At 72.4% G+C, this 55,838-nt stretch carries 56 protein-coding genes (1 of these 56 only partly in view); 39 read left to right on the top strand and 17 right to left on the bottom strand.

Annotated features, from left to right (window positions below; translation table 11 throughout):
* Nucleotides 1-29: 29 nt before the first annotated feature.
* Complete coding sequence (locus AB0N16_RS26940) at nt 30-1,535, top strand: von Willebrand factor type A domain-containing protein (RefSeq protein WP_365800919.1); 1,506 nt, start codon at nt 30-32, stop codon at nt 1,533-1,535.
* A 402-nt stretch (nt 1,536-1,937) separates the two neighbouring features.
* Here AB0N16_RS26940 and AB0N16_RS26935 read toward each other — a convergent pair whose 3' ends face one another.
* On the bottom strand, nt 1,938-2,345 hold the full coding sequence (locus AB0N16_RS26935) for a rodlin (protein ID WP_365800917.1): 408 nt from the start codon (nt 2,343-2,345) through the stop codon (nt 1,938-1,940).
* 231 nt (nt 2,346-2,576) lie between these two features.
* The gene (locus tag AB0N16_RS26930) at nt 2,577-2,987 is read right to left on the bottom strand and encodes a rodlin (RefSeq protein WP_365800915.1); all 411 of its coding nucleotides are present in this window, start codon (nt 2,985-2,987) and stop codon (nt 2,577-2,579) included.
* 269 nt (nt 2,988-3,256) lie between these two features.
* On the opposite strand from AB0N16_RS26930, the gene AB0N16_RS26925 reads away from it, so the two are divergent.
* The 3 genes from AB0N16_RS26925 (at nt 3,257) to AB0N16_RS26915 (ending at nt 5,001) form a co-directional block, all read left to right on the top strand.
* Nucleotides 3,257-3,667 carry a rodlin gene (locus AB0N16_RS26925; protein ID WP_365800913.1) on the top strand — a complete coding sequence of 137 codons (411 nt, stop codon included), beginning with the start codon at nt 3,257-3,259 and terminating at the stop codon, nt 3,665-3,667.
* 222 nt (nt 3,668-3,889) lie between these two features.
* Nucleotides 3,890-4,141 carry a chaplin gene (locus AB0N16_RS26920; RefSeq protein ID WP_365801187.1) on the top strand — a complete coding sequence of 84 codons (252 nt, stop codon included), beginning with the start codon at nt 3,890-3,892 and terminating at the stop codon, nt 4,139-4,141.
* 119 nt (nt 4,142-4,260) lie between these two features.
* Entirely contained in the window at nt 4,261-5,001 is a 741-nt protein-coding gene (locus AB0N16_RS26915; protein WP_365800911.1) for a chaplin, read from the top strand.
* Between the two features lie 48 nt (nt 5,002-5,049).
* Here AB0N16_RS26915 and AB0N16_RS26910 read toward each other — a convergent pair whose 3' ends face one another.
* Nucleotides 5,050-6,306 (bottom strand): FAD-dependent oxidoreductase, encoded by a 1,257-nt coding sequence (locus tag AB0N16_RS26910; protein ID WP_365800909.1) that lies wholly within the window; start codon nt 6,304-6,306, stop codon nt 5,050-5,052.
* Complete coding sequence (locus tag AB0N16_RS26905; protein ID WP_365800907.1) at nt 6,306-7,649, bottom strand: ATP-grasp domain-containing protein; 1,344 nt, start codon at nt 7,647-7,649, stop codon at nt 6,306-6,308. Before AB0N16_RS26905 ends, AB0N16_RS26910 begins: the two co-directional genes overlap by 1 nt.
* 161 nt (nt 7,650-7,810) lie before the next feature.
* Here AB0N16_RS26905 and AB0N16_RS26900 point away from each other — a divergent pair, with 161 nt between their 5' ends.
* Nucleotides 7,811-9,124, top strand: coding sequence for a glycosyl hydrolase (locus AB0N16_RS26900; protein WP_365800905.1), 1,314 nt, complete (start codon nt 7,811-7,813; stop codon nt 9,122-9,124).
* Here the strand turns inward: AB0N16_RS26900 and AB0N16_RS26895 are convergent.
* Genes AB0N16_RS26895 through AB0N16_RS26855 form a run of 9 tightly spaced genes read right to left on the bottom strand, consistent with a single transcriptional unit; the run spans nt 9,121 to nt 19,487 of the window.
* Nucleotides 9,121-10,242: a GNAT family N-acetyltransferase gene (locus tag AB0N16_RS26895; RefSeq protein ID WP_365800903.1), complete on the bottom strand. Its 1,122-nt coding sequence runs from the start codon at nt 10,240-10,242 to the stop codon at nt 9,121-9,123. The two genes, AB0N16_RS26900 and AB0N16_RS26895, sit on opposite strands and share 4 nt — an antisense overlap.
* Complete coding sequence (locus AB0N16_RS26890; RefSeq protein ID WP_365800901.1) at nt 10,239-10,883, bottom strand: lipopolysaccharide biosynthesis protein; 645 nt, start codon at nt 10,881-10,883, stop codon at nt 10,239-10,241. The genes AB0N16_RS26895 and AB0N16_RS26890 overlap by 4 nt, the downstream gene beginning before the upstream one ends.
* On the bottom strand, nt 10,880-12,019 hold the full coding sequence (locus tag AB0N16_RS26885; protein ID WP_365800899.1) for a glycosyltransferase: 1,140 nt from the start codon (nt 12,017-12,019) through the stop codon (nt 10,880-10,882). Before AB0N16_RS26885 ends, AB0N16_RS26890 begins: the two co-directional genes overlap by 4 nt.
* Nucleotides 12,020-12,775 (bottom strand): polysaccharide deacetylase family protein, encoded by a 756-nt coding sequence (locus AB0N16_RS26880; protein ID WP_365800897.1) that lies wholly within the window; start codon nt 12,773-12,775, stop codon nt 12,020-12,022. It lies immediately after the preceding gene.
* Nucleotides 12,759-14,447 (bottom strand): lipid II flippase MurJ, encoded by a 1,689-nt coding sequence (locus tag AB0N16_RS26875; RefSeq protein ID WP_365800895.1) that lies wholly within the window; start codon nt 14,445-14,447, stop codon nt 12,759-12,761. The genes AB0N16_RS26880 and AB0N16_RS26875 overlap by 17 nt, the downstream gene beginning before the upstream one ends.
* Complete coding sequence (locus AB0N16_RS26870) at nt 14,444-15,739, bottom strand: O-antigen ligase family protein (protein WP_365800893.1); 1,296 nt, start codon at nt 15,737-15,739, stop codon at nt 14,444-14,446. Before AB0N16_RS26870 ends, AB0N16_RS26875 begins: the two co-directional genes overlap by 4 nt.
* 2 nt (nt 15,740-15,741) lie before the next feature.
* On the bottom strand, nt 15,742-17,163 hold the full coding sequence (locus tag AB0N16_RS26865; protein ID WP_365800891.1) for an exopolysaccharide biosynthesis polyprenyl glycosylphosphotransferase: 1,422 nt from the start codon (nt 17,161-17,163) through the stop codon (nt 15,742-15,744).
* Nucleotides 17,160-18,329 carry a glycosyltransferase gene (locus tag AB0N16_RS26860; protein ID WP_365800889.1) on the bottom strand — a complete coding sequence of 390 codons (1,170 nt, stop codon included), beginning with the start codon at nt 18,327-18,329 and terminating at the stop codon, nt 17,160-17,162. The genes AB0N16_RS26865 and AB0N16_RS26860 overlap by 4 nt, the downstream gene beginning before the upstream one ends.
* 57 nt (nt 18,330-18,386) lie before the next feature.
* Nucleotides 18,387-19,487 (bottom strand): DUF3344 domain-containing protein, encoded by a 1,101-nt coding sequence (locus AB0N16_RS26855; RefSeq protein ID WP_365800887.1) that lies wholly within the window; start codon nt 19,485-19,487, stop codon nt 18,387-18,389.
* A 285-nt stretch (nt 19,488-19,772) separates the two neighbouring features.
* Here AB0N16_RS26855 and AB0N16_RS26850 point away from each other — a divergent pair, with 285 nt between their 5' ends.
* The 8 genes from AB0N16_RS26850 to AB0N16_RS26815 all read left to right on the top strand — a co-directional run bounded on the left by AB0N16_RS26850 (nt 19,773) and on the right by AB0N16_RS26815 (nt 25,298).
* Entirely contained in the window at nt 19,773-20,012 is a 240-nt protein-coding gene (locus AB0N16_RS26850; protein WP_365800885.1) for a chaplin, read from the top strand.
* A gap of 287 nt (nt 20,013-20,299) precedes the next feature.
* Nucleotides 20,300-21,202: a hypothetical protein gene (locus tag AB0N16_RS26845; protein ID WP_365800883.1), complete on the top strand. Its 903-nt coding sequence runs from the start codon at nt 20,300-20,302 to the stop codon at nt 21,200-21,202.
* A 445-nt stretch (nt 21,203-21,647) separates the two neighbouring features.
* Nucleotides 21,648-21,941 (top strand): hypothetical protein, encoded by a 294-nt coding sequence (locus tag AB0N16_RS26840; RefSeq protein WP_365800881.1) that lies wholly within the window; start codon nt 21,648-21,650, stop codon nt 21,939-21,941.
* Nucleotides 21,942-22,072: 131 nt separating this feature from the next.
* On the top strand, nt 22,073-22,573 hold the full coding sequence (locus tag AB0N16_RS26835; RefSeq protein WP_365800880.1) for a DUF5949 family protein: 501 nt from the start codon (nt 22,073-22,075) through the stop codon (nt 22,571-22,573).
* Complete coding sequence (locus AB0N16_RS26830) at nt 22,573-23,157, top strand: vitamin K epoxide reductase family protein (RefSeq protein WP_365800878.1); 585 nt, start codon at nt 22,573-22,575, stop codon at nt 23,155-23,157. Before AB0N16_RS26835 ends, AB0N16_RS26830 begins: the two co-directional genes overlap by 1 nt.
* Before the next feature lie 141 nt (nt 23,158-23,298).
* Entirely contained in the window at nt 23,299-23,814 is a 516-nt protein-coding gene (locus AB0N16_RS26825) for a hypothetical protein (RefSeq protein ID WP_365800876.1), read from the top strand.
* Nucleotides 23,815-23,953: 139 nt separating this feature from the next.
* Nucleotides 23,954-24,448 (top strand): tyrosinase family oxidase copper chaperone, encoded by a 495-nt coding sequence (locus AB0N16_RS26820; protein ID WP_365800874.1) that lies wholly within the window; start codon nt 23,954-23,956, stop codon nt 24,446-24,448.
* Entirely contained in the window at nt 24,432-25,298 is an 867-nt protein-coding gene (locus tag AB0N16_RS26815) for a tyrosinase family protein (RefSeq protein WP_365800872.1), read from the top strand. Before AB0N16_RS26820 ends, AB0N16_RS26815 begins: the two co-directional genes overlap by 17 nt.
* 64 nt (nt 25,299-25,362) lie before the next feature.
* Here AB0N16_RS26815 and AB0N16_RS26810 read toward each other — a convergent pair whose 3' ends face one another.
* The 3 genes from AB0N16_RS26810 to AB0N16_RS26800 all read right to left on the bottom strand — a co-directional run bounded on the left by AB0N16_RS26810 (nt 25,363) and on the right by AB0N16_RS26800 (nt 27,895).
* Nucleotides 25,363-25,662: a chaplin gene (locus tag AB0N16_RS26810; RefSeq protein ID WP_365800870.1), complete on the bottom strand. Its 300-nt coding sequence runs from the start codon at nt 25,660-25,662 to the stop codon at nt 25,363-25,365.
* Nucleotides 25,663-25,975: 313 nt separating this feature from the next.
* On the bottom strand, nt 25,976-26,905 hold the full coding sequence (locus AB0N16_RS26805; RefSeq protein WP_365800868.1) for an NAD-dependent epimerase/dehydratase family protein: 930 nt from the start codon (nt 26,903-26,905) through the stop codon (nt 25,976-25,978).
* 27 nt (nt 26,906-26,932) lie between these two features.
* Nucleotides 26,933-27,895, bottom strand: a complete 963-nt coding sequence (locus AB0N16_RS26800) for a ScbA/BarX family gamma-butyrolactone biosynthesis protein (RefSeq protein ID WP_365800866.1) — start codon at nt 27,893-27,895, stop codon at nt 26,933-26,935.
* 461 nt (nt 27,896-28,356) lie between these two features.
* Here AB0N16_RS26800 and AB0N16_RS26795 point away from each other — a divergent pair, with 461 nt between their 5' ends.
* Complete coding sequence (locus tag AB0N16_RS26795) at nt 28,357-29,163, top strand: response regulator transcription factor (RefSeq protein WP_365800864.1); 807 nt, start codon at nt 28,357-28,359, stop codon at nt 29,161-29,163.
* A gap of 157 nt (nt 29,164-29,320) precedes the next feature.
* Nucleotides 29,321-29,929: a ScbR family autoregulator-binding transcription factor gene (locus tag AB0N16_RS26790; RefSeq protein WP_365800862.1), complete on the top strand. Its 609-nt coding sequence runs from the start codon at nt 29,321-29,323 to the stop codon at nt 29,927-29,929.
* Between the two features lie 59 nt (nt 29,930-29,988).
* Here AB0N16_RS26790 and AB0N16_RS26785 read toward each other — a convergent pair whose 3' ends face one another.
* Nucleotides 29,989-30,570, bottom strand: coding sequence for a TetR/AcrR family transcriptional regulator (locus tag AB0N16_RS26785; protein ID WP_365800860.1), 582 nt, complete (start codon nt 30,568-30,570; stop codon nt 29,989-29,991).
* Between the two features lie 399 nt (nt 30,571-30,969).
* Between AB0N16_RS26785 and AB0N16_RS26780 the strand changes: the two genes are divergently transcribed.
* From AB0N16_RS26780 to AB0N16_RS26665, 24 genes are all read left to right on the top strand, one after another.
* A complete protein-coding gene (locus AB0N16_RS26780; RefSeq protein ID WP_365800858.1) occupies nt 30,970-31,593 on the top strand; it encodes an OvmZ protein in 624 nt (207 codons plus the stop codon).
* Between the two features lie 138 nt (nt 31,594-31,731).
* Nucleotides 31,732-31,938: a hypothetical protein gene (locus tag AB0N16_RS26775; RefSeq protein WP_365800856.1), complete on the top strand. Its 207-nt coding sequence runs from the start codon at nt 31,732-31,734 to the stop codon at nt 31,936-31,938.
* A gap of 366 nt (nt 31,939-32,304) precedes the next feature.
* A complete protein-coding gene (locus AB0N16_RS26770) occupies nt 32,305-32,676 on the top strand; it encodes a dehydrogenase (protein ID WP_351735146.1) in 372 nt (123 codons plus the stop codon).
* Nucleotides 32,673-33,668, top strand: a complete 996-nt coding sequence (locus AB0N16_RS26765) for a nuclear transport factor 2 family protein (RefSeq protein WP_365800854.1) — start codon at nt 32,673-32,675, stop codon at nt 33,666-33,668. The genes AB0N16_RS26770 and AB0N16_RS26765 overlap by 4 nt, the downstream gene beginning before the upstream one ends.
* A gap of 99 nt (nt 33,669-33,767) precedes the next feature.
* Complete coding sequence (locus tag AB0N16_RS26760) at nt 33,768-34,178, top strand: nitroreductase family deazaflavin-dependent oxidoreductase (RefSeq protein ID WP_365800852.1); 411 nt, start codon at nt 33,768-33,770, stop codon at nt 34,176-34,178.
* Nucleotides 34,175-34,765, top strand: coding sequence for an NAD(P)H-dependent oxidoreductase (locus AB0N16_RS26755; protein ID WP_365800850.1), 591 nt, complete (start codon nt 34,175-34,177; stop codon nt 34,763-34,765). The genes AB0N16_RS26760 and AB0N16_RS26755 overlap by 4 nt, the downstream gene beginning before the upstream one ends.
* A gap of 249 nt (nt 34,766-35,014) precedes the next feature.
* Nucleotides 35,015-36,322 carry a cation:proton antiporter gene (locus AB0N16_RS26750; RefSeq protein ID WP_365800848.1) on the top strand — a complete coding sequence of 436 codons (1,308 nt, stop codon included), beginning with the start codon at nt 35,015-35,017 and terminating at the stop codon, nt 36,320-36,322.
* A 151-nt stretch (nt 36,323-36,473) separates the two neighbouring features.
* Nucleotides 36,474-37,133, top strand: a complete 660-nt coding sequence (locus tag AB0N16_RS26745; protein WP_365800846.1) for a hemerythrin domain-containing protein — start codon at nt 36,474-36,476, stop codon at nt 37,131-37,133.
* Nucleotides 37,134-37,194: 61 nt separating this feature from the next.
* Complete coding sequence (locus AB0N16_RS26740; protein WP_351735156.1) at nt 37,195-38,667, top strand: MFS transporter; 1,473 nt, start codon at nt 37,195-37,197, stop codon at nt 38,665-38,667.
* Between the two features lie 97 nt (nt 38,668-38,764).
* Nucleotides 38,765-38,935: a hypothetical protein gene (locus tag AB0N16_RS26735; protein WP_365800844.1), complete on the top strand. Its 171-nt coding sequence runs from the start codon at nt 38,765-38,767 to the stop codon at nt 38,933-38,935.
* Nucleotides 38,936-39,076: 141 nt separating this feature from the next.
* A complete protein-coding gene (locus AB0N16_RS26730) occupies nt 39,077-39,997 on the top strand; it encodes a MarR family transcriptional regulator (RefSeq protein ID WP_351735158.1) in 921 nt (306 codons plus the stop codon).
* Between the two features lie 232 nt (nt 39,998-40,229).
* Nucleotides 40,230-41,945 (top strand): tryptophan 7-halogenase, encoded by a 1,716-nt coding sequence (locus AB0N16_RS26725; RefSeq protein ID WP_365800842.1) that lies wholly within the window; start codon nt 40,230-40,232, stop codon nt 41,943-41,945.
* A gap of 45 nt (nt 41,946-41,990) precedes the next feature.
* Nucleotides 41,991-42,566, top strand: a complete 576-nt coding sequence (locus AB0N16_RS26720) for a flavin reductase family protein (RefSeq protein ID WP_365800840.1) — start codon at nt 41,991-41,993, stop codon at nt 42,564-42,566.
* A 1-nt stretch (nt 42,567) separates the two neighbouring features.
* Nucleotides 42,568-44,337: a biotin carboxylase N-terminal domain-containing protein gene (locus tag AB0N16_RS26715; protein WP_365800838.1), complete on the top strand. Its 1,770-nt coding sequence runs from the start codon at nt 42,568-42,570 to the stop codon at nt 44,335-44,337.
* A gap of 40 nt (nt 44,338-44,377) precedes the next feature.
* On the top strand, nt 44,378-45,325 hold the full coding sequence (locus tag AB0N16_RS26710) for a hypothetical protein (protein ID WP_365800836.1): 948 nt from the start codon (nt 44,378-44,380) through the stop codon (nt 45,323-45,325).
* A 65-nt stretch (nt 45,326-45,390) separates the two neighbouring features.
* Nucleotides 45,391-46,857 carry an FAD-dependent monooxygenase gene (locus tag AB0N16_RS26705; protein ID WP_351735168.1) on the top strand — a complete coding sequence of 489 codons (1,467 nt, stop codon included), beginning with the start codon at nt 45,391-45,393 and terminating at the stop codon, nt 46,855-46,857.
* A gap of 152 nt (nt 46,858-47,009) precedes the next feature.
* Complete coding sequence (locus AB0N16_RS26700; RefSeq protein WP_217549284.1) at nt 47,010-47,339, top strand: TcmI family type II polyketide cyclase; 330 nt, start codon at nt 47,010-47,012, stop codon at nt 47,337-47,339.
* On the top strand, nt 47,336-48,610 hold the full coding sequence (locus tag AB0N16_RS26695) for a beta-ketoacyl-[acyl-carrier-protein] synthase family protein (RefSeq protein ID WP_365800833.1): 1,275 nt from the start codon (nt 47,336-47,338) through the stop codon (nt 48,608-48,610). The genes AB0N16_RS26700 and AB0N16_RS26695 overlap by 4 nt, the downstream gene beginning before the upstream one ends.
* Entirely contained in the window at nt 48,607-49,815 is a 1,209-nt protein-coding gene (locus AB0N16_RS26690; protein WP_365800831.1) for a ketosynthase chain-length factor, read from the top strand. Before AB0N16_RS26695 ends, AB0N16_RS26690 begins: the two co-directional genes overlap by 4 nt.
* A gap of 341 nt (nt 49,816-50,156) precedes the next feature.
* Complete coding sequence (locus tag AB0N16_RS26685) at nt 50,157-50,432, top strand: acyl carrier protein (RefSeq protein ID WP_351735174.1); 276 nt, start codon at nt 50,157-50,159, stop codon at nt 50,430-50,432.
* A gap of 112 nt (nt 50,433-50,544) precedes the next feature.
* Nucleotides 50,545-51,330: a 3-oxoacyl-ACP reductase FabG gene (gene fabG / locus AB0N16_RS26680; RefSeq protein WP_365800829.1), complete on the top strand. Its 786-nt coding sequence runs from the start codon at nt 50,545-50,547 to the stop codon at nt 51,328-51,330.
* Nucleotides 51,331-51,359: 29 nt separating this feature from the next.
* The gene (locus tag AB0N16_RS26675) at nt 51,360-52,298 is read left to right on the top strand and encodes an aromatase/cyclase (protein ID WP_365800827.1); all 939 of its coding nucleotides are present in this window, start codon (nt 51,360-51,362) and stop codon (nt 52,296-52,298) included.
* Between the two features lie 3 nt (nt 52,299-52,301).
* Nucleotides 52,302-54,566 carry an SDR family oxidoreductase gene (locus AB0N16_RS26670; RefSeq protein WP_365800825.1) on the top strand — a complete coding sequence of 755 codons (2,265 nt, stop codon included), beginning with the start codon at nt 52,302-52,304 and terminating at the stop codon, nt 54,564-54,566.
* A 4-nt stretch (nt 54,567-54,570) separates the two neighbouring features.
* Nucleotides 54,571-55,838: the 5' portion of an MFS transporter gene (locus tag AB0N16_RS26665; protein ID WP_365800823.1), read on the top strand. It continues 271 nt past the right edge of the window; the window shows 1,268 of its 1,539 coding nt (coding positions 1-1,268); it begins with the start codon at nt 54,571-54,573; its stop codon lies beyond the right edge, outside the window.

Below are 55,838 nucleotides of genomic sequence, written 5' to 3'. Positions count from 1 at the left end.
GACTCCGACCGGCACAGGGGGCACATCAGATGGAGCGCTACCGGATACGACGCACCCGAGGGGCACTGCTCGCCCTCACCACCACGGCCACCCTGCTGCTGACGGCCTGTGGCGCGGGCGACGGCAGCCACTCGACCAGCGACTCGAAACAGAGCAACGGCCTTCCGGCTCCGGCTCCCAGCCGGCCGCAGGACGAGGACTCCGCGACCACCCCGGCCTCCGACTACCTCTCCACCTTCGCCCTGGACGTCGACACCGCGTCCTACGGCTACGCCCGCCGCACCCTCGCCGACGGCGAGCGCCCCGCCCCCTCGACCGTCCGCGCCGAGGAGTTCGTCAACAGCTTCCGCCAGGACTACCCGGCCCCCGACGGCAACGGCTTCACGGTCACGGTGGACGGCGCCCGCACCAGCGACCCGGACTGGTCCCTGGTCCGGGTGGGCCTCGCCACCCGCCCCGAGGACGCCACCGGCGAACGCCCGCCCGCGGCCCTCACCTTCGTCATCGACGTCTCCGGCTCCATGGACGAGCCGGGCCGGCTGGACCTCGCCAAGAAGTCCCTGGACACGATGACCGACCGGCTGCGCGACGACGACTCGGTCGCGATCGTCGCCTTCAGCGAACACGCCGAGACGGTCCTGCCGATGACCCGCCTCGCCGGTCACCGCGGCGAGATCCACCACGCCGTCGACAGCCTGGCCGCCCTCTACTCCACCAATCTCGGCGAGGGCGTGGAGACCGGCTACGCCACCGCCGTCGAAGGCCTGCGCAAGGACGCCACCAACCGTGTCGTCCTGATCTCCGACGCGCTCGCCAACGACGGCGAGACCGAGCCCGACGCCATCCTGAAACGCATCGACGGCGACCGCCGCGAGTACGGCATCACGCTGTTCGGCGTGGGCGTCGGCAGCGACTACGGCGACGCGCTCATGGAACGCCTCGCCGACAAGGGCGACGGGCACACCACGTACGTCTCCGACACCGCCACCGCGACCCGGGTCTTCTGCGAGCAACTCCCGCAGAACATCGACCTGGTGGCCCGCGACGCCAAGGCCCAGGTCGCCTTCGACCCGCATACGGTCGCCGACTTCCGCCTGATCGGCTACCGGGACCGGAAGGTCGCCGACGGGGACTTCCGCGACGACCGGGTGGACGGCGGCGAGGTGGGCCCCGGCCACACGGTGACCGCCCTCTACGCGGTCCGCACCAAACCGAACGCGGAGGGCCACCTGGCCACCGCCACGGTCCGCTGGCTGGACCCCGAGACCCGCACCCCGCACGAGAACACGGGCGCGATGGAAACCGGCACGCTGCACGACTCGGTCTGGACGGCGTCCCCGCGCTTCCAGGTGACGGCGGTGGCGGCGTACTTCGCGGACGAGCTGGGAGGAGGGGACTACCGCATCCCCGGGAAGCCGGGCCTCGGCACCCTGCGTTCCCGAGCCACCGCACTGGCACGGACGACAGAGGACAAGAACGTATCCGACCTGGCGACAGCCATCAGAGAGGCGGATCGTTCGCCCTCCGCGAGCTGAAGCGCGCCCCAAAGGGGCGCGGGGCTGTATCAAGGTGCGGCTACCGCCGCGTGGGCGCGACCAGCCCCCATCCACCCGCACCCGAAACCCAACCCCAACCCGTCCCCACCCATTGACGCATCCTTAGGACCGGCTGCGCAGCCGGTCGCCGGTCGGCCAGTGCCTGGTCGTCGGCGACAACCGGCCGTTCGTCGCCGCCCTGATCACCCTCGACCCCGAGGCGGTCGCGCACTGGCTGTCCGTACGGAAGCTGCAGATCGAGGCGCTGTACCGAAAGTGAGCCGCGGGGCGTGGAAAAGGCGGCGGGCCACCGGAAGAACCGGTGGCCCGCCGCCCGCCGCCCGCCGCCCGCCGCCCGCCGCCCGCCGCCCGCCGCCCGCCGTCCGCCGAGCGTGTGCCGGACTACTTGTTGCCGGTGCCGTTGGCCGCGAGGACCGCGATGTCGTCGAGGATGTGCGAGAGCGGCTCGTCGCCCTTGGCCTGGGTGGAGTTCTCGACGCACTGCTGGTTCTGCGGGGAGGACAGGACGTTGATGTCCTGGACGTTGATCGGGACGGCGCCGACGAGGCCCTGCAGGTTCAGCTTGGCGGGCAGGCCGACGCACGGCTTGTTGAGCGACCCCTGGACCAGCGAGAGCTGCGGGCTCTGGTCGCCGAACGTGGCCGAGTTGCCGAACTCCGACTTGGCGCCGTTACCGCTGGCCGAGGTGGTGCCGTTGTCGTTGCCGGTGGCCAGGGCCTGGGGAGCGGCCGTGGCCGCGAACCCGGCGACAGTGGCGGCAACGGCCGCGGTTGCCCACAGCTTCTTCATGTTCATTCCCTTTCGAAATGCGGACTCCCGGGAGGAGCTGCGTGATCGTCAACGGCCGAAACCGCGCCGGGGTTGCGTGCTTTGCCCCCATTGGAGCAGCGCAGTCCGATTAGGCGACGAGCGCTCCGCCGGGGGCGCGTGTGCCGGAAACGCCGCAGGCCGGCGGGCCGCCGGAAAACCGGCGGTCCACCGGCCGAGGGCACCTGGCGGAGGGCCTGGAAGGCGTCTGGACTACTTGTTGCCGGTGCCGTTGGCCGCGAGGACCGCGATGTCGTCGAGGATGTGCGAGAGCGGCTCGTCGCCCTTGGCCTGGGTGGAGTTCTCGACGCACTGCTGGTTCTGCGGGGAGGACAGGACGTTGATGTCCTGGACGTTGATCGGGACGGCGCCGACGAGGCCCTGCACGTTCCCCTTGACGGGCAGGCCGATGCACGGCTTGTTGAAGGAGCCCTGGATGAGCGCCAGCTGGGGGCTCATGCTGCCGTACGTGGCGGAGTTGCCGAACGCCTGCGAGGCGCCGTTGCCACTCGCCGAGGTGGTGCCGTGGTCGTTGCCGGTGGCCAGGGCCGGCGAGGCGGCGACAGCGGTGGCACCGGCCACGGAGGCGGCGACAGCGGCGACGGCCAGAACCTTCTTGATCACTTGTATTTCCCTTCTGGAAAAACCCCGTCCACCGGAGCCCACTGGTCAACTCCCGGCGATGCGATTGGTTGCTCCGCTTCACTCCGATGGCGCACGGTCCGGTAATCCCCCCCGACATCGCCGTGGGCGCGCGGTCGTACGGGAATTCCGGGCGGTCACCGGTCCGATCGGGTGACGTGTCGCACCCCCGCCGCAACCATTCCGGACGCAGTCGGTTGATCGAGGGCAGGAACGTGCGTCTGCGCACGGAGCCAGGAAAGGAAAGCGAAATGCTGAAGAAGGCAATGGCCGCGGTGGCGGTCGCCGCGTCCGTCGTAGGTGTGTCGGCGGCGGCAGCCCCCCAGGCGCTTGCCACCGGCAACGACCACGGCACCACCTCCGCCAGCGGCAACGGCGCCAAGTCGGAGTTCGGCAACCAGGTGACCAAGGGCAAGATGAGCCCGCAGGCCACCCTGGTGCAGAGCTCCCTGAACAAGCTGTGCGTCGGTCTGCCTGTCAAGGGGAACGTGCAGGCCCTCCTCGGCGCCGTCCCGATCGACGTCCAGGACGTCAACGTGCTGTCCGCGCCGCAGAACCAGCAGTGCGCCGAGAACTCCACCCAGGCCAAGGGCGACGAGCCGCTCTCGCACATCCTCGACGACATCTCGGCTCTCTCCGCCAACGGCGCCGGCAATCAGTGACATCCTGGCGGTCATGGAAAGTCCGCTCGGGCGGCGCGTATTCTCGCGCCGCCCGAGCGGCTTTCGTCGAGGTTGCGTCAATTCGGTGAAGGCGTTCGAGTGAATTACCCGACGGCGCGCGTTCCGTAGTTTCTTCGACTGCCTATTTCTCGTTCTACAGTCTGCCGGTCATGGTGCGAGCCGTTCATGCTGTGCTCGCTCGGTTTCGGCCGTCATACGGGCATGACCGCAGAGAAGGGAAAGTTCATGAAGAAGACCGCTGCTGTCGCCGCCGGTGCAATCCTGGCCCTGGGCGCTGCCGTTCCGGCCTTCGCGGACGCGGATGCCGAGGCTGCTGCCGTCGCTTCCCCCGGAGTTGTCTCCGGCAATGTGATCCAGGTCCCGATCCACATTCCGATCAACATCTGTGGCAACACCGTCAACGTCATCGCGGCTCTGAACCCCGCGGTGGGCAACGTCTGCCTCAACCACTGACAACGTCAGCGCAGCGCACCAGCCGTCCGGCTGTGTCACGGCCGGCCTCGGACCGTCGAGCCTTCGCATCCGCGCTCCGAGGCCGGTTTTTTCCACTTCTGAGCAGGAAGACAACGAGATTGCGACAGACCCTCAGCAGGGGAATGGTCGTGGCGGCCGCCGCGGCCGGCATGCTGTCCCTGTACGCCAGTCCCGCGCTCGCCGACACGGACGCGACCGGGACCGCAGGCGGTTCACCGGGTGTCGTGTCCGGCAACAACGTCCAGGCCCCGGTGAACGTGCCGGTCAACCTGTGCGGCAACTCGGTCGACGTGGCCGCCGCGCTGAACCCGGCCTTCGGCGGCTCCTGTGCGAACGCATCGGATTCCGGCGAGCACTCCGACGACCGCGCGTCCGAGACGTCCTACGGCGACTCGGGCGCCGACACCTCGGGCTACGGCAGTACGGGTTGCGACTCGGGTTACGGGGCCGAAGGCTCGCCCGGCAACACCCCGTCCCCCTACGGAGACGAGACCTCGCCCCCCTACGGAGACGAGACCTCGCCTCCCTGTGGCGAGACGACGCCCCCGCCGAGCCCGACGCCCCCGCCGCGCCCGACACCCTCGTCGAGCCAGACACCCTCGTCGCCGAGCCCGACGCCTCCGCCGAGCCGGACGCCCTCGTCGCCGAGTCCGACACCTCCACCGCCGAGCCCGACACCTCCGCCCGGCGGCGGGCACCACCAGGGATCCGTGCCCACTCTGCCGCACACCGGCAGTGACCGTGGGGCCACGCTCGCGGCCTCGGCCGCCAGCGCCGCGCTGATCGCGGCCGGGACGATGCTGTACCGACGAGGCCGCGCCGGGTCTCGCCGGTCCTAGCCCGCCGGGTGCCGGACGCCTCCGCCAGGCTCCGGCACCCGCCTTCCATCAGCTCCGTACCGTGCCCGATGCCGGCTCCCGGAGGTCCGTGTCGAGGTCCCAGCCGGCCGGGCCCGAGCGCAGCCGCCGCCGTACCCCGCGCACCAGCGTGCCCGCGGTGAAACCGGCGCCGTGCACGAAGCGCATCGCCGGGCCGAAGCCCGCGGCCGTGATCAGACCGGCCAGGAACAGCCCGGGGTACGACGACTCGAAGTCCCGGCCGACCTCCGGCGCCCCGTCGGCCCCGGTCACCAGCGTCGTACGCAGGTCGTCGGCCAGGAGCCCGAGCCGCTCCCGGGTCGCCCTGAACCCCGTGGCCGCGATGACGTGCTCGGTCTCCAGGGTGCCCACCCCGCCGCCGCGCGTCTCCGTGTCCAGGCGCACCCCGGCCGCGGTGGCCCGGGCCGCCGTCACCTCGCGGCCGAGCAGTACCTCCACCCCGGACTCCACCCGCTCCCGCACCCACCAGGCACCGGCCGGCCCGAGGGCCGTGGCCGCGATCCGTGCCCGGGTCGGCTCCGCGAGCCGCCGGTACAGGCCGGGGCGCTCGGAGTAGAACCAGTTGCGCCAGCCGGGGCCGAGGCCGCTGTGCGGGGCGCGCGCCGACTGCCACCAGGGGCGCTTCCAGGGCGGCGGCACCTCGTTCCAGTACAGCTCCTCCGCGCGCACCAGCACCCGTACCCTGCTGCCCTGTTCGGCGAGGAGCGCGGCGGTCTCCAGGGCCGCCTGGCCGCCGCCGATCACCGTGACGTCCCGGCCCCGGAAGCGGTCGAGGTCGGCATGGTGGCTGCTGTGCGAGACCAGGTCGGGGGAGAGGCCGCGCAGCGCGGACGGGATCTCGACGAACGGCAGCACGCCGACGGCGAGGGCGACGGTCCGGCCGTGCAGGGTCTCGCCGTCCTCCGTCGTCGCGTCGAACCCGCCGGTGCGGGGCTCGATACGGGTGACGGTGCGTTCGTCGACGGGCGGGGCGGCGTTGCGGGCGAACCACAGGCCGTACTCGGTGAACATGTCCAGCGGAATCGGCCGCCCGTGCCGGGCCTCGACCCCCCGGCCCGCGCAGTACACGTCCAGCCGCCAACGCGCCTCGGGATCCGACAGGTTGGAGGCCCAGGGTTCGGACTTGAGGAACATCCCGCGGGGCATGTGGTCGCGCCAGGACGCCATCGGGCGACCGAAGACACGCACGTTCAGCCCCGCTGCCGCGGCGTGGGACGCGATGGACAGGCCGTACGGGCCCGCGCCCACCACCAGCAGGTCATACATCAGCAGCTGCTCGCTTTCTCGTCGTCGGACCGGTCGGGCAGACCGGAGAGGCTGGCGGCACCGGACACTCCGGAGAGTTCCTCGTCCAGGGCGACCGGGCGGCGTTCCCCGGCCGGCTCCCCGGCCTGGCGGACCACGACGGAGGCCGGCCGCAGGGCCGGGGTCGTGCCGGGGTGCAGCCGGTCCAGGAGCCGGCCCGTCACATGCCGGGCCCACAGCGCCCACATCGCGAGCCCAGGTCCCCGGTCGTCCGGCGCGGACCAGGCCAGCTCCCGCCCGCGCGGGGCCGGCCGCAGCGCGCTCAGCGGCGCGTAGTTCTCCACCACGAACGCCCGCCCGGCCAGCGGTGCCCCGGCGGTCAGCGGGCGGTGGGTGAGATCCAGGTGCAGGGCGCGTACGACGTCCATGCCCGCGCTGTCGGTGAAGAGCCGGAACTGGGCGCCCGGACGGGGGTTGAAGTCGAGGAGGTGGTAGCGGCCGGTGCTGCCGCAGCGCCGGAAGTCCAGGTCGAAGATGCCCCGGAAGCCCAGTTCGCCGGTGAGGCGCTCGGCCAGCCCCTGGACCTGCGGGTTGGGCGTCCACAGGCCGACCGCGGTCAGGCCCGCCCCGCGCGGCCAGGCCCGCTGCTTGCGGCCGGGGCCCCCCGCGCGTACCGCTCCGGTGCGGTCGGCGTAGCCGTGGAAGAACCAGTCGCGGTCCTGGCCCGGCGGCAGGAACTCCTGGAGCAGCAGCCTGCTGCCCGCCTCGTCGGCCCGCAGGAACAGCTCCCGCGCCTCCCGTGCCGAGCGCACCACGATCGTGCTGCGCAGCCCGGACCCGGCCGGCACCAGCCAGGGCCGGCTCCACTTGGCGATCACCGGAAGCCCGAGCCGCCAGACGGCGGCGGCGGCCTGCTCGGCGGTGTCCGGGACCAGGGTCTGCGGGTGCGGGATCCCGGCCGCCGCGCACACCTCGGCCAACTCGGCCTTGTCGGCGACCCGTTCGGGAAGCAGGGCGGGCTGATGCGGCAGCAGATAGGCGGGCGCGAGGTCCTCGCGGAGCCGGCCGACCGCGATCGCGCTCGCGTCGTCCATCGGGATCAGCACCGCCGGACGGGCGATCCGCGCCGCCACCCGGCGCAGCACGGCCACGATCTCCGCGGCGGACGCACCCGGCGCCGGCGGCGGATGCAGTTGCCGTACGAAACGCGACCTGCCGACCGGACTGCCGGTGGAATCGGCGACCAGATGGACGTCCACGCCGGCTCTGCCGAGCGAGCGCACGGCCCCGAGGGTGCCGTGGTGAAAGGGATTCCGGTCGATCCGCAGCAGAACCGCGGGAACCCGGATGTCTAGCAGCGACACGGACCTTTTCCTTTGCCTCGGTTCACCCGTGCGGGCGTTCGGCGCACCCGAAAGCCGTAGCCGCACTGGCGGTATTCATATTGATATGACTGAGTGTCAGTAAGTGGTACTTCCTCAGCGGATGTGCGAACGGACGAGAACTGGTGGAGAAAGGAGCAGGCATGGCTCCACAGCAGCGAAAGCGGCCGAGGTCCCGGTCGCACCGGCGGGCTGTGGTCGCGGCGGTGGCGGCGGTCGTCGTCGCCTCGGCGACCCTGGCGACCGGTCCGGGCTTCGCCGCGGGTGCGGAGGTGGCGCTGGTCACGGACCCGACTCCGGCTCCGACACCCACGACGTCCGTCCCGGCGTCGGCGGCACCCCTGCCGGTCCCGGCCAGTCCCGCGGCGGTCGCACCGGCACCGGTCAGCCCCGCGCCCGCCAGGGCGGCGCCGCCGGCCTTCGGGGCCTTCCTGGACTCCGGGCCGCTGGGCGTGGCCCGCATGGCCCAGCTGAGCGGCTGGCTCGGCGGCACCGAGCTGAAGGTCGCGCACACGTATCTGCCCGGCGACCGCTGGGCGGACATCGAGGGCGCCCCCGGCTTCCTGGACGTCTGGGCGCACTGGCGGCGGGAGAAGGACGACCGGATGCTCGTCCTCAACGTGCCCATGCAGGAGCGCAACGAGGACCACGTCGGGGACGCCGAGGTCCGGTCGCTGCTGGCGCAGGGCGCCGCCGGGCTGTTCGATCACCACTTCCGGGCCCTGGCCGAGCGGCTGGTGGAGCTGGAGGTGCCGGACACGGTCATCGTGCTCGGCTGGGAGATGAACGGCACTACCTACACCCATCGTTGCGGGCCGGACCCGGAGGCCTGGAAGAAGTACTGGAAGAGGATCGTCACCACCATGCGCGCGGTGCCGGGCCAGAAATTCCGGTTCGACTTCACGCCGAGCCGGGGCCGCGACGCCGTCCCGTGGACGGAGTGCTATCCCGGGGACGACACGGTCGACATCGTCGGAATGGATTCCTACGACCAGCCGACCGGTCTCTCCTTCGACGAACAGGTGCGGGAGCCTTACGGACTTCAGCAGCACGTCGATTTCGCGAAAGCCCACGGGAAACCTATTTCCTATCCGGAATGGGGACTTTTCCGTAACGGTGACAACGCCGAATACATGCGGCGGATGCTCACCTGGCTGGACGAGCACAAACCGCTGTACAACACGCTGACCGACTACTGCCCGCACGGTGTCTGGCAGTGTTCGGACAACCCGCGCTCGTCGCGGGTCTACCGCTCGGCCCTCTCCGGCCGGACCGACACCGCGACCCCGACGCCGGCCCCCACCCCGGACCTCCCGAAGCCGACCCCGACCGCGACTCCCGCTCCCAGCACCACGCCCCCGGCCGGCTGCGCGCCGATGGACCTGGGCGACTGGATCGAGTACTGGCTCGGCGGGAAACTCTGCGTCCGCCTCGACTGGTGGTCGCGCTCGCACTAGTCCTGCCGCCGTTCCTTCCATCGGTGCCGCACCTCCTTGACCCGCTGCCGGGCGGCGGCGTCGCACAGCGCCGCCGTCAGCAGCGGTGCGGTGCGGCGCCGGGCCAGCAGAAGCCGCTGGTTGGCGACCGGCTGGGGCCGCCAGTGGTGCTTGTACGGCTCGTTCCCGCGCAGCAGGCTCAGCGCGCCCCGCTCGCCGGCACCGGTGTGCTGGGTGCAGGCGTCCAGGAGCATCACCGCCACGTCCGCCTTGCGCTCGCGCAGCCGCGGATGCGCCCCGTACAGATAGCCGCCGGCCAGGCTCGGCGACAGCAGGGTCAGATCGACGGCGACCACCTCGTCGTCCAGCCGGAACTCGGTGACCACCGCGTCCCCGGAACGCACCATCGGCCCCACCGAGCGCACCAGATGCTCCCGGAACCGCGACTGGAGGTGTTCCGTCGTCACCTTCCGTCCCTGCCACTGGAGCCGGTGCAGCTCGAGGAGCCGCCCGAGCGCGGTGTCGACGCCCTCCGGCGCCACGACGTCCCGGCGCACCCCGAGCGAACCCAGCTTGCGCAGCTTGGCACGGACCCGCTGCTGGGCCTTGGTCGAGGGCAGCCGGCCCACCAGCTCCTCCATCGACACGGCCGGCAGCTCCAGGCACAGCGAGTCGGGCACCTTCCGGCACGGCCCGTGCCAGCGGTCGTACACCCGCTCCACCGCACCGCCCGGACGCACCTCGCGGAAGTCGATCAGCGCCGTCCGGGCCGCCTGGGCGAGTTCCTGGGTGAGCGCGGCCGCCGCCCGGCCGTCGTCGGTGTCGGCGAGCAGCACGTCCGTGTAGTCCGAGATCGCCCCGCCCAGCGGCACCAGCGTGGGCAGCGGCCGGCGCACCAGCATCAGCGGGGCCGCGCCGACCAGTTCACCGCCGTGCCGCACCAGGACCAGGCGGAGCCGGCCCGGGACGCCGTACGAGCGCCACCAGGAGTGCAGCCAGGCGTGGCTCTGGAACGGGGTGGCCGTGCCGCACCGCCGGTAGAGACGGCCCCAGGCGGGGGCCAGCCCGGCGAAGGCGCGTTCGTCGGTGACGAGTTCGGTGGTGGTCGCGGCGAGCGTCGGGTAGGCCGTCGCCGTCACAGCTGTCCGTGCACGTCGGCGGCGACGGCGGGTCCCGGCACGGAGGCCTGCAGGGCGTTCTCCTCGTGGCGCCGGGGCCGCACCAGCAGCACCAGCCCGGCCAGCAGTCCGCCCGCGCAGGCGCCCACCAGGCCGGTGACCCTCGAGGAGGCCGAGGTGGGCGCGGTCGGCTTCAGTGCCCGGGAGAACTGGAGGAGTTCGACGTGCGTGTCGCCCTTGGTGTCGTTGGCGTGCTGGGTGAGCGAGCGGGCCACCGCGTTCGCCATGTCGGCGGCCTGGAGGGCGTGCGGCGAGGTGGCCGAGACGGCGACCATCGGCGCGTCCGGCGAGGTCTCCGCCTGCACGCTCTCCCGCAGCGTGTTCACCGGCACCCCGGCCCACACCTGGGCGTCCCCGAGCACCGCGAGCTGGGTGGCGACCCGGCCGTAGGCCTGCGCGAAGCCCTGCGCGGTGGCGGTGTCGGACCGGTCGGCGGGGACGGCGATGACGTAGCTGGTCGCGGTGTAGCTGGGCGGCGTGAGCACGCCGTAGGCGCCGCCCAGCAGAGCGCCGGCGGCGACCCCGGCCGCCAGCAGCGACCAGGGCGGCACCGCGCGGGCGCGGGCGAAGGGGCGGGCTGCCCCGCTGGTGTTCTCGGTCATGGCGTACTGGCTCCCTGAGGGGTGGTGGCGAGTGCGGCCGCGTAGACGTCCATGAGCTGGGCGGCGCTGCGGGTGATGCAGTAGTGACGGGCGGCATCCGGCGCGGTGCGCGGGCCGGGCCCGGCGGCGCGGGCGGCGGCCAGCGCCTCGGCGTAGGCACGGGCACCGCCCTCGACCCGGCGGGCGCCGGGGGCGGCGGCCGGCGGCAGGTCCTCGACGGCGGGGCAGGAGCTGTAGAGGACGGGCAGCCCGGCGGCCAGCGCCTCGATCACCGCGAGCCCGAAGGCCTCCTCGGCGGAGGGCGAGGCCAGTACGTCCATGGCGGAGGCGAGGGACGGGAGGTCGGGTTCGGCCGGGCTGTCGGAGACATACGGCCGTTCACCGGCGAACAGGACCCGGCCGGCGACCCCGGCCTCCTCGGCGGCACGCCGCAGCGCCCCCTCCTCCGCACCCCCGCCGACCAGCAACAGGCGGCAGTCCGGCGGGAGCTGGGCGAGCGCCCTGATCAGGACGTCGAACCGCTTGCCGGGCGCCAGCCGCCCGATGCCGCCCACCACGAAGGCGTCCTGCGGGATCCCGAGACGGGCCCGGGTGCGCTGCCGCCGGTCCGGGTCGAAGCGGAACCGCTCCAGGTCGATGCCGTTCGGTACGACCTCGATCCGCGGCCCGGGCACCCCCCACCCGCGCAGCCGCTTGGCGACGGTGGGCGAGACGGCGACCGTGGACCGGCCGAGCCGTTCGCCCGCGAGGTACAACGCCCGTACCCCGGCGGTCAGCCGGCGCCCCTCCAGCTGTGCGTCGCCGAGCGAGTGCTCGGTGGCGACGACGGCCCGCACGCCCGCGAGGCGCGCCGCGATCCGGCCGTAGAGACAGGCCCGGTAGAGGTGGGTGTGGACGAGGTCGTAGCGGCCCCGGCGGATGAGCCGGACCAGGCGGGGCAGCGCGGCCAGGTCCCGGTTCCCGGCCATCCCGAGATGGACCACCCGCACCCCGTCGGCGGCCAGCCCGCGCGCGACCGGCCCGGGGTTGGTGAGCGTGACGACGTCGCAGGAGACGGGCAGGTGGCGCAGCAGCAGCCGCAGTTGCTGCTCCGCCCCGCCGACCCCCAACCCCGTGATGACATGCAGGGCTCTCATTCAGAGCCCCTTGACGGGACGGCGGCGCAGCCGGTGCAGCCGGTACTTCAGGAAGAGGCGCAGGGCGTGGTCGTTCTGGCCGATGTGCACCCGGGGCAGGGTGTGGACGCCGCTCAGGTCGCCGGGGTCGATGGCGCAGGCGTAGCGGTATCCGGCGTCCCGTACGGCGTCGACGGCACGCTGGTCGACGGTCCCGTAGGGGTAGCAGAAGCCGTCCACGGGGGCCTGGATCAGCTCCTCCAGGAAGGCCCGGCTGTCGGCGGTCTCGGCCCTGAGGGTGTCCGCGTCGGCCTTCGTCAGGTCGGCATGGGTGAGCCCGTGCGAGCCGACCTCCACGCCGGCCGCCGCCGCCCGCCGGACCCCGTCCGCGGTGAGCAGCGGCTTGCGCGGGCCGAGCGAGTCCCAGCGGTTGTCGCTGCCGAGCCGCCCGGGCAGCACGAACAGGGTGGCGCCGCAGCCCCAGCGGTCGAGCAGCGGCAGGGCGTGGTCGAGGAAGTCGGCGTAGCCGTCGTCGAAGGTGAGCCCGACCAGCCGCCGCCCCTCGCCCCGGGCCCGGGCGGCGAGCAGTTCGGCGACCGACACCCCGCGCAGCCCCCGCCGGCGCAGCCAGCCCAGCTGTGCGGCCAGCCGGTCGGGGGTGACGGTGACGCGGTACGGATCGTCCGAGCGGTCGCCCACGGAGTGGTACATGGCGACCCAGGGGACCGGGCCCGCCAGGTGTCTGATCTTCTCGGCGGACTCAATGGAAGACGGCATGCGCGAGCCTTCGGGTGACGGTGCCTACGGAACGGAGTGCGGGTGCGAAGCCCTGGGCGTCCAGCGCCCAGCCGAGCAGGACGAAGATCGCGGTCACGGCGGTGGTGCCGGCCGCCAGACCGGTGAGCGGGGTCGCGGGCTGTCCGGCGACGAAGGTGCCGACGACCGTGGCGACCACGGCGGCCCGCACCGGCCGGCTCAGCTCGGCCAGCACCCGCCGGGTACGGATCGGGACACTGCGCGGGCCCATGCCGGACAGCAGGAGCACGGCGGTGACGGTGATGCCGGTGGCGTTGGCGGCGGCGATGCCGGTGACGCCGTACCGGCCCACCGCCATGGTGCCGATCCAGGAGGTCACGACGATCCCGGCGGCCATGGCGCCGACCGGGTACCAGGTGGCGCGGCCCGCCGAGAAGTAGGAGCGGACCAGCACCCCGACCATGGTCTGCCCGAGCAGCCCGAGCGCGTAGACGCGCATCACCCCGGCGGTGGCGGTGGTGTCCGCCGCGGTGAACGCCCCCCGCTGGAACAGGAGGTGGACCAGTTGCGGCGCACACGCCACGACCACGGCGGTGCCGAGCAGCACGACGCTCGCGGCCACCGACAGATCCCGCTCCACCCGCCGCCGGGCCCGCTCGATGTCGCCCTCGGCCAGCGCCCGGGCCACCACCGGGAAGGTGACCGTGCACAGCATCATCGACATCGTCATCGGGATCTGCGCGACCTTCTGCGCGTAGTTGAGGTGCGAGATCGCCCCGGAGTGCAGATGCGAGGCGAGGAACCGCTCGATCAGCACCTGCGACTGCCGGCACAGCGCGAACAGCAGCACGGTGGCCATCAGGACGACGTTCAGCGGCTCGGCCTCGGCGACCGGGTCACCGACGGCGGCCTTGACCTTGCGCCGCAACTGCCCGAGCAGCGAGGGAAGCTGTACGGCGACCATCAGAAGGCCCCCCGCCGCCACCCCGAACGCGGCCGACCGCACGCCCCAGCCACCGCCGAAGGCGAACATCGCCGTGATGATGCCGGCGTTGTAGGCGACGTAGATCGCGGCCGGCGCGAGGAACCGCCGGTGCGCGCGGAGGGCGGCGCTGCAGTACCCGGCCAGCCCGAAGGTCAGGACACAGGTCGCGGTCAGCCGGGTGCAGTCGACGGCGAGCCCGGGATCGCGCAGACCGGGCGCGAGCACCGCGACGAGCTGCGGGGCGCCCCCGATGAGAAGGGCGCCGACGGCGGCGAAGGCGAGCGCCAGCTTGGGCAGGGTCCCGGCGACCAGCGCTCGCACGGGGTCGCCGGGAGCCCCCTGCGCCCGCCGGGCGAGGGCCAGGCTGAAGGCGGGGATCAGCGCGAAGGCGAGCCCGTCCTCGATGAGCAGTGTCGCGGCGAACTCGGGAACGGTCCAGGCGACGAGAAAGGCGTCGGTGTCCTGCCCGGCGCCGAAGAGCCGGGCGAGCGACTGGTCACGGATGAGCCCGAGGAGCGAGCCGACGACGGAGAAGGTGGCGGTGACAAGAGCGGCTCTGGCGAGAACACCACGGGAGGAAGGCGCCCCGTCAGGGGCGCGGGGCTGGGACGTCTGCGGCTCCGCCGTGTGGGTGCGCTCGGCCGCCGCCGACCCGCTGTCGACACGCGACCCGGGCACGCCCGAAGTCCTGGAAGGCGTCATCGTCATGGCGAGCGCTCCGCCCCCGTCAACGCCCACCAGGCCACCGCCCCGAACACCACCGCCGTCAGCACGGTCGACGGCCCCCCGATGTCCGCGTACGCGAAGTCCACGAGCTGCCAGATCAGCAACCCGCACCCCACCAGCGCACAGTCGAGGCCGGCACCGCCGCGGACGCGCCACCACCCGCGCAGCCCGCACACCAGCAGCGCCAGCCAGCTGCCCGTCAGCGCCAGCGCCCCGAGCAGCCCCTGCTCGCTCAGCACCAGCAGGTACATGTTGTGCGGCGACAGCAGCGGCTGCTTCCGGAACGCGGCCCCCGCTCCCTCCGTGTCGCTCCCGGAGGACAGCGCCAGCGAGGCATGCCCGTCGCGGTATGCCGGGAAGTTCTTCAACCCGACGCCGGTGACCGGGTGTTCGCGCCACATGCCGGTCGCCGCCGCCCACAGCGTGTAGCGGTCGACCACCGACTGGTCCGGGGCGTCGGTCACCTGCCCGATACTGCTGAGCCGCTCCTGGAGCAGCGCCGTACCGACCCCGAAGCCCCCCACCAGCACCACGCCGGCGGCGACCGCGACCGCCGCCACCTTCAGCGCCCGCCGCAGCCCGGCCAGCGCCAGCTGCACCCCGCAGGTGAGCACCGTCGCGATCCAGGCCCCCCGGCTGAAGGACACCGCCAGCGGCAGCAGCAGGCCGAGCGCGCACCCGGCCGCCGCCACCCGCTGCCGTACCGGCGAGCGCCCCAGCGCCAGCCCCAGCGCGCAGACCAGGCCGAACGACACCACGGTCGCCATGCCCATCACGTCCTGCGGCCCGAACGTGCCGACCGCGCGGATCTCCTCGCCCTGGTACGACGCCCCGGTCCCGGTGAGGTACTGGTACCCCCCGACCGCGCCCTGCCACGCCGCGAGCCCCACGAACGACCAGGCCAGCAGCCGGAAGTCGGCACGGTCCCGGATCAGCAGCAGTACGGCGGCGGGGACCAGGACGAACACCTGGAGATAGCGGCCGAGGCCGGTCAGCCCGGCCCCCGGGGAGGACGCGCCGGCCGCCGCGACGGCCAGGCCCACCACCGGCATGCCCAGCACCACCGCGGCCGTCGCCGACAGTGGCCGCCGCCGCTCCCGTACCGTGCGCACCGCGGCGTACAGCACCACCAGCGCGGACACGGCGTCCGCGGGCCCCGCCCCGCTGTCGCCGCCGGCCGGGGTGAGCGGCAGGGCGAGGACCGCGAGCACGGCGGCCGCGGCGAGGACCGGCGGCAGCCGCAGGGGCCTGGCCGGGGAGAGTGCGAAGCTCATCGTCAGCTCCCCGTCGAGCGCACGAGCGCGGCCGCGGTGCGCAGCAGGATGCAGATGTCCTGCCACAGCGACCAGTTGTCGATGTAGGCGTTGTCGAAGCGGGCCCGGTCCTCGATGGAGGTGTCGCCGCGCAGCCCGTGGATCTGGGCGAGCCCGGTGATGCCGGTCCGCATCCGGTGGCGGGCCGCGTAGCCCGGGTAGGTCTGGCTGAACTGGCCGACGAAGTACGGCCGTTCGGGCCGCGGGCCGACCAGGCTCATGTCGCCCCACAGCACGTTCCACAGCTGGAGCAGCTCGTCCAGGGACGTCTGGCGCAGGAACCGGCAGAAGGGGCTCATCTCGGCTTCGCCCGCCACGCTCCAGCGCGTCGCGGCCTCGTGCGCGTCGACCGGGCGGTGGGTGCGCAGCTTCAGCAGGGTGAAGGGGCGCCCGTTCCGGCCGATGCGCTCCTGCCGGAAGACCACGCCGGGTCCGTCGGTGAGACGCAGTACCGCCGCGCACACCAGGAGCAGCGGACTGACCAGGACGAGCGCCGACCCGGAGACGACGATGTCGAGGAGCCGCTTGCCGAGGCTGCCGCGCCGCCGCGAGCCCATCTCCAGGCGGCGGCAGGAGAACCCGGCGAGCTGGTCGCGCATCTCGTACGCCGGTGAGTCCGCGTCGACCTCCCAGACCACGCAGCCCGACTCGGCCAGCGCCCGCAGCAGCGGGCCCTGTTCGGTGCGGACGGCGGGGTGGACGGTGAGGACGGCCCGGACCCCGTTCTGGATGAGGGCCCGCTCGACCTCCTCGCCGGTGGTCAGCACCGGCAGCCCCTCGGGGCCCTCGGGGTGCTCGGCGACCACACCGACCGGCCGTACGCCGAAGCCCGGGTGGCGCAGCACGGCGGCGGCGACCCGCTGGGCGGTGGCGGCGGGGCCGATGACCAGGGCGGCGCGCGGGTGGCGCAGCAGGGCCAGGCGGCGGCGCCAGTGCACCAGACCGCGGCCGGCGCAGGCCGCCGCCGCGTGCAGGGCGCAGCCCAGCAGCAGGGTGCGGGCGGGCAGCGCGCGGTCCGGGTACCAGGCGGCGACGGCGGCGGCGAGGCCCAGCCAGACGACGGCGATCCGGCCGCAGACCGCCGGGAGTTCGTCCAGGATCCCGGCCACCCGCGCGGTGGGCTGCGGGCGCAGCAGTATCGCCCCGGACACCAGGAGACCGACCAGGACGGGCCGGCCCACGGCCTCGTCGAGGGCGACCGCGCCGAGCAGCGCCGCGCACAGGTCGGCGGCCAGCAGCGGCGCCGGGGAGGCGGGCCGCGCGGGCGGCCGCCGCGGGGGGAACCGGAAGCCTCCGGCGGTGCGGGCCGGCAGGACGGAGACGGCCGAGAGTCCGTGGTCCCGTGGCTGCGGGCCGGGGGAGGGGACGGTGCTTTCCGCGGTCACGAGAAGATGGACTCCCTGCACTCAAAGGACATGAGCGGCCGCCCGCCGAGGAGTTCGCGGTACAGCTCCGCGACCGCCTCCGCCGTGCGCCGCACATCGTGCGTGGACTGGACATGCCGCCGCCCCCGGTCGCCGAGCGACGCGCGCAGCTCCGGGTCGAGCAGCAGCCCGGCGACGGCACCGGCCAGCGCGCCCGGCCGCCCCGGCGGCACCAGGCAGTGCGCGGCGTGCCCGGGCGGCAGACTCTCGCGGGCGCCGTCGACATCGGTGACCAGCACCGGCCGCCCGCAGGCCATCGCCTCCAGCGGGGCCAGAGCCATGCCCTCCCAGCGCGAGGGCAGCACCACCAGGTCGGCGGCGTGGTACCAGGGGCGGACGTCCGCGACGGCGCCGGCGAACTCGACGGAGGCGGGGGCGAGCCGGCGCAGCGCCTCGCCGTCCGGTCCCTCGCCGACCAGCGCCAGCCGGGCGCCCGGCACCCGGCGCAGTACCTCGGGCCAGGCCCGCAGCAGCACGTCCTGGCCCTTCTGCGGGCACAGTCGGCCGACGCAGACGACCAGGGGTGCCCCGGGCCCGGACGGGCCCCGGGTGTCCGGGGTTCCCGGGGCTCCCGGGGCTCCCGGGGTGAAGTGCTCGGTGTCGATGCCGTTGGGGACGACGGCGTACTGGGCGCGGATCCCGGCGCGCACGCCGGTCGTGCGCTCCGCCTCACTGACACACACCACCCGGTGCGCCCAGCGCGCGCCCCACCGTTCCCACCGCAGCGCCAGCGCGGCGGTGACTCCGCCGACCGCCTCGAAGGACCAGGCGTGCGGCTGGAACAGGGTCGGCACCCGGCCGCGCACGGCCAGGCGGCCGGCCAGGCCCGCCTTGGCGCTGTGCGCGTGCACCAGTTCCGGCCGCACCTCGTCGAGCAGCCGGCTGAGCCGTCGTACCTCGTCGCGGAGACCGGCGCCCGGGGAGCGCTCGGCGCGCCACCCGCGCACCTCGGCGCCCAGTTCCCGCGCGGCCTCGGCCAGTTCACCACCGGGGCAGGCCACCGTGACCCGCAGACCGGCTGTGAGCTGGGCCTTCGTCAGGTCCAGGACCACCCGGGCCACCCCACCCTCGACGGGTTGCGCCAGGTGCAGGACCCGTCGCCGAGGGTCGGTTGCTGATCGGTGCATACGCGGTATTCCTCGCTCACGGGGGGCGCTCGGGACTGCGGGCGGAAACGCGCCGCACTACTGCACGTCCACGGCGGCGAAGAGCGCGCCCGCCCACGCCGCGTCGCGCTGGGAAACGAGCCGGAAGGTCAGCCGGTCACCGCCCTGCGCGAGACCGGTACCGAGATCGAACACATCCGAGTCGTAGCCGAGCGCGTTGTCGTACGCGGGCTCACGCCGGGCGCGTACCGGGCCGGGGTCGTTGATCGTGGAGTTGAGTACGTCGTCGGCCGGGTCGGCGGAGTCGGCGAGCGGGGTGGGGGCACGGCCGGCGACGGTGTACGTGAGCGAGTCACCGGTTCCGCCCCGGTCGCCGTTGTAGGCCACCAGACCCACCCGGCCGTCGGCGCCACGCGGGACACGTAGCCCGTTCAGCCGTATCTCGGCCGCCCGGTCGAGGGAGTCGAAGCCGTCCCAGAGGGCGAGCGTGCGCAGTGGCTCGGCCGGGTTCTGGTAGGCCACCAGCAGCGTCCAGCCGCCCCAGGCACCGGACCCGGACCTCCCCCTGGCCGCGTTCACCTGGCCGACGGTCCACAGTCCGGGCCCGCTCGACCGGACCAGGTCGGTGATCTCCGCCGAGGCCTGGAAGGCGTCCGCGCCGTCCTCCGCCCGGTGGCCCACGACCGTGTCGGCGAGCAGTTCCTTGTACTGGCCGCCGGGTTCGGCGATCAGCACCCGCCCGTCGTCCTTCGCCGGCTTCTGCTCGCCGGCCAGCAGGTTGCCGCCCCAGTACAGCCGCGCGTACGTCACCCGGGAGCCCTCCGGCAGCCGGAGCTCGGCGCGTGAGGAGTTGTAGGTGTGGGGGTCGTCGTCGACGTCGACGTAGAACATGTCGAAGTCCCCGTTCACCGCCGGGATCCGGCCCTCCCGGGCCGCCGAGCAGGGCGGTTCGGCCGGGAGTACGGGTGTCGTACGGCAGCTGATGGAGGCGTTGGCCGCGCGGGCGAAGCCGCCTCGCTGCACCACGCGGTAGCGCTCGGCGAAGGGGATGCGCGGGGCCTCGGGGGAGGGCGGGGCGGCCGGAGCGGTCGCCCGGGCGGCGCCGGGTGCCCAGATCGCGGCTAGGGCGAGCGCGCTCATCGACGCACGGCGCAGCGGCGGGCCCAGGGGATTGCGCATGACCGGCTTCGCCCTTTCGGGAAAGGAGGGGGAGGCGGGAGGAGCGGGAAGAGCAGGAGGAGCGGGAAGAGTGCGATGTGATGCCAATACGGGTAAGTCAGGAGATGCGCAACTCTAGCCGCTATCCGCACTAATCGGTCGAAACTGGGCAAGTGTGTCGGAATGGTGAAGGAGGGCTTGCGGGAGATCACTCGTTCGGCGGCACACCCCGAGCCTGTGTCGCGCGTTGACACGGCGCTGGGTATCCGCCCGGATGTTTGTCTCGACCCCAAGGAGCACCTCTCCATGTCGCGTATCGCGAAGGGCCTGGTCCTGTCCACCGCCGCCGTCGCGGCCGTCGCCGGCGGCGCCGGTGTGGCCGCCGCCGACAGCGGCGCGAACGGCGCCGCCGCCCACTCCCCGGGCGTGCTGTCTGGCAACGTGATCCAGGTTCCGGTCCACGTTCCGGTCAACGTCTGCGGCAACACCATCAACGTGATCGGCCTGCTGAACCCCGCGTTCGGCAACACCTGCCTCAACGACTGACGCTGCGGCTTTTCCCTTCGGCCGGCCGGCCGCCCGCGCACCCCGCGGGCGGTCGGCCGGTTCGTGTGTCCGGGCGCGACTCCCGCGCGTGCCTCGCTCAGACGTTCCCTCGAACGGCCGGAGTGGGGGCGGAAGCGGCGAGGCGGCCTTGGCAGGGCACCTCATCAGGAACGATGAAACGACGGCACGGAGAGCGATCGGTGACGGTGGGCGGTCGAGCGGTTGCGGGCCGACGCGGGTGATTTCACGGTGGGCAGCAAGTCCCATGCACATCGAAAGGAACACCCATGCGTGCTCTGCCCGCACGGCGTCTCGCGTCCACCGCGGTCTGCGCCATTCTCCTGGCCGGGATCACCGGCCCGGCGGCCGTCGCCGCCGACTCGGCCCATGAGCGCACCCACGCGATGACCCAGGCGCCCGTCCCCGGGGCCGACGCACTGCTCGCCCAGGTCAAGTCACTGGGCAACCTCGGGACCGTGCTCAAGCCGGTCACCGACCTGCTCAACACCGTGCTCGCGGCGGACAACGGCCAGCTGACCGCCGATCAGGCCACCCAGCTCGGCGACGCCGTGAAGGCGGCCATCGCCCAGGTCACGGCGGCGGCCCCGGCCGCGGCCCCGATGTCCGCGGCCTCTCCGGCGGCGGCGAAGCCGACGACCCCGACGGCTCCCGCGGCGACGCCGGCCACCCCCGCGGCCAGCCCCACGGCACCCGCGACGATGCCGACGGCCCCCGGGGCCGCCCCGACGACCGGGGCGACCCCGACCGCCCCCGCCGGCCCGGCCCTGCCGTCGGCTCCCGCCCTGCCGTCGGCTTCCGCCCTGCCATCGACTCCTGCCCTGCCGTCGGCGCCGGCCGTGCCGAGTACCTCCGCCGTGCCGGTCGCGTTCCCCGCGCCGGCCGCCGCCCAGGCCAAGGGTCTCGGTGGCGCCCCCGCCGCCAAGGACCTGACCGGTGACGCGCTGACCGCTCTGCAGACCGCGGTCGACAACCTCCTCAAGGCCGCCACCTCCGGTGACGTCGGCCAGGTGCTGCCGGCCGCCACCGCCGTCGTGACCGGCCTGGTCAACCTGCTCGCCGCGATCCTGCTCGGCAGCGGCCTGCCCGCGCCCAACCTGCCGGGGCTGCCGGGCCTGGCCGCCGTGCCCAGCCTGCCGGTCTCCACGCCACTGCCCCTGCCCACGGGCTGACCGGGCCGACCGGGCTGACTGGACCGACCGGGCCGGGCCGACCGGCTGCTAGGCCTGACTGGCTTCATGGGCCTGCCGGGCTTGACCGGCTCCACCGGGCCGATCGGGCTGACCGGCCTGCTGGGCCGATCGGCTTCACCGGGCCGATCGGCCTCACGGCCCTGACCGGCCTCACGGCCCTGACCGGCCTCCCGGCCCTGACCGGCCTCACGGCCCTGACCGGCCTCACGGGCCCGACCGGCCTCACGGGCCTGCCGGGCCCGCCCCCCTTCACCGCCCTCGACCGGGTCGTCTTCGGCCGCCGGCCCTTTCGGGATCTCATATGTCTTCTGAGCGTGGGGTTTCCGGCCTGCCGGGGCGTCGTTAGGCACGGCGTCAGCATTTCCCCTGGTGGCTTCCATTGGCGTGGCTCGCGCCGCCGAAAGTCACCGAAGAAAGGAACACGATGAAGTCTCTGAAGGCTGCCGCTGTCGTCGCCGGTTCCGTGGCCCTCGCCGGCTTCGCCGCGCCCGCGTTCGCCGGCAACAACGCCGACCTGACGCCCACCAGCCTCAACGGCGCCGTGACCACGCTCACCAAGAGCCCTCTGACCCTGGACCAGGCGATGCCGCTGAAGCACCAGTCGGACGCTCTCAACACCGAGAACAAGCGCTCCGTGCTCAACAAGGTCAAGCGGACGACCGGCGCCGTCAACCAGCAGCGCAGCCCGCTGCTCGGCGGTCTGCCGCTGCAGGGCTGAGGCCGGGCGGGAACGGTTCGAGGGACGCCGTACTACCGGCGTCCCTCGTTCGTGTGGCCGCCCCGCCGGCTGTCCGCCGGTCGGGTGAGCGGGCGCCCGGCCGCCGCGCGGCCCGTCGATAAGGTCACGCGGTGACCTCAACCCCAAGCGCAACCCGCCCCTTCCGCCCCGCCGACCTCGGCACGGTCGCCGTGCTGGCCTGGAGCGGCGAGGCTCCCGACGGCAGTGACATGCCCTATCTGCTGGCCTACTCCCTCGGTGACGCCGCGGGCGGCGCGGAGGCCACCTCGGCCGCCGTCGAGGCGCTGCTGGAGAACAACGGACTGCCGGTCGGCGGCGACCTCGTGGACGGCACCGCCCGGCCCCGCCTGCCCGTCACCCTGCTGGTCGAGTCCGGTACGGCCGTCCTCAGCCTGGCCCCGCTCAACGCCCAGTGCCCCGCGCCCGAGGAGTGGCTCGCCGCCGTCGACGAACGCGGCTACGCCTACCTGGTGTTCACCACCCGGCCCTGGCCCGGGGGCGAGCCCGGCAAGCCCGTCGAGGTGGAGGCGCTCAAGGAATTCGCCGGGGCCGAGGAGACCCTGACGGCCGCCGCGCACATCGTGCTGCCCGCCCGCAGCCTGCGCGGCTGATGCCGGGAACCGCAGCCGCCGGCCGGGGGTTCGCGCTGCTCACGGTGGTCGCGGGGGCGGCCGGGCTACTGGCCTCCTGGGTCATCACCCTCGACAAGTTCAAGCTGCTGGAGAACCCGCACTTCGTCCCCGGGTGCAGCCTGAACCCGGTGGTGTCCTGCGGCAGCGTGATGAAGAGCGACCAGGCCGCGGCGTTCGGCTTCCCCAACCCGATGCTGGGCCTGGTGGCCTACTCCATCGTGATCTGCGTCGGCATGAGCCTGCTGGCCGGCGCGCGCTTCCCCGCCTGGTACTGGCTGACCTTCGACGCGGGATGTGTCTTCGGCGTCGGCTTCGTGTCCTGGCTGCAGTTCGAGTCGCTGTACCGGATCAACGCGCTGTGCCTGTGGTGCTGCCTGGCCTGGGTCGCCACCATCCTCCTGTTCTGGTACGTCACCTCCTTCGCCGTACGCCATCGATTCCTGCCCGCGCCCGGATGGTTGCGGGAATTCCTCGGCGAATTCACCTGGGTCCTTCCCCTGCTGCACATCGGGGTCGTCGGCATGCTGATCCTGACCCGCTGGTGGGACTTCTGGACCAGCTGAACAGTGGACTTCGGGACGAGCTGATGAGTGAACAGCCGACTAATGCTGCACCTGGGCGAAATGTGAACTGACGTCGTTTCATGGCTCGTTACCCGGTACGGACGTCGCTCCTCCCGCCTCCTGAAAGGGCCCGTACCCGTCATGAAGCCGACCACCCGAGGAACCCTTGCCGTCGTCGTCACGGGCGTCGCGGTCGCCGTGGGCGCGGCCGTCACGCCCGCCGCCGCGGCCCCGACGGTGCCCGTCCCCGTACCGCTGGACGGCGTCGAGAAGTCCCTCCACATGGAGATGCCCGAGCTCGGCATGGAGCTGCCGCTGCTGATCCCCGGCGTTCCCGAGGGGCCGCGCTACGTCCAGGGCCGGCTCCTCCCGGACCGGACGCTGCCGCAGGTGCCGCTCAACGGAGGGCTGCCGGGTGTCGGCCTCAGGGCTCCGCTGCCGGGTGTCCTCGGCGACGGCTACGACCACATCGACGTCGGCACCCCGGTCTCCGGCCTGCGCGCGCTCACTCCCGGCCTCGCGCTGGCCGCCCCGCTCACCGCGCCCGACCCGGAGCACCTCGGCATGCCGGCCCCGCGGATGCCCGACGCCGGCGTGCTCGCCCCGGCCCTGCAGACGGTCGTCGGCGGCGACCTGGGCGCCGGCCCCGGCCGGTGACGCGCCGGTGAGTACGGCCGCCACACCGGCCGCCGACCGGTCCCGGCCGTGCGCCGGATGGTGGCGCGACGGTGACCGGGCGGCCCCTTGGGCGGTTACCGGTACCGACAGCGATCGGTGAACCGTACGAGGAGTGAGCATGGTCGTCGGAGCAGGCGATGTGGCGGTGGGCGCGGACCCCGGGGCCGGGCGGCCGGACAGAGCCGGGGCGGGCGGACCGACGCGGCGCGAGGTCACCCGGGGGCTACTCGCCTCCGTGGCCGCCCTGGCGCTCGCCCCGGTCGTCGCCGCCTCCCGCCCGGTACCCCAGGCGGACGGGCCGGTGGGCACCTCCTTCGACGAGACCTACCGGGGCCGCCGTATCCAGGGTGTCCTGGTGCCGGCGGCGGGCCGGGGCGCCGACGAGGGCGAGTGGCAGGTCACCGTGGCGGGCCGGCCGCTGCATCTGATGCGGCGGGCCGACGGCACCTGGCTGAGCATGGTCGACCACTACAGCTCCTATCCGACCCCGCTGGAGGCGGCCCGGGCGGCCGTCGACGAGATCGGGCCCGGGCAGCGGCTGCGCGACCTGGCCCCGGGACCGATGGGCGGGGGGCATCTGCACATGGGGGGCGACCATGGCGTACGTGCGTAAGAACGTCGGCAGGCTGACGGCCGGCGAGCGCAGACGGCTCGTCAACGCCTTCCTGGAGGTCAAACGGCGGGGCGAGTACGACGAGTTCGTGCGGATGCACATCGACCACTACACCGCCGACGGCGAGAGAGGGCTGCGCTCCGCGCACATGGCCCCCTCCTTCCTGCCCTGGCACCGCCGCTTCCTGCTGGAACTGGAGCGCGCCCTGCGCCGGGTGGACGGGTCGGTGACCGTGCCGTACTGGGACTGGACCCAGGACCGTACGACGTCCTCCGTCCCCTGGACCAGGGACCTGCTCGGCGGCAACGGCCGGCCCCGGGACCAGCAGGTGATGACCGGCCCGTTCGCCTATGCGGCCGGGCACTGGACCATCAAGGAGGGCATCACCGACGGCGAGTTCCTCGCCCGGGACCTGGGCCGGGCCCGCGACCCGATCGCACTGCCCACCAGGGCCCAGCTCGCCCAGGCGCTCGACGACCCGGTGTACGACGTCGCCCCCTGGGACTCGACCGTCAGCCGGGGCTTCCGCAACAAGCTGGAGGGCTGGGGATCCGGCAGCGGCAGCGCTTCCTGGCGCAACCACAACCGGGTGCACCGCTGGGTCGGCGGGGCGATGCTCGGCGGCGCCTCCGTCAACGACCCCGTCTTCTGGTTCCACCACGCCTTCATCGACCTGCAGTGGGAGCGCTGGAAGGCCCGGCACCGAGGGCAGCGCTATGTGCCGGCCAAACCGCCCGGCCGCGGCGACCCGCAGCACCGACGGGTCGTCGCCCGCGGCGAGAAGCTGCCGCCGTGGGACGTCACCCCCGGGTCGCTGGAGGATGTGAGCCGGATCTACCGGTACGCCTGAGGCGCCCCGGACATGGGAGGAGCCCCGGCACCCAGGGTGCCGGGGCTCCTCCGCTGGCGGTGGCTCAGCTGCCGTAGCCACCGTTCTTGCTGTCGCCGCCCTTGTTGTCGCCGGCCTTGCCGTGGCCTTCGTTGACGCAGGTGTTGCCGAACGCCGGGTTCAGCAGACCGATCACGTCGACGGTGTTGCCGCACACGTTGATCGGGATGTTGACCGGGACCTGGATGACGTTGCCGGACAGCACGCCGGGGGAGCCGACGGCGTCACCCTGGGCACCCGCGTCGGCCAGAGCCAGGCCGGCTCCGCCGATCACCACTGCGCCGGTGCCGAGAGCGACGGCGGCAGCCTTCGCGATGCGAGACATCAGTTCTCCTTCTTGTTGCTCGGGGAAGTGCGGCGGCAGGACCAGCCGCCGCACTCCCCTTTCAACGCCACGACCTGCGGCTGGTCACGCCGATCACCGGACGATCACTCCAAGGGCCCGAGCCGGGGCGGCCGCCGTACCGGGGAACCCGCCAGGAAGGCCCGGATGTTCTCCACCGCCCGGCCGTGGTTCGTCGTGTGGTTGGCGTAGGAGACAGGGCCGTCGGCGCGCCCGAAGGGGTGCGGGGGCTGTATTGGGGATGCGGGTGCCGCCGCGTGGGCGCCGCAGCCCCCCGCGGGGGCCCGCGGCCGGTTCAGGCCCCCACCAGCGTCGACCGGTACCACCGTTCCGCACGGCGGAAGCAGCTTGCGAAGCCCGCGGCCGGCGACTCGCCGAGGTCGGACCAGAGCGCGTCCGCCTCGAAGAAGTGGTCCGTGGTCAGGATGTCGAGCGTGCCCGGCGGGACGCCCTTGGCGGCGAGGATCGCCTTGGCCCCCTCGACGGTGAGGTTGTCGTGCGGCCAGGCGATCCCGGCGCACTCGGCGATCGCCCGCAGCGCACTGTCCACGGTGACCGGCAGCGGATGCGCCGCGTGGTACACCCGTGAGGTCAGCGCCGCGTCCGGCGCGAGCGCCGTGGCCACCAGCAGCCGGGCCAGGTCCGGCGCGGTGATCACCGACGCCCGCGCCGGCCAGCCGGCCACCACCCCCGGCAGGGCCCGCAGCAGCCGGGCCAGGTTGGGCCCGACCCACAGGTCCCCTTCGCCGAAGACCAGATGGGGGCGGAGCACCACACCGCCGGCGGCGAGGACCGCGTCCTCGGCCGCCGCGCGGGTGCGGGAGGTGACGGAGCCCGGATTGCGCGTGAGCTCCTCGGGGCGGGAGCCGCAGAAGGTGCCGCGGCCGTAGACGGAGGCGGTGCTGAGCTGGACGATCCGGCGTACCCCCGCGCGCCGGGCCTCGGCGACCAGCGCCGCCGTACCACGTGCGTTGACGGCCTCGTTGGCCTCCGCGCTGCCGCCGATCTGCGAGGCGCAGTGCAGCAGGACGTCGACCCCGTCGCACACCCCGTGCAGCGAGCCGGGGTCGGTCAGATCGGCGGACACGGTCCGCACCCCGGAGCGGGTCCGGGGCAGGGTCCTGCGGTGGGTCATGAGCCTGAGCTCGGCGCGCCGCAGTCGCGCCTCGTGTGTCACATGCGCCCCGACGAACCCGGACGCGCCGGTGATGAGGATGGTGGCCACGAGGACTCTCCCGGAAGGCGGTCGGGGTCAGCGGACTCGTGGCCGCAGGACCAGTTCGGCGGTGAAGACCGTCTCCTTCCGCTGGCTGCCGCGCACCCGTACCAGCAGGTCGCCGGCGCCGCCGTACGGTTCGGGGTCGGCCGTGATCCAGCAGGGCGCGTCGAGTTCGGCGTACCGCACGAACTCGCTGCGCAGGTCGAGCAGGAGGGCGCCGGGCACCCCGGTGCGGGCGTGCGCGGCCTGCCGGGCGGCCTCCAGGAGGAACATGCCGGGTATGTGGTCCACGGGGTGGTCGAAGTAGGTCGGGTGCGCGGTGTCCACCCTCAGTTCCCATCGGCCGCGGGTGCCCGGCTCGGGCTCGCCGAGGACGACGTGCCGGGGGCCGGCGTGGCCCACCGCGGCCGGGTCGAGGGCCGGTGGCGGGGTGCGGCCGGTGGTGGGGCGCTCCCCGCGCATCCGCCGGTACACGTCCGGGCTCATGCAGCGGAACGCGGCCGAGGCGGTGGCCCGGGCGCCGTTCTCGCGGAGCACCGTCACGTCGTAGCGCATCTCCCGCAGCCGGCCCGCGCGGCGGACGACGTCGCGGCAGACCGTGTGCATCTCGACATCGGTGGGAACCGCGTCCGCGACGAGCAGTTCCGGCTCGGTGGTCACGGACATGTCAGACATGAGGAACTGGTGGCCGAACGGGACGTCGAACTCGGCGTGGGCGAGCAGGGAGCCGATCTGACGGACGGACTCGAGCAGCAGCATGGGGTCCTGGTAGCCCCGGTCGGGGGCGAACAGGGCGTGGCAGCGCGGCCATTGGGCCCGGACGGCGAAACCGGCCCCGGCGCCGGGGCCGTCGGCGGCAGGGGACTCGTCGGGCTCCCAGCCGGTGAGGAGGACCTCGGAGACCGCCGCGCGATGGACGTACTCACGCGGCACGGTGGTGGTCAGCACGGGGAGCAGGGGCTTGTGGGCGAGGATCCGTTCGGTGAGGTGCGGCATGTGCAGCGCTCCTGTGTCGGTGTGACGGGGAGGGGGCAACAAGCCGTACGTCGGCTGTCACCCCCCGTGGCCGACGTTCTAGCCACAAGATACAGACAGGTCGGTCCGGTTCTGCAAGAGGCGAGCTGATTTCTTGGGGGAGTCCGGAACTCCGCCCGTCCGACCGTCGGGGACGACTGACCGTTATGCCGGAATTGCATCCGCGAAACGAACAACCCTGCATGGTTTATGGAAGAGGCATAGTCCTTGGTCAAGTCTTTCCGGGGGCCTCCTGAGTGGAGTCCCGCCTCCCACTTGTCCGGTAATCCGATGAAATCGCAGCTCATCGCGGCGCGGGTCAGGCAAGGTCGGAGCGCCGCGCCGTGTCACCTCGCCAGTTGACAATCAGACAAGTCTGTTTGGTACGGTCTGGTCGTGAACCCGCAGTCCGAGATGACGTGGATGTGCCTCAGGGGGAACAGATGAACCGCCAGTACGCGGATCTCGTGGCGCCGTCGGCGCGGCGCCACCGCTCGCACGGCCCGCTCGTCCCGCTCGCCTCGGGCGGGCACCCGGCCCGCCCGGCCCCCGCGCGGGGCGCGTCCCGGGCCGGGGTCCTGAACATCCTGGTCGTCGAGAACGACCCACTAGCCTCCGACACCCTCAGGCAGGGTCTGGTCCGGCACGGGTACGCCACCCGCGGCGCGACCACCGGCGCCCAGGCGCTGCGCGGGCACCGCGAGGCCGACCTGGTGCTGCTCGACCTCGACCTGCCCGACCTGGACGGTCTCGAGGTGTGCCGCGGCATCCGGGCGGTCAGCGATCTGCCGATCATCTCCGTCACCGCGCGCGGCTCGGAGCTCGACTGTGTGCTCTGCCTGCAGGCCGGCTCGGACGACTACCTCGTCAAACCGTACGGATTCCGGGAGTTACTGGCCCGGATGGAGGCGGTGCTGCGGCGGGCGCGGGTGCAGTCGGCGAACCAGCCGGCCGGTGACCGGGTCGTCGCCCACGGGCCGCTGCGCATCGACCCGGGCGCCCGGACGGTCACCCTGGACGGACGGCCGCTGGACCTGACGCGCAAGGAGTTCGACCTCCTCCACCTGCTGGCCTCACAGCCCAGCACGGTGATCCCGCGCCGCCAGATCATGGCCCAGGTGTGGGACGACGCGTGGTCCCCGCGCGGCCGCACGGTCGACACCCATGTCGGCACCCTGCGCGGCAAACTGGGCTCCAGTGCCTGGATCGTCACCGTCCGGGGCGTCGGTTTCCGGATCGGCTCCCCCTAGCGCTTCCGCGCGTTCCCCGAGGTCATGCCCCGTTCCGGCGTCCGGCGACGGAACCGCTTTCTGACAACTCCCACCGCGGTACTGACCGTGGGCCGTGGATGCGGCTTACGATACAGACAAGTCTGTTGAATTCAGTGGGAGAGCGTAGGGATCTGGCATGGCTCAGCAAGAACGCGGCAAGCGGTCACGGCGGTCGATCCTGGAGGCGGCGGCCCAGGTCTTCGACGAGCGCGGTTACGACGCCGCCAGCACCAACGAGATCCTGGCCCGCACCGGACTCACCCGCGGTTCCCTCTACCATCACTTCCCCTCCAAGGAAGCCATCGCGCTGGCGCTGGTGCAGGCGCACGCCGAGGCCCTGGAAGTGCCCGACCGGCCGGTCCGGCTGCAGTCGGTGATCGACCTGACCCTGGAGTTCGCCCGGCGCCTCCAGCACGACGCGGTGCTGCGCGCGAGCGTGCGGCTGACCATAGAGCAGACCTCGTTCGACTGCCCGCCGCAGACCACCTACGAACAGTCCATGGAAACCATCCTGACGCTGCTGCAGGAGGCCGAGAAAGGGGACGAGATCCTCCCCGGAGTGGATGTGCGCGAGGTCGCCTCGCTCATCGTCGGCTCCTTCACCGGCCTGCAGATCATGTCCCAGGCCTACTCCGGCCGTGCCGACCTGCCCGAACGCACCAGCGTCTTCTGGAAGTTCCTGCTGCCCGGCCTCGCCACGCCCGGCTTGATCGGCCGGCTGCGCACGACGCTGCCGACGGACTGACTGGCCCTACCAAACGGTTCCCGGTCCGCCCTCGGTGTGCGGGGCGGACCGGCGGCGGGTCAGATCCGGCGCTCCCCGCCCCGGTTGGGCCGGTCGCGGTCGAACAGCGGGCGCAGCAGCCGCCACAGCCGCTGGGTGATGTCGCCGTCCCACCAGCTCGGGTCGGTGTGCCCCAGGGTCTCGATGCCCGCGGCCACCACCACGGCCAGGTCCGCGAGGTCCTCGGCCGGCTCCTCGGCCTCCTTCTGCGCCTCGGTGACCCGCTCGTGGACCGCGGCCAGCATGTCGTCGCGGAGCCGGGGCGGTCCGGCCGAGCCGTCCGCGGCCAGCTGCATACCCGCCCGGACGATCTTCTCGGTGCGCATGGCCTCGCCGAGCGCGAACAGAAAGCGCTTCGGCGCGTCGGCCACCGGACCCGAGAACGCCTCCTCGGTCAGCGCCTCGACCCGCTGCCGGGCCTCCTCGTACACGGCGGCGGTCAGGGCCGTGGTGGAGGAGAAGTGGTGGTAGAGCGCCCCCCGGCTGACTCCGGCCCGGCGGCAGATGTTGACCAGCCCCGCGTCGGACAGCCGGCCGTCCGCGATGAGCTCGGCGGTGGCATGGAGGAGAGCCTGACGCGTCTGCTCGGATCGCGCCTGCATCAGGTCGTACCCGCCTTCCCTGCCAACAGAGTGCCCGGTGCGCGCCATGCTCACGGACACCGATGTCAATGATGGTGAGAATCATACAACCATGCCTGTTTCCTAGGGGGACCCCGACAGGGGCCTACCTCCGCATGATCTCCACAGAATCCGAACGCCCCAGGCGGCAAGGGTAGTTGTCCGAAAACATGCGCGACGGGCGAAGATCCGAGTTGGTCCTCAATCAGACAGGTCTGTTTGTAACAGTGATCATATCCGGCCACTTGGCACGGGTTTGACACTCCGCTGACAGAGCTGCGGAGGATTGTGGGAACCCTGAACCGCCGTGCGTTGAAGGGCCCGGCGACCCCCGTGAGACTGGTGGCAGTTCCGCAGGGACCAAGGATTCGGGGGATCCGAATGGAAGAGTTCGAGCGACTCGCGGACGAGCACGGGAGCCGCGACTGCAGACGGCGCTGCGGACGGATCTGCGTCCGCTGCCTGGACCGGATCGACGGCGCCCTGCGCGCCCTCCTCGACCTGTACCGGGAGAGCGACCAGGCGCTGGTGCCCGGCGGCCCGGTGCTGCGCGAGCGGGTGAGCGGCAGCCGCGCCACCGTCGGCATCGTGCTCGACGAGCGGGCCCTCGCGCTGCGCACCCGGACCACCGAGGTGATGGAGCTGTGGGCACGGCTCGTCGTGGACGAGCGCACGGGCATCCGGCCCGCCGACCGCCAGATGGGCGCGCTGGTGCGGTTCCTGCGCCGGCAGCTGCCCTGGCTCGCCGGGCACCCGGCGGGCCCGGACTTCGACGAGGAGCTCGCCGAACTGCTCGGCGACCTCCGCGCCCTGCTCGGCCCCGGCCCGGCGCGCCGGTTCGCACTGGGTCCGTGCACCCGGCCGGAGTGCGCCGGGACGCTCTACGGCGTGCTGCCGGCGGACGGCGGCGAGCGGGTGCCGAGCCATGTCGCCTGCGACGACGGCCATGCGCTGCCGCCGTGCCAGTGGCTGCTGGTCGCGGACCGGATGCGGGAGGCCGCCTGACGTGGGAGGCGGCCGGACGTGGCAGGCGCCAGATGCGGACGGCGGCACACGCGGGGGCCGGAGGAGGCGGATGGAACGGACCGGGCGGACCAGGCCCTCAGGCGGAAGAAGTGGAAGCGGCGGAAGGAGGTGAACGGCATGATCGAGCCGACGCGGCCGGCGGGCGGAGCGGCGAAGCCCCGCCGGGTGCCGACGGAGCTGGCGGCCCTCGCGATGGGCGTCACCCAGGCGACCATCCGCAAATGGGCCAGTCGCGGCAAGATCACCCGGCATGGCGGCCCGCGGCGGGCCGAGTACGACCTCGACGAACTGTTCGCACTGGCCCGCAGGGGCAAGACCGAATAGGCGGCGCGAGACCCTGTAACCGCAGTGAATTCGAGTAATCCCTTTCTGTCGCACGGAATTCACCGACCCTCACCCGCAAGAAACCGGATCCGTGTGGGGATCCGGTGCGAAGCAGCCCCCGCGGCCCATCCCCCTGCCGCGGGGGCTTCTTCGGCTGACTGACCATCAAGTTGCTTATTCATAAGAGAAGTTGACGCACCCGAACAGAGGTGTCACACTCTTTTCGGCGCCCCCATGCCCTGACGGCGGTGGCGCTTCGGCCGGGCTCCTTCTGTCGAGCCCGTGGCTTCCTTCTCGAAATCCGCGTCCCGTCCGGGACGCGGATTTTTTGTTTCTCTCCCGCCCCGACTTGAGGAAGTGTGCTCGATGCCTGTTTCCACCTGGACACCCGTCGGTCAATGGACGGGTACGGTCACGCACGACGGCGAGGTGGACCAGTACACCGTCGCCTTCGCCCCGGACGGCTCGCTCTCGGTCACCACGCAGAAGAGCACCGGCACCGGCTCCTGGGCCGTCACCGGCGACGACTCCGTGGAGTTCTCCCTGCGTGAGGACTTCAACCTCGACGTCACCCAGATCAGCCCCAACGGCCACCGGGCCGCGTACATACAGATCGACATCACCGCGCGGCACGAGGACGGCGCGCTCACCGGCGAGGGCAAGGCCGTCGTGCACGGCCCCGACGACGTCGTGATCTACGCGACGGACGCCCAGACCGAAGCACGCCGGGTGTCATGACGGCCGAAGTCGCGCGGCTCGTCGACGTGCTGAGCCTGCGGGACCTGGCCGGGCGCTATCTGGCCGGCCTCGACGAGGGCGGCTTCGACGAGACCTGGGCGCGGTCCCTGTTCACCGAGGACGTCGAGATGACGTTCCCGGTGGGCAGCCACCAGGGACTCGCCGGGGTGGCCGGCTTCACCACCGAGATCATGGCGCGCTGGGGCCGAACCCACCACCACGGCTCGGAGAGCCAGGTGGAGGTGGACGGCGACACGGCCCGGCTCAGCTGGAGCCTGATCGCCTCCCATGTCCACCACGGCTCACCGCTTCCCCCGGACCCCACCCAGTACTTCCAGCTCGGCGGCCGCTTCACCGGCACCGCCCGGCGCACCCCCGACGGCTGGCGCTTCGACCGGCTGCGGCTGCGGATCGTGTGGACCACCGGCGCCGTGCCCAGGGGAGTGACCCAGGTCGACCGAAAGACCCTCGACACCCGAGGAAACGCGACCACTTCGGCAACTTCAGCAGAGGAGAACCCGCCCATGCCCACCACGCTCACCGCGGACCAGCAGAAGGAACTGATCGAGAAGGTCTTCCACGAGGGCCTGGACCTGGGCGACCTGTCGGCCGCCGACCGCTACCTCACCGCCGACTTCCGCAACAACGGCAGCCACGACGATTCCATGCGCGGCCCGGAGGCGTTCAAGCACACCATCAGGATCCAGCAGTCCGCGTTCAGCGGGATCAAGTACGAGATCCTCGACTTCATCTCGATGGGCGACAAGGCCGCCATCCGCTGGGTCATGCACGGCAAGCACACCGGGCCCTTCATCGGCATCAAGCCGACCGGCCTCCAGGTGCAGCACCAGGCGATCATCTGGTTCCGCTTCGAGGGCGACAAGATCGCCGAGCGCTGGGGCATCGTCGACAACTTCTCCCTGCAGAAGTTCCTCCAGTCCGGCGGCAAGCCGGTCGGCCCGCTGACCCCGGCGGGCAAGCCCGCGGCCTGAGCCGCCGCCCGGCCGTGCGCCCGGCCCCCGCTGACGGCGGCGGGGGCCGGGCCGCACTCCACGGAATCGAAGTGCCCTACGGAGCAAGGGACGTGAGACATGCCGATCGACAGGAAAGTCGCCCGCTTCAACCGGCGGTTCGCCAACCATCTCGTCGGACCGCTGTTCAGCCGGCTGCCCGGGTTCGGGAAGGTCCACCACCGCGGGCGCAAGTCCGGGCGGGAGTTCGCCACGCCGGTCAAGCTGTTCCGGCGCGGCGCGGACATCGTCATCACGCTGCCGTACGGACCCGGCTCCGACTGGGTCAAGAACGTACTGGCGGCGGGCGGCTGCGAGATCACCACGCGCGGCCGCCGTATCCAGGTCGGCAACCCGGTGGTCTTCAGCGACGACGGTACGACGAAGATGCCCGCCCTGACCCGGCGGATCCTCTCCCGGGTCGAGGCCACCGAGTTCATCGCGCTGACCCCGGTCCCGGCGCCCGCGCAGGTGCCGGCGGGCCGGACATGACCGCCGTCGGCCAGGTCACCCGCCCGCTGCGGGTGGCGCTGCTGGTCGGCTCCGCCCGCGACGGGCGGCTCGCGCCGGACGTCGCGGGCTGGTTCGCGCGGGTGACCGCGCGCCGGGACGACCTCGTCCTGGACGTCGTCGACGTCGCCGAGCACCCGCTGCCGGCGAGCCTCGACGCGGCCGACCCCCGGGCGGCGGCGCTCCGCCCCCGGCTGGCCGGGGCCGAGGCGTACGTCGTCGTCGTACCGGAGTACAACCGCAGCGTCCCGGGGCCGCTGAAGACCCTCATCGACAGTTTCCAGTCGGAGTGGGAGGCCAAGCCGGTCGGCTTCGTCGGCTACGGGCTCGGCATGGCCGGCGGGGTGCGGGCGATCGAGCATCTGCGGCAGATCTTCGCGGAGTTCCACTGTGTGGGGATGAAGGACGTGGTGACGTTCCCGCGGGTGCTGGAGCACTACGACGCGGACGGCAACTTCCCGGCGGAGCCGGAGGGGGCCGAGGCCGCGGCCAAGCTGATGCTCGACCAGTTGCTCTGGTGGGCCGCCGCGTTGCGCGAGGCCAAGGCTCTTCGTCCCTACGGCACGTGAAAGTTCCGGCTCCGACAACGCGCCCCGTCAGGGGTGCGGGGCCGCATCGATGTGCGGCTGCCGCCGCGCGGGCGCGAACAGCCGCGACGGACCTGCGGACGCCCGACAACGGATCGCGGCACCTTCTGCGAAACGCGGTGCCACGGACGGCCGGTGAACGACCGCCGCACCGTCGTGGCTTGTCGCGCAGTTCCCCGCGCCCCCGAAAGAAGGGGCGTTCCCCTTGACCCCACTTCACAGGAGAACGTCATGGCAGCTGCCGCCGCCCCCGATCCGCTCACCCCGCTACTCGTCGCCGTGCCCGTGGTGATCCTCGCCTGCCGGGCCGGGGCTCAGCTGCTCAAGCGGCTCGGGCAACCCCCGGTCGTCGGGGAGATCCTCGTCGGCATCCTGCTCGGCCCCTCGCTGCTGGGCTGGCTCTGGCCGGACGCGCAGGGCTGGCTGTTCCCCGCGTCGGCGCTGCCCTACATCGGCGTGCTCGGGAACATCGGACTGCTCGTGTTCATGTTCCTCGTCGGACTGGAACTCGACCTCAAGTCCCTGCGCGGCAACAGCAGAACCGCCGTCGCCGTCTCGCAGGCCGGGATCGCGCTGCCGCTGGTGCTGGGCGTGCTGCTGGCGCTCGGCATGTACGGCCGGTTCGCCCCGGACGGCATCGGGAAGCTGCCGTTCGTGCTGTTCATCGCCGTGTCGATGAGCATCACCGCGTTCCCGGTGCTGGCCCGCATCCTGACCGACCGGGGCCTGTACCGGACCCGGGTCGGCGTGCTCGCGATGGCCAGCGCGGCGGTGGACGACGTCACCGCCTGGTGCCTGCTGGCCGCCGTCGTCGCCGTGACGAAGAGCGGCTCGCCCATGGACGCGCTGGTCACCGCGGGCTACGCGGTCGGCTTCGCGGCCGTCATGTTCGTGGTCGTACGACCGCTGCTCGCCCGGTGGGCCGCGCGCGCCGAGCGCCGGTACGCCGACGGTGTCGTGCTGGTCGTGCTGTTCGGCGGGCTGAGCCTGTCCGCGTACGCCACCGACCGGATCGGCGTGCACGCGCTGTTCGGCGCCTTCCTGTTCGGCGTGATCACCCCGCGCGGCAGCCGGCGGATCGAGGTCACCGCGGCCCGGATGCGGTCCTTCGCCGTGCCGGTGCTGCTGCCGCTGTTCTTCGTCAGCACCGGGCTCAAGACCGACGTCGGGCTGCTCGGCGGCAGCGCCGGCCAGTGGCTGTGGGCGGGCGCGGTGCTCGCCGTCGCCGTGGCCGGCAAGTGGGGCGGCGGCACGCTCGCGGCCCGGCTCTCCGGCCGTGACTGGCGGGACTCCATGTCGCTGGGCGCGCTGATGAACTGCCGCGGCCTGACCGAGCTGATCGTGCTCAACATCGGGCTGGGCCTCGGCGTCATCGGCCCCGAACTGTTCACCGTCCTGGTGCTGATGGCCCTGCTCACCACCGCCATGACCACCCCCGCGCTGACCCGTATCCGCAAGGGGGTCGACGAGGACCTCGGACAGGAACCGGCTGGAATCGGCCAGGACGAACCCGTCCTGCAGCCCGCGAGAACCCGCTGACCTGCGCCTTCGGGCACGGAGGCGGTGTCAGCCCCCGACCGGCGAATAGTTCTGGCCCTGATGGTTGGCAGATTGCTAGTTGGGAGCTTGATAGATAAGCGAGTTGACGATACTCTCGCAGTACGACAACGCAGCAGTGAGGGAGAGAGTGATGAGCCAGGACTTCAAGAACCTCGACATGACGATGATGTTCGCGATCCACGACGCCCTCCGGCGCGAGCTGGAGCGGATAGCCCGGATCACCGCGCGGGTCGACGAGGACCCCCGGCACGTGCTGAGCACCGCCGTCGGCTGGGAGCTGTTCAAGAAGTTCCTGACCGTCCACCACACCTCCGAGGACGACATGGTCTGGCCGGTCATGGAGGCGGCCCTGGTCGGCAAGGACGCCGAACTGGCCCTGCTCGCCGACATGGAGGCCGAGCACGGGGTCATCGACCCGCTGCTCGCCGACATCGACGCGGCCCTCGCCGACCGGGACTTTGGCCTGGAGCGCCTGACCGGCCTGACCGACACCCTCTACACCCAGCTCGGCGGCCACCTCGACCACGAGGAGCGGGACGCCCTGGCGCTGATGGACAGCACGCTCTCCCAGGAGCAGTGGCAGGCCTTCAGCGCCGAGCAGCGCACCCGGATCGGCGACGACTCCTCCCGCTACCTGCCCTGGCTGCTCGACGACATCGGTGCCGTCAAGGTCGCGAACATCATCGGAAAGATGCCCGCGCCGCTGCGCAACGCCTACGAGAACGACTGGCGCCAGGCCTACGAGGACCTCGGCATCTGGACCCCCAAGACCGCCTCCACCACCCGCTGAACCGGATCCCGAGGGTTCCGCTCGACACCCCCCAACCCTGAGACAGACACGGAGACATCCCATGTCGCTGCAAGACCGCACTCAGGCCGTCCCCAAGGCCGCGGCTCCGCCGCAGCAGGACGGCAAGCTCGGACTCGCGTTACTCGTGATCGCCACGGCCCAGCTCATGCTCGTCCTCGACAACACGATCGTCGCCGTCGCCCTGCCGAGCATGCAGAGCGCCCTGGGGCTGAGCGAGTCCAGCCTCGGCTGGATCGTCACCGCCTACGCGCTCGCCTTCGGCGGACTGCTGCTGGCCGGCGGCCGCGCCGGTGACCTCTTCGGCCGCCGCCGGGTCTTCCGCACCGGCCTGATCCTGTTCACCGCCGCCTCGCTGCTCGGCGGCCTGGCCCAGAGCGGCGAACTCCTGATCGCGGCCCGCGTCATCCAGGGCGCGGGCGCCGCGATCGCCGCCCCCACCGCCCTGTCCCTGCTGGCCACCACCTTCCCGGCGGGCCCCGCCCGCAACAAGGCGCTCGGCGTCTACGGCGCGATGGGCGGCCTCGGCTCGGTCGTGGGTCTGCTGCTCGGCGGCGCGCTCACCGAGTACCTCAGCTGGCGCTGGGTGATGTTCGTGAACATCCCGATCGCCCTGGCCGTCCTGTTCGGCACCAGCGTCCTCGTCGAGGGCGAGCGCGAGCGCGGCAAGGTCGACGTGCCCGGCGCGCTCACCGCGACCCTCGGCTTCGGCTCGCTCGTCTACGCCATCAACCGCGCCGGCGACAAGGGCTTCGGCGACGGCGTCACCCTGATCGGCCTCGGTATCGCACTCGTCCTGATCATCGCCTTCGTGGCCATCCAGCGCTCCAGCCGGGCGCCGATGATCCCGAGCGGTGTGCTGGCCGACAAGGGCCGGGTCGGCGCCAACCTGATCATGTTCCTGGTCGGCGCGGGCATGCTCGCCACCTTCTACTTCCTGACCCTCTACATGCAGATCGTCAAGGGCTACGCCCCGATGGTCACCGGCGTCGCCTACCTGCCCTTCGCCCTCGGCATGGGCATCGCGGCCGGCGGTCTCGGCCCGCAGCTGCTCGCCAAGATGCCCGAGCGCAGCGTCGTCGCCCTCGGTCTGCTGATCGGTGTCGCGGGCATGGTCTGGTTCAGCTTCATCGAGCCCGGCCAGAACCCGTGGGCGGCCCTGCTGCCCGCCCAGCTGGTCGCCGGTCTCGGCCTCGGCATGGTCTTCGTGGCCGTCACCATCGTCAGCGTCCGCGGGGTCGCCCCGCAGGCCACCGGCGCGGCCTCCGGCCTGGTCAACACCGCCCAGCAGATCGGCGGCGCCATCGGCCTGGCCGCGCTGGCCGCGGCGGCCACCGCCATCACCGACCACGAGCTGCCGGGCAGCGTCCCGCACGCCCTGACCACCGGCTACTCGTACGGGTTCCTGTTCGGCGGCGGCCTGTACCTGCTGGCCCTGATCGTGGCCCTGATCACCCTCCCGGCCACGGCCCCGCAGCACCACCAGGACGGCGAGCCCGCTCCCGCCGCCCTGTGACCCGGCCCCGGCGGCCCCGCCCTGTCCACCCGGGCGGGGCCGCCGGCACCCCGGCACCCCCCTGCCGTCTCACCCGCACGACCGCCAGGAGTCCGGCATGACCGACCGGAGCGAAGTCCAGGGACAGCGGCGTTCCCCCGCGCTGTGGGAGCCGGCCGACCTGGTCGCCCCCATGGCCGTGCGGGTGGCCGGGGTGTACCGGGCGTGCGGACAGGCGTCCGCCGTCCGTTCCTTGATCGAACTGGTGCGCGACGATCGAGCGCGCTGACCCACCCGTGCCGCAGGGCCGACGCCCCGGGCGTTCCCAAGGCGGTGCAGCGGGCCGAACCGCGTGCGAGCCGGTGCATATACTCGGGAAGGAGGTGCTGTCTTGCGGAGTTCAGGCGATTCCAGCGGTGCGCGAGGTCCGGTGACCCGGACCGAGGAGACCGCGGAGATCCCCGGAGTCCTCCCGGATTCACTCACCGGCTTCATCGGCTACCTCCTGCGCAGGGTCTACGCGCAGTTCGCCGCCAGCGGCGACGGCGGCGACAGCGACTCCCGCGACTTCCTGGTCCTCGACGCGCTCACCGGCCACGACTGGGAGTCCCAGCTCGACCTCGCGGAGCGGCTCGGCATCAACCGCACCATCATGGTCGGCGTCATCGACCGGCTGGAGGACCGCGACGAGGTGCGGCGCACCCGCAACCCCGACAACCGGCGCCAGTACGTGCTCTCCCTGACCGACCGGGGACGGGAGGCCGTGGAGGCCAGGCGGCGAGCGGTCGCCGAGCGGGACGCCCGGCTCACCGCCGTACTGACCCCCGAGGAGACCGCCCGGCTCGACGAGCTGCTCGCCCGGCTGCTGCCGGAGTCCGCGCAGCCGCTCGTGCAGGGCACCGAGTACCTGGTCGCGCAGGCCCATCACCGGCTGCGCAAGCACGGCGACGACAAGCTGGCCGGCACCGGGCTCAGGGTGCGCCACTACGGGCCGCTGTCCGCCCTCGACGTCCTCGGGGCCATCTCCCAGCAGCGGCTCGCCGAACTGCTCGCCATCACCGGGCCGGCCGCCTCCCAACTGGTCGACGAACTCGTCAAGCTGGGCCTGGTGCGGCGCGGCCGCGATCCGCACGACCGGCGCCGCTATGCCCTCGAAGTGACCGAACTCGGCCGCGAGCAGCTCGCCGTGGTGGTCCGGGCCGTCGCGGAACTCGCCGGGGACGTCTCCGCCATGCTCGGCCCCGGCGGCGAGGAGGAGCTGCGCGAACTGCTGCTGAAACTCCTCGCCCCGACCCATTCCGGACCCGCATTCTCCGAGAACGCCAAGTCATCTGTTCCCGCCAGGGGTTGACCCTCTGGCCAAAGGCTGTCACGCTTTATCCAGCGGCTGCGCCGTGCCTTTTTCAGGCCCTTCACAGACCCTTTCCAGGCTCTTCTCTCCAGGCTCTTCGTAACGTTTCCAGGCTCTTCGCGGCGCCCTTCCGAATCTTTCCGGAAGGGCCACGAGGGGCCTTTTTTCATGCGGATTTCCCGCTCCACACGGAATTCCCGTTGCGCACCGCCCCTCGACGAAGGAGACAGTCATGGTCGCGCAGAAGACCGACGGCTCGCCCGAACCGGCGCGCATACCGGAGGACATGACCTACGACGTCATCATCCTCGGCTCGGGCCTCGCCGGCTCCGTCACCGGCACCATTCTCGCCAAGCACGGCGCCAGGGTGCTGCTGGTCGATGCGGCCGCACACCCGCGCTTCGCCATCGGCGAGTCCATGACCCCGCAGCTCGTGGAATGGATCCACATCCTCGCCGAGCGCCACGACATCCCCGAACTGAAGAGCCTGTCCAGTGTCCAGGCCTCCACCCGCGACATCGGCCCGACCTTCGGCACCAAGGCGCACTTCGGCTTCATGAAGCACGAGGTCGGAAAAGAACCCGACCCGCGTGAGGCCACCCAGCTCGCCCTGCCGAAGATATTCCACCAGAACAGCCACATGTTCCGGCAGGACAGCGACGCCTTCATGTTCCACGTGGCGATCAAATACGGCTGCACCCCCCGGCAGAACTGGCGCGCCACCGAAGTCGATTTCGACGACGACGGCGTCACCGTCACCGGAAAGAGCGCCGCTCCGGGCGCCGCGCCCGAGCTGTACCGGGGCAGGTACCTGGTGGACGCCTCCGGCTTCCGCTCGCCGCTCGCCGACAAGTTCGACCTGCGCGACAAGCCCACCGCCCGCTTCAAGCACCACTCCCGCTCGATGTTCACGCACTACGTCGGCATCAAACGGTTCGACGACGTCAGCGGCCACCCGCAGGACCTGCGGCCGCCGGCCGACTGGCACACCGGCACCATGCACCACCTCATCGAGCGCGGCTGGTTCTGGATCATCCCGTTCGACAACCACCCCGACTCCCGCAACCCGCTGTGCAGCATCGGCCTGACCATGGACGAGCGCACCTATCCCAAGCCCAAGGACCTCACCCCGGAGCAGGAGTTCCAGCTCTTCCTCGACAAGTACCCGGCGGTCAAGCGCCAGTTCGCCGGCGCCACCCGGGTTCGCGAGTGGATCTCCACCGACCGGCTGCAGTACTCCTCGAAGCAGACCATCGGCGACCGCTGGTGCCTGATGTCCCACGCGGCCGGCTTCCTGGACCCGCTGTTCTCCCGCGGCCTGTCCAACACCATGGAGGTCGTCGACGCCCTGACCTCCCGGCTGATCCCCGCCCTGAAGGACGGCGACTTCTCCGCCGAGCGCTTCGCGTACGTCGAGCAGGTCGAGCAGGGCCTGCTCCAGTACAACGACGACCTGGTCAACAGCTCCTTCATCGCCTTCTCCCACTTCCGGCTGTGGAACGCGGTCTTCCGGGTCTGGGGCTCCTTCATCACCCCTGGCACCATGCGGCTCACCCGGGCCCGCCTCAAGCACTTCAAGGACCGCGACGTCCGGCACTTCGACGAGCTGGAGCAGGTGCCGTACCCGGGCCTGTGGTGGCCGCAGAGCGACTCGTTCAAGATGATCCTGGAGGCCACCGCCGAGACCTGCGAGAAGTACGAGGCCGGCGCGCTCAGCGGCGACGAGGCCGCCGACATCGTCTTCGGGCTGCTCAAGGAGTCCCCGGTCGTCAACCCGGTCTTCGGCTGGAAGGACGAGGAGCAGCGCTTCATCTACCCGTCCGTGGCGACGATGGCCCGCTTCCTGTACTGGGCCTCGGTCCAGGCCCCGCCCGAGATGAACAGCGTCGGCCGCGAGTTCCTGCTCGGCATCGTCAAGGCCGGGGCGAAGGTCCGCAAGCTTCTCTGACCCGCGCGGCACCCCCCTCGACCCACACCCCAGAAAGGGATGCGCATGTCCGCAGCAGCACGGTCGCTGACCCGCGCCCAGGAGACCCGGACCGCCGAGCAGACCCCGCCGGTCGAGCCGACGAGTCTGCGCCGCGTGTGCGGCCTGTTCACGACCGGCGTCACGGTCATCACCACCGGCCCCGACGGCGACGCGGACGGCACCACCGTCAACTCGTTCACGTCCGTCTCGCTGGAACCGCCGCTGGTGCTGTTCTGTCTGCACCAGCAGTCCCGGCTGCACACGCTCCTGGAGCAGAGCGGCGGATTCACCGTCAACTTCCTCTCGGGGCGGCAGCAGCCGCTGGCCCGGCACTTCGCCGGGCGCCGGTCCACCGCCTTCGAGGGGGTCCCGCACCACTTCACCGAGGACGGGCTGCCCGTGCTCAGCGAGGCCCTCGCCTACCTGACCTGCACCACGGTCGACATCCACGCGGCCGGCGACCACGACATCGTCATCGGCGAGGTGGTGGACCTGGGCGTGCCCGAGCACGGCCAGGAGCCGCTGGTCTTCTTCGACGGCTCGCTGGGCCCGCTGCGGTCGGGCGCGGACCGCTTCCACCACACCGAGCAGGCGTCCTGACATGCGCCGGGTGCTCATCGCCAACCGTGGCGAGATAGCCGTGCGTGTCGCCCGGGCCTGCCGGGACGCCGGGATCGCGAGCGTCGCCGTCTACGCGGACCCTGACCGGGACGCCCTGCACGTCCGGGTCGCCGACGCGGCCTACGCCCTGGGCGGTGACACCCCGGCCACCAGCTACCTGGACATCGACAAGGTCCTGCGGGCCGCCCGGGAGACCGGCGCGGACGCCGTCCACCCCGGCTACGGCTTCCTCTCCGAGAACGCGGAGTTCGCCCAGGCCGTCCTGGACGCGGGCCTGACCTGGATCGGTCCGCCGCCGCAGGCCATCCGCGACCTCGGCGACAAGGTGGCCGCCCGGCACATCGCCCAGCGCGCCGGCGCCCCGCTGGTCGCCGGCACGCCGGACCCGGTGGGCGGCGCCGACGAGGTCGTGGCCTTCGCGGCGGAACACGGGCTGCCGATCGCGATCAAGGCCGCGTTCGGCGGCGGCGGACGCGGGCTGAAGGTTGCCCGGACGCTGGAGGAGGTGCCGGAACTCTATGAGTCGGCGGTGCGTGAGGCGGTGGCCGCCTTCGGCCGCGGGGAGTGCTTCGTGGAGCGCTACCTGGACCGGCCACGGCACGTGGAGACGCAGTGCCTCGCGGACCGGTACGGCCACGTGGTCGTCGTATCGACGCGTGACTGCTCGTTGCAGCGTCGGCACCAGAAGCTGGTGGAGGAGGCTCCGGCGCCGTTCCTGACGGCGGAGCAGACGGCCGAGCTGTACCGCGCATCCAAGGCGATCCTGCGGGAGGCCGGGTATGTCGGCGCGGGGACCTGTGAGTTCCTGGTCGGCCAGGACGGCACGGTCTCCTTCCTGGAGGTCAACACCCGCCTCCAGGTCGAGCACCCGGTGACCGAGGAGGTCGCCGGCATCGACCTGGTCCGCGAGATGTTCCGGATCGCCGACGGCGCGGAACTCGGCTACGACGACCCCGAACTGCGCGGTCATTCCTTCGAGTTCCGGATCAACGGCGAGGACCCGGGCCGCGGGTTCCTGCCCGCCCCGGGCACGGTCACCCGCTTCGACCCGCCGACGGGGCCGGGCGTGCGGCTGGACGCGGGCGTGGAGTCGGGCAGCGTGATCGGTCCCGCCTGGGACTCGCTGCTGGCCAAGCTGATCGTGACCGGCCGGACCCGCGAGGAGGCCCTTCAGCGGGCCGCCCGCGCCCTGGACGAGTTCCGGGTCGAGGGCATGGCCACGGCCATCCCCTTCCACCGGGCCGTGGTCAGGGACCCGGCGTTCGCCCCGCAGGAAGGGCCCTTCACCGTCCACACCCGGTGGATCGAGACCGAGTTCGTCAACGGGATCGAGCCCTTCGCCGCACCTGCCCCCGACGCCGGGACGGCCGAGAGCGGGCGCGAGACCGTGGTCGTCGAGGTCGGCGGACACCGGCTGGAGGTCTCGCTGCCGGCGGTGCTCGGACGGGTCCCGGACCGGATGTCGAGCCTCGCCGGGGCGGCCGCGCCGCGGGCCCGCCGCCGTACCGCGGGCGGCTCCGCGCCGGCCGCGTCCGGGGACACGCTCACCTCGCCGATGCAGGGCACCGTGGTCAAGGTCGCCGTCGCCGACGGGCAGACCGTCGAGAAGGGCGACCTGGTCGTCGTCATCGAGGCCATGAAGATGGAGCAGCCGCTCACCGCGCACCGCTCCGGCACCGTGACCGGGATCGCCGCCGAGGTGGGACAGGCCCTCGCCGCCGGCGCGGCCGTGTGCGACATCAAGGACTGAGACACCGACCGAACACCGACTTGATCGAGGACTGGTCGACTTGGCACACCTCACCTACACCGACGCCATGAACGGAGCACTGGAGCGGCTGAGCTCCGTGGGGTACGAGCACGGGCGCAGCTTCGTCAACCACGCCCCGATGGCCGCCGAGGCCCTGGCCCACATGGGATACGCCGACGAGGTGCCCGGCTGGGTGGAAGGGCATCTGCGCAGCCACACCTTCCACGACGTGCCCGACCGGCGGTTCACCATCGACCCGGCGGACGAGGCCGACTGGCGGCGGGCACTCGGTGACTTCGGCCGGGTCGCCGACTGGACGGCCCTGTTCGAACGGGAGCTGGCCGAGGGAGAGTGGACCGACGTACTGGCCCGCTGGTGGCCCCGGCTGCTGCCCGGCATGTCCGGGGTGCTCACGCACGGGGTGATCCGCACCGCGCACGCGGTCCGTGCCGTGGTGACCGCGGGCCCCGACCAGCGGATGCAACTGGCCGAACTGGCCCAGGGGCTCGGCTACTGGGCGGCCCGTCACTCCGAGGGCGGAGTCGTCGTCGAGGAGCGCCCGGGCGAGGACGGCGACGGTGATGCCGCAGCGGCCCTGGACGAACTCGTCGCGGAGTTCTCCGGCATCTACGCCACGCTCTCCCCCGGCCATCCGATTCCGCTGATCCACTCGGTCACCGGGCCCGCCGCCGTACGACTGGTGGTGGAGCACCTCCCGGAGGCGCAGCGGTGGCCGTCGTACCAGGTCGCGCGGGCCGTCAGCCGCACCATGCTCGACTGGTTCCACGCCGTGCCCCGGCCCTCGGCCCCGCTGCCGGACGCCCCCGACGTGGCCGGCCTCTTCGCCGAGGCCGTGGGGATCGGCGACGAGCACGCCATCAAGCTCGCCGAAGTGGCCGTACGGCACGAGGCATGGGCGCCCGACCCGCGGCACGCGGCGGCCGCGCAGGTGGCGAACCGGGCCATCGGACGCCTCCTGCACCGCTGACAGATCGTCTTCGACGGTCCCGCAGACCGGACCGTACGGACCGTTACCCGTTCCCGAGGAGTGTCATGGACGCACAAGTCATCGTCGTGGGCGCCGGGCCGGCCGGCATGATGCTCGCGGGCGAGCTACGGCTCGCGGGCGCCGACGTCATCGTTCTGGAGAAGCTGCCCGCGCGCACCGGAGAGTCGCGCGGCCTCGGCTTCACCGCCCGCACCATGGAGGTCTTCGACCAGCGCGGACTGCTGCCCCGCTTCGGGGACATCGAGGTCAGCAACGTGGGCCACTTCGGTGGCCTGCCGGTCGACTTCGGTGTCCTCGACGGCGCCCACCAGGCTGCCAAAACGATCCCTCAGTCGGTCACCGAGACCGTCCTGGAGGAGTGGGCCGGCCGGCTCGGCGCGGACATCCGGCGTCGGCACGAGGTGCTGTCCGTCAAGGAGAAGGAGGACAGCGTCGAGGTCGAGGTGCGCGGCCCCGAGGGCGTGCACCGGCTGCGCGCCGAGTACCTGGTGGGCTGCGACGGCGGCCGCTCGACCATCCGCAAGGCCGCCGGGTTCGACTTCCCGGGCACGCCGTCGACGCTGGAGATGTACCTCGCCGACGTGCGCGGTATCGAGCTGGAGCCCCGGATGATCGGGGAGACCCTGCCCGGCGGGATGGTCATGGTCGGGCCGCTGCCCGGCGGCATCACCCGGCTGATCATCTGCGAGCGCGGCACCCCGCCGCAGCGCCGTGAGAAGCCGCCCACCTGGGCGGAGGCCGCGGCGGCCTGGCAGCGGCTGACCGGCGACGACATCTCGCACGCCGAGGCGGTGTGGGTGTCCTCCTTCGGCGACGGCACGCGCCTGGTCACCGAGTACCGGCGCGGCCGGATCCTGCTCGCCGGGGACTCCGCGCACATCCATCTGCCGGCCGGCGGCCAGGGCATGAACACGAGCATCCAGGACGCCGTGAACCTGGGCTGGAAGCTGGGCGCGGTGGTGCGCGGCCGGGCACCCGAGGCGCTGCTCGACACGTACCACGACGAACGGCACCCGGTCGGGCAGCGGCTGATGATGAACACCCGGGCGCAGGGCCTGCTGTTCCTGTCCGGGCCCGAGGTGCAGCCGCTGCGCGACGTGCTGAACGAGCTGATCCGCTATCCCGAGGTCAGCAAGCACCTGGCGGCGATGGTCTCCGGGCTCGAGATCCACTACGACCTCGACGGGGGCGCGGGCGCGCTGCTGGGCCGACGGCTGCCGAACGTGCCGCTCGCGGGCCACAAGAGGGTGGCCTCCAGCACGGAGGCGCTGCGCGCCGGGCGGGGCGTCCTGCTCGACCTCGCCGACAACGCGCGGCTGCGGGAGCGGGCCTGGGCGTGGCGGGACCGGGTGGACGTGGTGACGGCGGTGGCGGAGGTGCCGGCCGACAGCCCGCTCGCGGGGACCACGGCCGTGCTGGTGCGGCCCGACGGGTATGTGGCCTGGGCCGCGCCGGGTAGCCACGCGGATCTGCCGATGGCTCTTGAGCGGTGGTTCGGGCCTGCGCGGTGAGGCAGTGCCGCCGAGTGCGCTGCCGAGAGTGCCGCTTTGCATCGTGTCGCGGCTGCCCCGCCGTTGTGGCTGGTCGCGCAGTTCCCCGCGCCCCTTCGGGCGCTGCCCCCTGCGGGGCGCCAATTGGCGGCCCCCCTTTGAGGAGAATCCCCATGCACAGCACCCTGATCGTCGCTCGTATGGAGCCGGCTCACAGTCAGGAAGTCGCCCGGTTGTTCAAGGAGTTCGACGAGACCGAGATGCCGCACCTCATGGGCACCCGGCGGCGTGAGCTGTTCGCCTACCGCGGGCTGTACTTCCACCTCCAGCACTTCGACACCGACAACGGCGGTGAGCTGATCGAGTCGGCCAAGACCGACCCGCGGTTCGTGCGGATCAGCGAGGACCTCAAGCCGTTCATCCAGGCGTACGACCCCGCCACCTGGCGGTCTCCCGCCGACGCGGTCGCCACGCGCTTCTACGACTGGGAGGGCCGGGCGTGAACGCCAGGCGAGTGGTCATCACCGGGGTCGGGGTCATCGCCCCCGGTGGTGTCGGCACGAAGAACTTCTGGAACCTGCTCAGCGAGGGCCGCACCGCGACCCGCGGCATCACCTTCTTCGACCCGTCCTCCTTCCGGTCCCGGGTCGCCGCCGAGGTCGACTTCGACCCGGAGGAGCACGGGCTGAGCCCGCAGGAGATACGCCGGATGGACCGGGCGGCGCAGCTGGCCGTCGTCAGCGCCCGCGAGGCGCTCGCCGACAGCGGGCTCGACCTGTCCGGCGCCGACCCGCACCGGGTCGGGGTCACCATCGGCAGCGCGGTCGGCGCGACCATGGGCCTCGACCAGGAGTACCGGGTGGTCAGCGACGGCGGCCGGCTCGAACTGGTCGACCACACCTACGCCGTCCCGCACCTCTACAACTACCTGGTGCCCAGCTCCTTCGCCGCCGAGGTGGCCTGGTCGGTGGGTGCCGAGGGCGCGGCCACCGTCGTGTCCACCGGCTGCACCTCGGGTCTCGACTCCGTCGGGCACGCCGTCGAGCTGATCCGGGAGGGTTCCGCCTGCGCGATGATCGCCGGCGCCACCGACGCCCCGATCTCCCCGATCACCCTCGCCTGCTTCGACGCCATCAAGGCCACCACCCCGCGCAACGACGACCCCGAGCACGCCTCCCGCCCCTTCGACGGCACCCGCAACGGGTTCGTGCTGGGCGAGGGGTCGGCCGTCTTCGTCCTGGAGGAGCTGGAGGCGGCGCGCAGCCGCGGCGCGCACATCTACGCCGAGATCGCCGGGTACGCCTCGCGCTGCAACGCCTTCCACATGACCGGACTGCGCCCGGACGGCGCCGAGATGGCCGAGGCGATCTCGGTCGCGCTGGGCGAGGCCCGGCTCAACCCCGAGGCCATCGACTACATCAACGCGCACGGCTCCGGCACCAAGCAGAACGACCGGCACGAGACCGCCGCGTTCAAGAAGAGCCTCGGCGACCACGCGTACCGGACCCCGGTGTCCTCCATCAAGTCGATGGTCGGGCACTCGCTCGGCGCGATCGGCTCCATCGAGATCGCCGCGTCCGTCCTCGCCATGGAGCACCACGTCGTGCCCCCGACGGCGAACCTGCACACCCCCGACCCCGAGTGCGACCTGGACTACGTGCCGCTCACCGCCCGCGAGCACCGCACCGACGCGGTGCTCACCGTGGGCAGCGGGTTCGGCGGCTTCCAGAGCGCGATGGTGCTCGCCCGACCGGAGAGGAGCACGGCAGCATGAGCACGCGCACGGTTGTGACCGGGCTCGGCATCGCCGCGCCCAACGGCCTCGGTACCGCCGACTACTGGGCGGCGGCCCGCGCCGGCAAGAGCGGGATCGCCCGGATCACCCGGTTCGACCCGTCCGGGTACCCGGCGAAACTGGCGGGGGAGGTCCCCGGGTTCAGCGCCGGCGAGCACCTGCCGAGCCGGCTGCTCGCCCAGACCGACCACATGACCCGGCTCGCGCTCGTCGCGACGGACTGGGCGCTGGCCGACGCGGACGTCAGCCCGGCCGACCTGCCCGCCTACGACATGGGCGTGGTAACCGCCAGCTCCTCCGGCGGCTTCGAGTTCGGCCAGGGCGAGCTGCAGAAGCTGTGGAGCCAGGGCAGCCAGTTCGTCTCGGCATACCAGTCGTTCGCCTGGTTCTACGCCGTCAACAGCGGCCAGATCTCCATCCGCAACGGGATGAAGGGGCCGAGCGGGGTCGTCGTGTCGGACCAGGCGGGCGGGCTCGAGGCACTGGCCCACGCCCGCCGGCAGATCCGGAAGGGGACGCGGCTCATCGTCTCCGGGGCGATCGACGCGTCCATCTGCCCGTGGGGGTGGGTGGCACAGCTGGCCAGCGAGCGGCTGTCCACGTCGGAGGAGCCCGAGCGGTCGTACCTGCCGTTCGACCCGGCGGCGGCCGGGCACGTGGCCGGCGAGGGCGGGGCGATCCTGATCCTGGAGGCCGAGGAGACGGCCGCGCGGCGGGACGCCCGGGTGTACGGGGAGATCGCCGGGTACGGCACGACGTTCGATCCGGCGCCGGGCAGCGAGCGGCCGCCGGGGCTGCGCAAGGCCATCGAACTGGCCCTCGCCGACGCGGGCGTGGACGCGGCCGACGTGGACGTCGTGTTCGCCGACGCGGCGGCCGTGCCGGAGCTGGACCGGGTGGAGGCGGACGCGTTGAACGACGTGTTCGGGCCGCACGGGGTGCCGGTGACCGCGCCGAAGACGATGACCGGGCGGCTGTACTCGGGGGCGGCGCCGCTGGACGTGGCGACGGCGCTCCTCGCCATCAGGGACGGGTTCGTGCCGGCGACGGTGCATGTCTCGCCGGAGGCGAGTTACGACCTCGACCTGGTGGTGGGGGAGCCACGGCTGACCGAGGTACGGACGGCGCTGGTGCTGGCGCGGGGCTACGCCGGGTTCAACTCGGCGATGGTCGTCCGGGCGTGATCCGCCCACGACCGTAGGGGCTGTGCGGTGGCGCGGCCGCGGGCGCGTGGGGGTTGCTCGCGCGGTTCCCCGCGCCCCTTACGGGGCGCTGCCCAGCCGGCTCCTCTTCAGCCGACGGCACCCTGCGAGCGCCGGTAAGCATCCCCCCAGCCCACGCCCTCAAGACACACCCGCCCTTCCGGCCCACCACTCTCTCCCACGCCGGGCCGGAAGGGCGGGTGTTCCTCCTAGAGCCGATCCGTAGAGCCGATCCGTAGAGCCGATCCGTAGAGCCGATCCGTAGAGCCGATCCGTAGAGCCGATTCGTAGAAACGATTCGTAGAACCGAAAGGAAGATCACCGTGGCCACCCAGTCCTTCACCCTCGACGACCTCAAGCGGATCCTGCTGGAGGCCGCCGGTGCCGATGAGAGCGTCGATCTCGACGGGAACATCCTCGACACCGACTTCGAGGAGCTCAGCTACGAGTCGCTCGCCATCCTGGAGACCTGCGGACGCATCGAGCGGGAGTACGACATCACGCTCGACGACACCGTGGTGACCGAGGCGAAGACCCCCCGCGAGCTGCTCGCCCTCGTCAACACGCAGCTCGGTGACGTCACCGCCACGGCGGCCTGACCGACCTCTCTCCGTCCCCCTCCGGCCGCCGGCGCCCGCCCCCGTTCGTTCCGGGCGCCGGCGGCATCCCCATGCCCGAAAGACCTGAACGCCCTGAAAGGGAGCGGCAGACATGTCCGAACAGCAGCAGAAGGTCGCCCTGGTCTCCGGGGCCACCAGCGGAATCGGCCTCGCCTCGGCGCGGCTGCTGGCCCAGCAGGGTCACCGCGTCTTCATCGGCTCCCGCGACGCCGCGAACGTGGAGCGGACCGTCAAGGAACTGCGCGCGGAGGGACTGGAGGTCGACGGGACCACCCTCGACGTCCGGTCCGCGCTGTCCATCACGAACTTCGTCCAGGCGGCCGTCGACCGCTACGGCACCGTCGACGTCCTGGTCAACAACGCCGGCCGGTCCGGCGGCGGAGTGACCGCCGACATCGACGACGAGCTCTGGTACGACGTCGTCGAGACCAACCTCAACAGCGTCTTCCGCCTCACCCGCGCCGCCCTCACCACCGGCGGCATGCGGGACAAGAGCCGGGGGCGGATCATCAACATCGCCTCGACGGCGGGCAAGCAGGGCGTGGTGCTGGGGGCGCCGTACTCCGCCTCCAAGCACGGGGTGGTGGGCTTCACCAAGGCCCTGGGCAACGAGCTGGCCCCCACCGGCATCACCGTCAACGCCGTCTGCCCGGGATACGTCGAGACCCCCATGGCCCAGCGCGTCCGCGCCGGCTACGCGTCCGCCTACGCCACCACCGAAGACGTCATCCTCGACAAGTTCCAGGCGAAGATCCCGCTCGGCCGCTACTCCACCCCCGAGGAGGTCGCCGGACTGGTCGGCTACCTCGCCTCCGACACCGCCGCCTCCATCACCGCCCAGGCCCTCAACGTCTGCGGCGGCCTCGGCAACTTCTGAAAACCCCGGCACCCTCTAGGAGTTCACCCATGTCCGAGTCCAAGGAAGTCGAGCACGAGATCACCGTCTCGGCGCCGGCCGCCGAGGTCTACCGGCTGATCGCCGACGTGGCCAACTGGCCGCGGATCTTCCCGCCGACCATCTACGTCGACCACCTGGAGCGCTCCGGCCACGAGGAGCTCATCGGGATCTGGGCCACCGCCAACGGCGAGGCCAAGAACTGGACTTCGCGCCGGGTGCTGGACCCCGACGGTCTGCGGATCACCTTCCGGCAGACCGTCTCCACCCCGCCCGTAGCGAGCATGGGCGGCACCTGGATCATCGAGCCGCTCGACGACACCACCGCCCGGATCCGGCTGCTGCACGACTACACCGCCGTCGACGACGACCCGGCCGGGCTCGCCTGGATCGACGAGGCGGTGGACCGCAACTCCCGCTCCGAGCTGGCCGCGCTGAAGACGAACGTCGAACTCGCCACCGCGTCCGAGGAGCTGACGTTCTCCTTCGAGGACACCGTCGAGGTCGACGGTTCCGCCAAGGACCTCTACGACTTCGTCAACGAGGCCGACCGCTGGTCCGAGCGGCTGCCGCACGTGGCGACCGTCCGCCTCACCGAGGACACCCCGGGTCTGCAGACCCTGGAGATGGACACCCGCGCCAAGGACGGCTCCACGCACACCACCAAGTCGTACCGGGTCTGCCTGGACGGCCGGAAGATCGCCTACAAGCAGACCACCCTGCCGGCCCTGATGAACCTGCACACCGGCTACTGGACCTTCCGCGAGACCGACGCGGGCACCTTCGCCTCCTCGCAGCACACCGTCGTGCTGCGCCCCGAGAACATCGAGAAGATCCTCGGTCCGGACGCGGGTGTCGCCGAGGCCCGCAGTTACGTCCAGGGCGCGCTCAGCACCAACAGCCGCGCCACCCTGAACCACGCCAAGGCGTACGCCGAAGCGAGGCGCTGACCCATGGCCGGTGCCGACGCTGTCGAGACGCACGTCGTGGTGGTCGGCGCCGGACCCGTCGGGCTGATGCTCGCCGGGGAACTGCGCCTCGGCGGCGCCGAAGTGACCGTACTGGAACGGCTGGACGCCCCGACGACCGAGTCGCGGGCGTCCACCCTGCACGCCCGCACCATGGAGCTGCTCCGGCAGCGCGGCCTGCTCGACGGCCCCGGCGGCTTCGGCGACCCCGAGCCGCCGCCCCACGAACCCCGCGGCCACTTCGGCGGCCTCCCGCTGGACCTGACCCTGCCCAGCAGCCACCCCGGACAGTGGAAGGTCCCGCAGACCCGCACCGAGGAACTCCTCGGTGCCTGGGCGGAGCGGCTCGGCGCGCGGGTGCTGCGCGGCCACGACGTCGTCGCCCTGCGACAGGACCGCGACCGGGTGGTCGTCGTCGCCGAACAGGGCGGCCGACGGCGGGAGTACACCGCGGGATACGTCGTCGGCTGCGACGGCGAGCACTCCGTCGTACGACGGCTCGCCGGCATCCCCTTCCCCGGCAACGACGCCGAACGGGAGCTGATCCGCGCCGACGTCGACGGCATCGACATCCCGAACCGGCGGTTCCAGCGGCTGCCGAACGGGCTCGCCATCGCCGCCCGGCGCGGCGACGGCGTCACCCGGGTGATGGTCCACCGGTTCGGCACCCCGCCCCGCGGCTCGGGTGACGCGGAGTTCGCCGACATCGCGACCGCCTGGCGGGACGTCACCGGCGAGGACATCGCCCACGGCACCCCGCTGTGGGTCAACTCCTTCGGCGACGCCTCCCGGCAGGCCGAGCACTACCGTGCGGGCCGGGTACTGCTCGCCGGCGACGCGGCCCACCAGCAGATGCCGATCGGCGGCCAGGCCCTCAACCTCGGCCTCCAGGACGCCGTCAACCTGGGCTGGAAGCTCGCGGCCACCGTTCTCGGCCGGGCCCCGGCGGGACTGCTGGACACCTACCACGACGAACGGCACGCGGTCGGGCGCCGGGTGCTCTCCAACATCCGCGCCCAGGCCCGGCTGCTGCTCGGCGGACCCGAGGTGGACCCGGTGCGCTCGGTCGTCGGCGAACTCACCTCCTACGAAAAGGTCCGCGCGCACCTCGCCGGGATGATCAGCGGGCTCGACGTGCGGTACGGCGACGAGCTCACCGGGCTCGTCGGTGCACGGCTGCCCGAGCTGCGCCTCGACTCGGGGGCGACCACCGCCGAACTGCTGCACTCGGCACGCGGGTTGCTGCTCGTGACGGACGAGTCGCTGGCCGGGGCGGCCGGCGACTGGTCGGCCTCCGTCGACACGGTCACCGCCCGGCCCCTGGACACCGGCCCGCTCTCCTTCGGGGCCGTGCTCGTACGACCCGACGGTTACGTCGCCTGGGCCGGCGGCTCGGCGGACGGGCTGCGCGAGGCCCTCGGCCGCTGGTTCGCGCCCACCGCGCGTGCCGCCGCCCGATCACCACAACTGACTGGCAGGAGAAGGAAGATGGGCAACCTGACCGGAAAGACCGCCCTTGTCACCGGCGCCAGCCGGGGCATGGGCCGGGCCACCGCCGAGCGGCTCGCCGCCGACGGCGCGCTGGTCGCCGTGCACTACGGCACCAGCGAGGAGGCCGCCGCCGAGGTGGTCGCCGGGATCGAGAAGGACGGCGGCCGGGCGTTCGCGGTACGCGCCGAACTCGGCACCCCCGGCGACGTCCACGAGCTGTTCCTCGCCCTGGAGGCGGGGCTGAAGGAGCGCACCGGCGAGACCGAGCTGAACATCCTGGTCAACAACGCCGGTGTGATGGGCGGGGTCAAGGCCGAGGACACCACCCCGGAGCAGTTCGACCGGATCTTCGCGGTCAACGCCCGGGCGCCGTTCTTCGTCATCCAGCGCGCCCTGGTCAACATGCCCGACGGCGGCCGGATCGTGAACATCTCCTCGGGGCTGACCCGGTTCGCCAACCCGGACGAGATCGCGTACGCCATGAGCAAGGGCGCGGTGGAGCAACTCGCCCTGCACTACGCCAAGCTGCTCGGCCCGCGCGGCATCACCGTGAACAGTGTCGCCCCCGGCATCACCCGCAACGGCAACCCGGTGTTCGGCATCCCCGAGGCCGTCGAGGCCATGTCGGCGCTGTCCACCTTCAACCGCGTCGGCGAACCGCAGGACGTCGCCGACGTCATCGCCTTCCTCGTCTCCGACGACGCCCGCTGGGTCACCGGCTCCTTCGTCGACGCGAGCGGCGGCACGCTCCTCGGGTGACGCGGTGACCAGGACCCTTCCGTCACCGGTCGCCGCCGGCCCGGACGAGCGGTTCGGCCCCCGGCTGTGGGGCCTGCTGCTCGTCCTCGCCGGCAACATGCTCATTGACGCGCTGGAGGTGTCCGTGGCGGTGGTGGCGCTGCCCGCCATCGGCACGGACCTGGGAGCGGGGCCGACCGTCACCCAGTGGGCGATGACCGGCTTCGCCGCCGGCTTCGGCGGCCTGCTCCTCTTCGGCGCCCGCGTGGTGACCCTCCTCGGCCGCCGCCGCGTCTACCTGGCGGCACTTCTCGCCTTCGCCGCAGCGTCCGTACTCAGCGCCCTCGCCCAGGACCCGTGGCTGCTCCTCACCACCCGCCTGGTCAAGGGCTTCTGCGCGGCCCTCACAGCCCCCACCGGCCTCGCGATCATCACCAGCACGTTCCCGGAGGGCCGCCCCCGATCCCGGGCGGTCTCGGTCTACACCCTCTTCGGCGCAGGCGGCTTCACAGCAGGCCTGATCCTCTCCGGCTGGCTGACGGAAGCGTCCTGGCGCTGGGCGTTCGCCTTTCCGGCGCCGGTGGTGCTGGTGCTGTTCGCCTTGGGGCTGCGCTTGATACCAGGGGAGGCATCAGGCGCCCAAAAGGGGCGCGGGGCTGTATTGGATATGCGGCTACCGCCGCGTGGGCGCGACCAGCCCCCACGGCGCCGCACCATGACCACGACGGCACACCGTTACGACATCCCCGGCGCCCTCACCCTCCTGGCAACCCTCCTCGCCCTCGTCCAGGGCATCACGCAAATCCCCGGCCACCGCTGGAGCGACCCGAGAGCCGTCGGGCCGCTCTGCGCGGCCGCACTGCTGCTGGTGGCGTTCTGGCAGATCGAGCACAGATCGGCCGACCCCCTGCTCAGACTCGGACCCTCGCTGCGCAGCAACCCCGCGTTGCTCCGCTCCGCCGCCGGCGCGGCCTGTCTCAACGGCTCCTACCTGGGCCTCCTGTTCGTCCTGACGTACCAGACCCAGACCCTCGCCGACTGGTCCCCCCTCCGCGCCGCCCTCGCCCTCACCCCGGCCGCCGCACCCCCGGCGCTCACCGCGCTCGCCTCCGGCCGCCTGGTCGCCAGGTTCGGCGCCCCCCGCCTCATCGTGGCCGGCGCCGCCTGCGCCTTCGCGGGCTATCTGCTCCAACTACGCCCGGATCCATGGCCGTTGGACTACCCGGGCCGGATGCTGCCCACGCTCCTGCTGGTCGGTACCGGCTTCGTGCTGTCCTTCGCCGCGCTGAACAT

The organism is Streptomyces sp. NPDC051105, assembly GCF_040682795.1.
Taxonomy (GTDB): domain Bacteria; phylum Actinomycetota; class Actinomycetes; order Streptomycetales; family Streptomycetaceae; genus Streptomyces.
Note: the sequence above shows the minus strand (reverse complement) of the source record. Positions and strands in the feature narration are given on the sequence as shown.

Coding starts and splice junctions, on each gene's coding strand:
- AB0N16_RS26940 (WP_365800919.1), top strand. CDS start 30: ATGGAGCGCTACCGGATACGACGCACCCGAGGGGCACTGCTCGCCCTC.
- AB0N16_RS26935 (WP_365800917.1), bottom strand. CDS start 2,345: ATGAAGAAGCTGTGGGCAACCGCGGCCGTTGCCGCCACTGTCGCCGGG.
- AB0N16_RS26925 (WP_365800913.1), top strand. CDS start 3,257: ATGCTGAAGAAGGCAATGGCCGCGGTGGCGGTCGCCGCGTCCGTCGTA.
- AB0N16_RS26920 (WP_365801187.1), top strand. CDS start 3,890: ATGACCGCAGAGAAGGGAAAGTTCATGAAGAAGACCGCTGCTGTCGCC.
- AB0N16_RS26910 (WP_365800909.1), bottom strand. CDS start 6,306: ATGTATGACCTGCTGGTGGTGGGCGCGGGCCCGTACGGCCTGTCCATC.
- AB0N16_RS26900 (WP_365800905.1), top strand. CDS start 7,811: ATGGCTCCACAGCAGCGAAAGCGGCCGAGGTCCCGGTCGCACCGGCGG.
- AB0N16_RS26890 (WP_365800901.1), bottom strand. CDS start 10,883: ATGACCGAGAACACCAGCGGGGCAGCCCGCCCCTTCGCCCGCGCCCGC.
- AB0N16_RS26885 (WP_365800899.1), bottom strand. CDS start 12,019: ATGAGAGCCCTGCATGTCATCACGGGGTTGGGGGTCGGCGGGGCGGAG.
- AB0N16_RS26880 (WP_365800897.1), bottom strand. CDS start 12,775: ATGCCGTCTTCCATTGAGTCCGCCGAGAAGATCAGACACCTGGCGGGC.
- AB0N16_RS26875 (WP_365800895.1), bottom strand. CDS start 14,447: ATGACGATGACGCCTTCCAGGACTTCGGGCGTGCCCGGGTCGCGTGTC.
- AB0N16_RS26870 (WP_365800893.1), bottom strand. CDS start 15,739: ATGAGCTTCGCACTCTCCCCGGCCAGGCCCCTGCGGCTGCCGCCGGTC.
- AB0N16_RS26860 (WP_365800889.1), bottom strand. CDS start 18,329: ATGCACCGATCAGCAACCGACCCTCGGCGACGGGTCCTGCACCTGGCG.
- AB0N16_RS26855 (WP_365800887.1), bottom strand. CDS start 19,487: ATGCGCAATCCCCTGGGCCCGCCGCTGCGCCGTGCGTCGATGAGCGCG.
- AB0N16_RS26850 (WP_365800885.1), top strand. CDS start 19,773: ATGTCGCGTATCGCGAAGGGCCTGGTCCTGTCCACCGCCGCCGTCGCG.
- AB0N16_RS26845 (WP_365800883.1), top strand. CDS start 20,300: ATGCGTGCTCTGCCCGCACGGCGTCTCGCGTCCACCGCGGTCTGCGCC.
- AB0N16_RS26840 (WP_365800881.1), top strand. CDS start 21,648: ATGAAGTCTCTGAAGGCTGCCGCTGTCGTCGCCGGTTCCGTGGCCCTC.
- AB0N16_RS26830 (WP_365800878.1), top strand. CDS start 22,573: ATGCCGGGAACCGCAGCCGCCGGCCGGGGGTTCGCGCTGCTCACGGTG.
- AB0N16_RS26825 (WP_365800876.1), top strand. CDS start 23,299: ATGAAGCCGACCACCCGAGGAACCCTTGCCGTCGTCGTCACGGGCGTC.
- AB0N16_RS26820 (WP_365800874.1), top strand. CDS start 23,954: ATGGTCGTCGGAGCAGGCGATGTGGCGGTGGGCGCGGACCCCGGGGCC.
- AB0N16_RS26815 (WP_365800872.1), top strand. CDS start 24,432: ATGGCGTACGTGCGTAAGAACGTCGGCAGGCTGACGGCCGGCGAGCGC.
- AB0N16_RS26810 (WP_365800870.1), bottom strand. CDS start 25,662: ATGTCTCGCATCGCGAAGGCTGCCGCCGTCGCTCTCGGCACCGGCGCA.
- AB0N16_RS26800 (WP_365800866.1), bottom strand. CDS start 27,895: ATGCCGCACCTCACCGAACGGATCCTCGCCCACAAGCCCCTGCTCCCC.
- AB0N16_RS26795 (WP_365800864.1), top strand. CDS start 28,357: ATGAACCGCCAGTACGCGGATCTCGTGGCGCCGTCGGCGCGGCGCCAC.
- AB0N16_RS26790 (WP_365800862.1), top strand. CDS start 29,321: ATGGCTCAGCAAGAACGCGGCAAGCGGTCACGGCGGTCGATCCTGGAG.
- AB0N16_RS26785 (WP_365800860.1), bottom strand. CDS start 30,570: ATGCAGGCGCGATCCGAGCAGACGCGTCAGGCTCTCCTCCATGCCACC.
- AB0N16_RS26780 (WP_365800858.1), top strand. CDS start 30,970: ATGGAAGAGTTCGAGCGACTCGCGGACGAGCACGGGAGCCGCGACTGC.
- AB0N16_RS26775 (WP_365800856.1), top strand. CDS start 31,732: ATGATCGAGCCGACGCGGCCGGCGGGCGGAGCGGCGAAGCCCCGCCGG.
- AB0N16_RS26770 (WP_351735146.1), top strand. CDS start 32,305: ATGCCTGTTTCCACCTGGACACCCGTCGGTCAATGGACGGGTACGGTC.
- AB0N16_RS26765 (WP_365800854.1), top strand. CDS start 32,673: ATGACGGCCGAAGTCGCGCGGCTCGTCGACGTGCTGAGCCTGCGGGAC.
- AB0N16_RS26760 (WP_365800852.1), top strand. CDS start 33,768: ATGCCGATCGACAGGAAAGTCGCCCGCTTCAACCGGCGGTTCGCCAAC.
- AB0N16_RS26755 (WP_365800850.1), top strand. CDS start 34,175: ATGACCGCCGTCGGCCAGGTCACCCGCCCGCTGCGGGTGGCGCTGCTG.
- AB0N16_RS26750 (WP_365800848.1), top strand. CDS start 35,015: ATGGCAGCTGCCGCCGCCCCCGATCCGCTCACCCCGCTACTCGTCGCC.
- AB0N16_RS26745 (WP_365800846.1), top strand. CDS start 36,474: ATGAGCCAGGACTTCAAGAACCTCGACATGACGATGATGTTCGCGATC.
- AB0N16_RS26740 (WP_351735156.1), top strand. CDS start 37,195: ATGTCGCTGCAAGACCGCACTCAGGCCGTCCCCAAGGCCGCGGCTCCG.
- AB0N16_RS26735 (WP_365800844.1), top strand. CDS start 38,765: ATGACCGACCGGAGCGAAGTCCAGGGACAGCGGCGTTCCCCCGCGCTG.
- AB0N16_RS26725 (WP_365800842.1), top strand. CDS start 40,230: ATGGTCGCGCAGAAGACCGACGGCTCGCCCGAACCGGCGCGCATACCG.
- AB0N16_RS26720 (WP_365800840.1), top strand. CDS start 41,991: ATGTCCGCAGCAGCACGGTCGCTGACCCGCGCCCAGGAGACCCGGACC.
- AB0N16_RS26715 (WP_365800838.1), top strand. CDS start 42,568: ATGCGCCGGGTGCTCATCGCCAACCGTGGCGAGATAGCCGTGCGTGTC.
- AB0N16_RS26705 (WP_351735168.1), top strand. CDS start 45,391: ATGGACGCACAAGTCATCGTCGTGGGCGCCGGGCCGGCCGGCATGATG.
- AB0N16_RS26700 (WP_217549284.1), top strand. CDS start 47,010: ATGCACAGCACCCTGATCGTCGCTCGTATGGAGCCGGCTCACAGTCAG.
- AB0N16_RS26690 (WP_365800831.1), top strand. CDS start 48,607: ATGAGCACGCGCACGGTTGTGACCGGGCTCGGCATCGCCGCGCCCAAC.
- fabG (WP_365800829.1), top strand. CDS start 50,545: ATGTCCGAACAGCAGCAGAAGGTCGCCCTGGTCTCCGGGGCCACCAGC.
- AB0N16_RS26675 (WP_365800827.1), top strand. CDS start 51,360: ATGTCCGAGTCCAAGGAAGTCGAGCACGAGATCACCGTCTCGGCGCCG.
- AB0N16_RS26670 (WP_365800825.1), top strand. CDS start 52,302: ATGGCCGGTGCCGACGCTGTCGAGACGCACGTCGTGGTGGTCGGCGCC.